We start from the raw sequence: 49529 nt of genomic DNA on the forward strand, positions 1-49529 counted from the left end.
AGCGCGTGCAGCCGAAGACGCGCGCCGCCTCCTCGAGGTCGGCCGGTACCGCGACGAAAATGCTCGCCGTGATGAGCACGGTGGTGGGCAGCGCGAGCGTGGTGTGCACGAGCGTCACGGCGAAGACGGTGTCGTAGACGTCCAGCCGCAGGAACATCGTGGCCAGCGGCACCGAGAGCACCACGATCGGCAGCGCCCGCACGAAAAGGATGAATACCTGATAGGTGTCCTTACCTCGGAAAACGTTGCGGGCCAACGCATATCCAGCGGGCGCACCGATGGCCAGTGACCAGAGCACGGTGTAGAGCCCGACGAGCACCGAGTTGCCCAGTGCCGGAACGGTCCCGGTGGCGCGGAAGAACGACTGCAGCGTCTCGATGGAGAATTCGCTGGGCAGCAATGGCTTCGGGAACTCGTTCAATGCCTCGCGCGAGGACACCGCGGCGAGTCCGATCAGCACGATCGGCAGCGTCATGAACAGCGTCACCGCGATACACGCCACCTGCACTCCGATGGCCCGCCACCGGCGTCGGCGCAGCGGTGCGCGATCGATCGGCGGCAGCGCTGTGGCCTCACTCATCGCGACCCCTCCGGCGCCCTGACCGTCCGCAGATAGAAGATCGCGGTACCGAGCGAGATGGCCAGCACCACGAGCGAAACCGCGCTCGCGACAGCGGGATTCTGTAGATTCGAGTACCACTCGTAGGTCTCGCCGACCAGCAGTGGGAAGTCCCGCCCGGTGAGTGCCTGCGCGACTGCGAAGGCCTGCAGCGCGAGGATGGTGCGCAGGATCAGCGCGACCTGCAGGCTCGGCCCGAGTTGCGGCAGCGTCACATGCCGGAGCCGCTGCCAGAAGTTCGCCCCGAACACCTGTGCGGCCTCGTCGTAATCCCGTGGAATCAGCTGCACGCCCGCCACCACGATGACGAAGACCAATGAGGTCGCCCGCCAGATCTCGGCGATCACCACCGCGAGCAGCATGGTGCCGGTGTGCTGATAGTTCAACCACTGCACACCGTCCTCGGATAATCCGAGCCAGACCAGCAGTGAGTTCAGGTATCCGCGATTGCCGAAGATCGACAACCACACCAGTCCGGCGGCCAGTTCGGAGATCGCCAACGGCACGCACCACAGGTAGAAGTGGCCACTCGCGAACCGCGGCCGCGCCTGCATCAGCAGCGCCATACCGACCGCGAGCACCAATTGGATCGGCACCACGATCACGATCAACAACAGCGTATTGCGCAGCGAGGTAAGGAAATACGGGTCGTCGAACAAGCGCCGCCAGTGCGCGAGCGTGAAGCCGTGATCATCGCTGAACGCATCGAAGATCGCCCGCACCAATGGCCAACCGAACAGCGCGACCAGCAGCACGATCGAGGGCAGCAGCAGAATCCACGGTGAACCGAGGCGCGCACGCATGGCTATCCCACCCCGCAGATGTCGGCGACGGGATCGGGTGCCCAGCAGGGCACCTTCAGCTCGTCGAGAATGCCCTGCAGCACCCGGGCCTGTTGATCGAGTGTGGTCCGAATATCGGCTCCGTCCAACACAATCGAGCGGAAGCTGTCCTTGAACACCTTGCTCACCTCACCCTCGCGCTGACCGAGGCCGACCGGCGGCAGCGACAGGATCGCGCCAGGTGCCTGCTGCTGTCGGTCCACGGCATCGGCCTCGAGCCTGACCGCCGGTGGCAGATCGTCCGGGATGGCGGTGTCGACCGACGGGAAGAAGCCATTGGAGCGCAGCAGTTCGATCTGGGTTTCCGGCTTGGTCAACGCGCTGATCGTGCGCTGGGCGAGCTCGGCATCGGTGCTGCCCTTGGGAATTGCGAGCCCGGCGACCACGGCCATATAGCCGAGGCCGTGCTTGCCGCGCGGCGCGGGCAGCATGCGCCAGTCCTGCGGGTCGTGCTCGGGCGCGTGCACCAGGCGGACAACATGATCCCAGGCCATGCGCACCTCGCCGCTGGCAAGGGGCTCTTGCATGAAGTCGAAATTCGTACTCGACTGTGCGCAGTTGGCCCACAGTTCGCGGAAGTATTGCCAGGCCGTCACGGCCTCGGCCGAGCGGAAGGTGGTGATCTGCCCGCCGGTGAACGACGGCAGCAGATACCCCTGGGTGAAGCGATGCAGCAGGCCTTTCGGGCCGGCGGGCAGTCCGAGCATCGGTCGGTTGCCATTGGCGCGGCGCGCGGCGATCGCCCAGTCGAGGAACTGCTCGTAGGTCAGTGCCGTGGCGTCCGCGCCGGATGGCAGGTGCTGCAGCGCGTCGGCGTGTGCGGCGAGCACGTAACTCGCTGTGGCCCAGGGGATATACCACGTCCGGTCGGTACCGGCCCGCGCCAGTTGCAGGTAGGCGGCGGGCCAGCCGCGGTTGCCGAGGTCGGCGAGCAGGCCGGTGAGATCCTCGAGATAGCCCTCGGCCAGCGGTGCGATATCGCCGTGCAGCCCACCGAGCAGACCGACCTGCGTCGAGCCCGCCGCGAACTGGCTGCGCACCTGACTCGCGAACGGGCTCTCCTCGATGGTCACATAGCTGACGCCCGGCGCTGTCTTGCCGAGCAGGTTGCGGAAACGCTCGGCCTCGTCGGCGGGGCGGAATTGCGTGGAGAGAAAGAGCATGCCGCCACTTCCCGTGGTGGCGAATCCGGTGCACGCGGCGGTGAGCGCGAGGGTTCCGATGCCCGCCGCGCCGAGGAACGACCGGCGCGTCAGGTCGAATGTCCGCATGTGTGGCTCCCGAGGCAGGAATGGACCCGGGTGCGCCGACACCAATCCATCATGCCCAGATACAAACAGATGTGCGCGCACAGCCGAACGCGCAACTTCCCGTGACTGAGAATAAAACCCGAGTTGTCTTGCGGCACAAATAAAAAGGAAGTCAACCCTCTCAAAAAAGTTATGAAGATCTTTGGATAACGAATTCTTTACGCACTGCCCCGCCGGGTCGCCGAGACACCTATGCTCGGGGCTTTCACGAGTGATCGACGCTGCGATAGATGAAGAAACGGGTAGCCGTATGAGGGCCAGGACCGACCTAGAACACGAACTACGCGGGCCGCTGGCGGCAACCGGGCTGATCACCGAGCAGGAGGCCACCGAACTGCTCGAGATGTTCCGCGCGGCCAAACAACTCGAAACGGCGGCGCTCATCGAGGCCATCGATGAGATGGTCGGCGCGCTGCCCCGGCCGTTTCGGGCGGTGACGAAGAAGATCATGTTCGGGAGCCGGCTCGGCTGATGAGTGATCTGGTAACCGGTGCCCAGATCGTCCTGCTGTCACGGACTTTGCACGCCCCTGTGGAGCGACTGGCGCATCTGGAGCGGTTGGGCAGCGAGAATCTGCACGAACTCCAGGAACGGCTGGCGGGCCTGATCTTCGATCAGCACAACGAGACGTTCGAGCGGATCAGCAAACTGGTGCCGATCATTCCGCTGCGCATCTCGATGCCGCTGGTACAGCGCCTCGTGCCGCCGATGATGACGGGCCGGGCCGCGGGCGCGGTCGGTGTCGATCACCCGAAGAAGGCGGCCGAGACGGTTGCCATGCTCGCGCCCGCGTATGTGGCCGACTGTGCGCCGTATATGGATCCGCGCACCGTCGGACAACTCGCCGAGGTGGCGCCGCCGGAACCCATCGTGCGGATTCTCAACGAAATGTTGGCGCGCAAGGACTACATCACCGCCGGGCCGTTCCTCGACGCGTTTGCCACACCGACATTGGTCGCGGCCTTCGAACAGGGCGTGCTCGATGACGAGGGTCTGATCTTCTCCGCCGCCTATGCCTATTCCGTCGCGGGCGTGAGCGCCATTTTTCGTCAACTACTGGCCGGGCCGCGGCAGCGGATCCCGCGCATGCTGCATACCGTGCTCATGGGGTCTACGGGGCTGCAGTTGGCCGCGCTGTCGACGTTCGCGCGCTGTGAGACCGAGCTGACCGCGTCGATCGGCGATGTCCTGTTCAGCGTCGGCTCCACCGAAATGATCGGCAATCTGATCGCGAGCTATCTCCGGGCCGGTGCGGCACCGGAGCTGTTGACCTTCATCGGAAGGCTGAGTAAGTGGGCACTGGGGGCCCTGGCCGCGAATCCGATCATCGCGAACGACGCGGCATTGGCCGGACTCGTCGGCAGCTTGGAGGGACGCATCGAATCCGACCTGTGGCGTGGACTTTTCAGCCTGATGGCACACGCCGACGCCGGGATCCAGCGCCGGATGATAGCCCTGCTCGCGCAGATGAACGATGCGATGGTGTCCGCATTGCCCGGCATCGCCACCGACGCCCACGACTGGCCGCTGCTGCTGGACCTGATCGCCGGCGCCGACACCCCGGTCCGCGGCCGCTTCGAATCGATGTGGTCCAACCTGCCGCCGGAGCGCCGCATCGATCTGGAGCACCGTATCCGGGAACTCGGCCTGAACATCCGCCTGGCACCGGTGACCACCACGACGCTATCGGTGGACGAGGTGTTCTACCGTCGCCGCCAGATGCGCCGCCGCTACGACGCAGTGCAGAGTTGGGACTGACTGCCCTAGCCGCAAGGTAGCTCGCGCCGAGGCGGCCTGATAGCCGGTTGCGGCTGGTTGGATCAGGGACTGACGAAATCTGCTGTCTATCTGACCGATCCGGTCGGGGCTACCGACAATCGTGCGATTCCGGCGTTCAATTCGAGCACATCGCGCGCCACGCGACGTTTCGAAAACGCTTGGAAGGTAAGACAAATGACCGAGTTCGTGACATTCGAGGAGGGGCGGATCGCCTGCGATGTCGTCGGGGACGGACCGCTGGTCGTGCTTTCGCACGGTATCGGAACTTCCCGGCACGACTATCGCCATCTCGTACCGCGACTGACCGCCGCGGGCTACCGGGTGGTGAATGCCGACCTGCGTGGGCACGGCGAATCCAGCCCCGGCTGGCCGTCGGTGACCGGGAAGCCGGCCATCAGCCGAACCGATGTCGCAGGCGATCTACTCAGTGTGATCCGGCATTTCGGCGGCCCAGCGGTGATCGTCGGCCACTCTCTGTCCGGCGGTGCGGCGACCATTGCCGCGGCCGAGGCGCCCGAATTGGTCAGCGCCATAGTCGAAATCAACCCGTTCACCAGGAGGCAGCGACTGGATTTCGGTGCTCTGTGGACGGTGCCGCGGTACCGGCGCGGGCTGGTGCGGTTGATGGGCACGCTGCTTCTGGGGTCGCCTCGGTTGTGGCGCAGGTACCTCGATATCGCCTATCCGACCAAGCCCGAGGACTTTCCGAACTATCTCGACGGCGTGTTCTCGACCCTGCGGGAACCTGGCCGGTGGCGCGAGTTCAGGAAGACGGGTAAGACCACTCCGGTCGATGCCGAGGCGGCACTGTCGGAGGTGCACCGGCCGGCACTGGTGATCATGGGCGCCGAGGATCCGGATTTTCCGGACCCGAAGGCCGAAGCCATGGCGATCGTCGCGGCCATGCCCATGGGCATCGGCAAGGTGGCCGTCATCGAGAACGGCGGGCACTATCCGCATGCGCAGTTCGGTGACCGCGTCGCCGAATTGATCATTCCCTTTCTCGGACGGCATGCCGCCGGTGTGGTCGCACCGGTCCGGCACGCGAGGTGATCGGACTGCACATTGCCGTGACAGTCCTGGGGGAGTGCGGTGATGATAGGAACGTGTCGACGCCTCGCACGGTTGTCCTCGTGGTCTACGACGGCATCCAGCTGATCGAATTGGCCGGTCCCATGGACATTTTCGGTGCGGCGAACGCCATCGTCGGCGCGCCGGCCTACCGGTTGGTGACGGCATCGCCGCGCGCGGGCACCGTCGCGGTGGACGGCGGTCTGACGCTGAATGTCGAACATTCCCTGCCGGAGATCGCCGCCGGTGACGACGAGATCGACACCATGATCGTGATCGGGGGCAACGGAGCCTTCGTCCCATCGGTATCCGCCGACGTGGTGCGCGAGCTCCCGGCCATTGCCCGGCGATCGCGGCGGGTGGCGTCGGTATGCGCCGGTTCGCTCCTGTTGGCCGGTGCCGGATTGCTCGACGGTTATCGTGCGACAACGCATTGGGGAGCGTGTGCGGTGATGGCCGAACGCTTCCCGCGGGTGCTTGTCGAACCGGACCGGATCTACGTCAACGACGGCAACCGGTGGACCTCGGCGGGGGTAACCGCGAGTATCGATCTGGCGCTCGCCTTGGTCGAGGCCGATCACGGCACCGAAGTGGCCCAGTTGATCGCTCGGTGGTTCGTCGTTTTCACCCGAAGGCCAGGTGGCCAAGCACAATTCAGCGCCCAACTACGTGCGCAACCAGCGCGCACCCCGGCGATTCGGGCCGTACAGCAGTGGCTGCCCGACCATTTGGACGAAGACCTGAGCGTGGCCGCATTGGCAGCTCGGGCGGGACTGAGCGAGCGCGCCTTCGCACGCGCCTTCCGTGCCGAAACCGGCAGTACACCTGCGGCTTTCGTAGAGAATCTGCGTGTCGAGGCGGCTCGTCGACTGCTCGAGACCACAGATCTGACGGTGGTCGCGATCGCCAAAGCGGTCGGCTACAGACACGGTGAGACGCTGCACCGGGTTTTCTCCCGGCAGCTGGCCACCACACCCGATCGTTACCGACAGCATTTCGCGGTCACCGGTTCCGGTTCGGACACAGACGATTTCAGCTACCGGGAAAGCCGGGCGGCAGCGGCTGGTAATCCGCCTTGAACCTCGGCCCCGGCGGCAGACCGCGCAGCACCGCGCTGGTCCAGGCCACCGCGGGCGGCCAGCCGGTGACGGCATTGACGATGTGCTCGGGGACCGGAACGGTGTAGAAGCGCAGATCCGCGCCACGCTCCCAATAGCTTTGGACGGTAGGCAGCACCACCGACGGCGGAATCAGTTCATCCCACAGTCCGTGCCACCACAGGATCGGCGTATCCGGAAGGTATTTGCCCAAGCTGTTGTCCTGCAGGACCCGAAGGATCTCCGGGGACGACTCCAGCGACTTGCCGGGCTGGTAGTAGGCGCTGATGGGCCGGTAGACGCCGGTGAGCGCAATGGTCGCGTAGCACCGACTTCGGATATCCTCGATGATCTGCTGCCCCTCGGCGGTCAGCAGATCGGCGGGATCGAAGACGTCCGGGTATTCCCGGGCCAGACTCGTGAAGCCGAGCCACATGGTGAAGTTGCTGGTGCCGGTGAGCCCGGGTTCCGTGTGGGTCGCATATCTGGCCTCCGCCACCAGGTCACCGGGCGTGCCGCCGATGGTGGTGCCGAGCAGCCGCACATCGGGTGCGTAGCTCGCGCGCAGCTCCGCCGCGCGAATGGAACCCGAACCGCCGCCGGAATATCCGTACAGCGCGATACCGGAATCGGTGAGGCCGAGGGCGGGATCGTTCTTCATCGCGCGCAGGCTGTCGAGGACCATCTTGCCCTCGGCATAGGTGTTGAAGGTATTGAACTTTCCGTCGAAGTCCGGCACGTTGATCGCGAAACCCTGTGCCAGCCAATAGATCATCAGCGCCGACTCCTTCATGGTGCCGGTCTGTAGGGTGTGCGAGGGATTGCAGGCCGAATCGGTGGAGTCGATCGCCTCCTGGAAGGACAACACCGGCCGGGGGCTGCCCTGCCACGGAATGCCGGGCACTACAACGGTTGTCGCGGTGACGATCGGATTGTCGTGCACGTCGTTCGAGCGGAACAGCAGCTGCTTGGTATAGACCGGGAAGGGAATGCCGAGCACCCGCGTCTGCACTTCGCGGCTGCGCACGATCTGCCCCGGCTGATACGACGCGAGATCCGCGGGATCGTCGTACCACGGGTCCTGATCCGGCGACGGAAGCGGCAGCAGATCGTAGATCTGCGGCTCGGTCGGCAACTGCGGCAGCTGGTTCTGATCCGGTGGGAAATTCGGTGGGAAGGCTGGATCGCCGATCGCCACCCCGGCACTGCCCATTGCCAGACCTGCCGCCACCGCCAGCACCGCGAGCCGCCGCCGAGATCGCTTCACCGCATCCTCCGCATCTCCATTGATCCGCCGGCCGATCATGGGTTCGGCCTGCTGGATTCAGCTCACCGCAATTGACGGCTCAGGGGTATTGGCATGATGCAGAGCCTGGAACTCGGGTTTTGGGCATCTGCACGAACCTGCTCGGCCGAGCGTCCGGGAGCGGGCATCGCCTGTGGGGCCGCCAGGATACCCATTGAAGCTTCAAATAAAACGCATTGAATGTACCGCTAAATAACGGTACATTCTTCCGCGACATGACTTCCCTTACTGGAAGGCCTGGTCGTGATCGCAGTTCGGGGACCAGTTGAGTTATCGGCGCTCGCAGATGCGCTGCATGCCGAGGATGTCGGCTATCGCAGATCGCTGCGCGCGCGCCAAGTGCAGATGATCGCGATCGGCGGGGTGATCGGCACCGGGTTGTTTCTCGGCGCCGGTGCGCGACTCGCCAACGCCGGACCGGGATTGTTCCTGGTGTATGCGGTGTGCGGCGTATTCGTCTTCTTCATCCTGCGCGCGCTCGGCGAACTGGTGCTGCATCGTCCCTCCGCCGGATCCTTCGTCTCCTATGCGCGCGAGTTCTACGGGGAGAAGCTGGCTTTCGCGGTCGGGTGGACCTACTTCTTCCACTGGTGCATGACCGGGATCGTCGATATCACCGCCATCGCCACGTATGCGCACTACTGGGGCGCGTTCGAGGTCGTCCCGCACTGGGTGATCGCGCTCATCGCCCTGATCGCGGTGGTGAGTACCAACCTGATCTCGGTGCGCTGGTTCGGCGAACTGGAGTTCTGGGTCGCACTGATCAAAGTCCTTGCCCTGATGGGCTTTCTGATCGTCGGCACGATCTTCCTGGCCGGTCGCTTCACGATTCAGGGTGCGCAGACCGGGGTCGGAGTGATAACTCGGCACGGCGGATTGTTCCCGACTGGGGTGCTGCCGCTGGTCACGGTCACCACCGGTGTCGTATTCGCCTATGCCGCAGTCGAACTGGTCGGCATCGCAGCCGGTGAGGCGGAGCATCCTGAGACGATCATGCCGCGGTCGATCAACTCGGTCATCGCCCGCATCGGACTGTTCTACGTCGGTTCGCTGGTACTGCTCGGACTGCTGTTGCCCTATACGGTCTTTCGGGCCGGTGAGAGTCCGTTCGTGACCTTCTTCGCGAAAATCGGTGTGCCGGCGGCCGGTTCGATCATGAACCTGATCGTGCTCACTGCCGCCTTCTCCAGCCTCAATGCCGGGCTGTACTCGACCGGCCGGATTCTGCGTTCGATGTCGATGAACGGCAGCGCACCCGGTGTGGCGGCGCGCATGTCGCGGACGGGCGTACCCTACGTCGGCATTCTCGCCACCGGTGCGATCGCCCTGATCGGGGTGGGGCTCGATGCGGTGATGCCGGACAAGGCATTCGAGATCGTGCTGAATGTGTCGGCACTCGGCACCATTGTGTCGTGGACCGCGGTCGTGCTCTGTCACCTACGACTCTGGCGCGAGTGGCGCCGCGGTTTGGCCTGGCGCCCGGCCTCCCGCCTACCCGGCGCTCCCTACACCGATGTGGCGACCCTGCTCTTCCTGGCCACCGTGGTCGTCCTGATGGTCTGCACCGGCGATATGGTCCAGCGCATTGCCGTACTCGCCATGCTCGTCGTCCTGGGGCCGGCTTTGGTCGGCGGCTGGTTTCTCGCGCGCCGAAAAGTGTTGCGAATAGCTCACATCCGTCAACATCACACCGGCCAATTCGAGGTAGTTGCCGAGCGCCCGCCCCTTGGCCCCTCTGCCGAACCGGAAGTGATCATCGAGGCCCCGAAGTCCCGCTACGCCAACCCGGATCCGCTCTAGGGCCTGTATACATCGGGAGATCCGATGATTTTGGCGATGGCACGTACTCGCGGTCGCAGCGATGGGCGGGCAATCGTCGCGCTTCCTCGATCGGGGTAGCGGTTTGCGTGGGGACAGACCGGTAGTTTTGCTCGCTATTTCTGTAAAATTCTGGGCTACAGCCATTTTCGTGGTCATTCTACGCTCGATCGAGCATGACCATAGACAACGTTGCGGCGGCATCCGCGCCCGATGATGCGTCGGGCAGCGCGAATATTCCGCGACCGCGCCGGGCGAACAAACGGTGAACAGCCGCAGTCGGAGTGGAGACGAAATGCCAACGGGCTCCGATGTTTTCGCATTGCTCTGTTCACTGATCGGAGGGTGGTCGTTCACGGCGCGTGGCTAGCGTTCGAAGTTGTCGTTTCCGGAGACTGTTGAGCAGCTCCGAGGATTTGTCCGCTTCGATGCTCGTCTTGCCATGCCGTGCCTGCGTTCGGGGTGCGCGGAAACGAATCAGGTTGTGGTAGTGAACAACTGGAGATCGGATTGCTGGGATCCGGATCGCTGGCAGTTGCCCGCCGTGCTGCGGCGGTGTCGGGCGTGGATACGCGCCACGCGGCGGCGGCGCTGGACGGTTGGGGTCCTGCTCACTGTCTTCGTTCTGGTCGTCTTCCCGGGGTTACTCGGCGCCACTGCCTCGGCCACGGCCGAAGGCGGCACCCGCACCGCCGGATCGTCGGTGGGCAGCGCGCTCGGCTGGACCCATGTCGCCGATTCCTCGGGGGTCGAGGCCGCCAGTTATGTGTTCGCCACCGACCACGGCGGTGTGCTCAATCCGGGCGATACCGCGATTTCCCTGGTGATCGGCCTGGAATTCGCGGGCTGGAAAATCATTGTGATCACGGCGATCTGGCTGATCGGCTACGCCCTGAGTTTCGAGTGGCTGAACCTCTTCTCGAAAGCACTGCTCGGTGTGGCGCACAGCCTGACCGGACAGATCGCGACGCCGATCATGCTGGTGACCGCCGCGACGATCGGCGCATTCTTCGTCGCGTGGTTCGTCGTGCGTGGCCTCTACTCCAAAGCCACCCTGCAAGTGGTGACCATGATCATGGTCGGATTGCTGGGGCCGATATTCCTTGCCGAGCCCCTGGCCGATGTGCTGTCGTCGGACGGCCTGCTCGCGAAGGGCCGCGATCTCGGCATTTCGGTGGCGGCTGGGCTGAACGGCGATAACAATATCGATCCGCACCACATGGTGGCGACCATGCAGGGCACGCTGACCGACAACTTCGTTCGTCGTCCGCTGCAGGTCTGGAACTTCGGGCATGTAGTCGACGAGCAGACCTCATGCCGTGCCGCGTGGTCGGCCGGTGTCACAGCGCGCAGCGAAGACCGGGTGAAAAAGGGGATCGGCGCCTGCGGGGACAGCTCGGCCAAGGAATCGATGGAGAATCCGAATTTCGAGCAGATCGGCACCGGCCTATTGCTGCTGCTGGCCGGGGCGATCCTGCTCGCCTTCGGGGCCGTGCTCGCGATCAAGGTGATCCGGGCGGCGCTCGACACGATCTACCACGGATTGATGTCGATCTTCGGTTTCGCCGCAGGCGGATTCGTGTACGGACCCACGCAGACGTTCCTGATCCGCAATGTCGTCGACAGCTTCGTCGCCGCGGCACGCATGACCGCCTACACCATCTTTCTCGGCGTTTATGTGCTGATACTGGGGGACCTGTTCAAGCTCGCCGGTGATCAGGTCATGGTGGTGTTCATCATCGGCGCGATCTTCGAAATCGTGGCGATCCTTCAGCTCAAACGCCTCAGTAAAAGTCTGGACCGCGGCAATGACTGGATCGCGAATCGGTTCGCACTGGCCGTGCAGGGCAGCGGTGGTGGGGCGCGCGGTTCGGGTGGCAGCGCGACCGCCCTCGGCATGGGAGCGGCCGGCGCGGGCCATTCCATGCGTATGGGAATGCTGCCTGCTCTCGCCGCGTTCAGCACGATCAGCAATTCGCCTGCGACCGAATGGCTGTGGGGACGGACCCGGTCACCACTGCGGCCGTTCTCCCGGATGGAGCGTGAGGCGCAATTGGGCCAATGGGGATTCTGGGGCGCGCCAGGTGTGGGTGGCCCCGACGGCTCCTATGCTCAGGCATACGTGCATCGGCCCGTATTCGCGCGGGCGGCCAGGGAGGCCGCGCTTGCCGCGCCGAATGGCGGCATCAACACCGTTCGCGGCGCGGCCGCGGCGATACAGGGTCTGGTGGATATCGGCGGGAAGATTACCGATGCACCGGCGGCATTGCTCGCCGCCGGATTCACCGACGAGGACATCATGTTCAACGCCATTCGCTCGTCGTCGATCGTCGATGACAACGCCAAGGGCTGGACGCTCGGCAATAACCATCTCGGCCGCGTGGTGGCCGCAGTCCAACGTGTCCAGGACTCGTCGCTTCGACTCCTCGAGGGTGGCAGCTCTACCGGCGAAGTCGCGGCGGATCTCGCTACCTTGCAGGCCGCCGCATTCCGGTATCGGCGCTCGGCGCCCGCAGGCGTCACCCTTACCACGGACGAGGAGCAATTCGTCACCGCATACCTGGGCACACCCACGGAGGACGTGGCCCGGGCTCTCCAAACCGTCGCCGGTGGCGGCGCCGTCACGTCGGGCCCACTGTTCGGTACTCCATTGGCAAACGACGCCCTCGCCGCCAGGCGCATGTTGGGGGAGATCGGAAGCAGGCAGGCAGACCTCGTCTTGACCAGCGTCAACGGTGTATTGAGCGATCCGGCGGACCAGGAGTTGCTCCGCGTTGCTCGTGGCCACATCTCCGATACGGTGCTCACCGACCAAGCGTTGAGCGGAGCCAAACGAACAGCGACCAACACGCCGACGCCGCCGAGGCAAGGCAGTCCACGGCGGCCTGGCTGGGCCCCGCCGATGGCCCGGGTCGGCGCCCGGCTGAATTGAGGTGGTGCGCTATCCGTTCAGCGCGTCGCGGATCATCGGCCACGACCTGTGCAGGTCTTCCTGCCAATAGCCCCACGAGTGGGTGCCGGTGGGGCGCAGGTCGAAGGTGGCGGGGATGCTCAGTTGTTGGAGGCGATCGCGCAGTGCGTGCGCGCACTGGTTGGTGATGGCCTCCAGCACAGCGCCGTTGACGAGCTGGCCGACGAGTTTGCCTCCGTTGCCGCGGATGCCGTGACCGTCGAGGGTATCGAGCGGTCCGGGGACACCCGTTCCGGTCGAGACGTAAACGGCTGTGCCGCGCAGCATTTCGGCATGCACATAGGGGTCGTTGGCGGCCCACGCCGGATCGCTGGGCGGCCCCCACATATTGATCGGATTGCCCCGCCACCGCAGGACGACGGCATCGATCATGGCTTGGCCCAGCGGGTCACTGGTCCGGACACAACCGCTGTAGGAGCCGATGGCCCGGTAGCGTCCGGGTGCCGCGAGTGCGAGCTGGAATACCGATGTGGCGGCCATGGAGATCCCCGCGACCGCGTCGGCGCCGCTGCCGTTGAAGGCCGAGTCGATGATCGGTGGTAGTTCCTGGGTCAGGAAGGTGGTCCAGCGTTGCCGGCCGAGGATCGGATCGTCGTTGCGCCAATCGGTGAAGTAACTGCCATTGCCACCCATCGGGGTGACGACCGTGACCTGTTTGTCGCGGAAGAAATCGACGATATCCGTCTGCTCGGGCCAACTGCTGGCATCCGCGCCACCGCTTGCGCCGTTGAGTAGGTACAGGATCGGTGTCGGTAGCGAACTGTCTGGTGCCCGAAGCACTTCGACGAGGATATCGGTGTCCATTGCGGCCGAGTGCACTCGCAGGTCGAGCATGCCATCCGGATTCTCGACCATGCCGACGAGGTGGGAGCCGTCGGTGGCGGGGCGAGCGGCGGCGGTGGCCGTGGTGACCGTGATCGGGCCGCTGGGGTCCGAGCGTGCGGTCACGGGCGCGGCGGCCAGACTCACCGCCCAGATGAGCGCCATCAGCCCTGTCGCAGTTCGCACTCGACTCTTCCTTCCCGCTATCCGATGCCGTCGCCACGATAGTCGGCAATTACCAGGGCGGATAAGGCTGTTTGGACGATCTTTCGGCGAAATGCACTGCTGCTGGGGAACATCACAAAGTTCGGGTGCGGCCATGGTCGACCGGCAATACGTGCCGTTGACTGAGATTCTCCTGGATTAACGAATTGAGGGCATCCGTTGGTCAATTTCGGTTTCTTCGATGAATGGCATCCCGAGGGCGGTCGGCTCACCACATGGACCGCGTCGCCGAGCTCGCGTGCGGGGGTGCGGACCGCCCCGATACATGCGACAGGTCCCTCTTACCAGCAGGAGGCGTATCTGCGGACCGCGTATCGCAACGCCGATGCGGGCGTTCGAGCTTCGCGACTGTGCATGATTGCCTTCGATATTCCGGGTGCTCCGGTCCGCGATGCGCTGACCCGCGCATGCAACGCATTCCTGCGCCGGCACGACACGTTTTGGAGCTGGTTTTCGTTTACCGCAGATGGCCGGATCGTGCGGCATGTGGCGCGGCCGGAGGATATCGAATTCGTCGCTACCGACCACGGTGAATTCACCGACAGCGACGCGATTCGCGAGCGGGTACAGGCCGAAACCCCGGGTCCGTTCGAATGGGATTGCTTCAGCTTCGGCGTGATCGATCACGGTGATTCGTCTACGGTATACGCCGCAGTGGATCATCTGCATACCGACGGGGTTGCGCAGGCGCTGTCGTGTGTGGATCTGCTGACGCTGTACGGCAACGAATTGTCCGGCGGCCGAGTGCCTTCCGCGCCCGTCGACGGTCACCTCGCCTACTGTGCGCGCGAACGCGGGCTCAACGAACAACTCACGCTCGCATCACCGCAGATCCGGCAGTGGGTCGAGCTGCTGCACCTCAATGACGGTGATATGCCGTCGTTTCCACTGGATCTCGGACTGACCGACGGTGGCCATATCCGGGGTGCGCAGGTGACGCTGCCGTTGATGAGCGAGGCCGAAGCATTGCGATTCGAGCAGGTCTGCCAGGACCACGGCGGCCGATTCATCGGCGGTCTGTTCACCGTGCTCGCCATGACGGAGCTCGAATTGACCGGTCGGGATCGGTATTTCGGACTCACCCCGGCCAACACTCGCGCCACACCCGGCGAGGCGACCTCGGTGGGCTGGTACACCAACCTCATTCCGGTCACCGCGGTGATCCGGCCGGATGACACCTTCACCTCCCTCGTCGCTTCGGTCCAGGACGCAACCGAGCGGGCCAAGGAGCTGACCGATATTTCGCCGCACCGAGTGCTCGAGCTGGTCACACCGGATCTGGGCATCCGGACGAAGCCGGGCTGGGCGGCCCCGATGCTGTCGTATGTCGACGTCCGCAGGATGGCGGGCGCGGAAATGTTCGATCGGATCAACGGCGGTCTGTACGGCAATCGGGCCAGTGCGACCGAGGTCTACCTCTGGATAAACCGGTTCAACGAGGTGACCACGCTGAGCCTGATGTTTCCGGATACCCCGCAGGCGCACGCGTCGATCGACCGGTATGCGAAGGCGCTGACCGCGGTTATTACCGCGGTGGTCGCGGACGGTGACTATGCCGTGCGGGTCGGCGTCTTGTCATGACTGAAACAGCGGAACCGATTTTGCGACATACATTTTCGGATGTGCTCGACCCGGGTATCTGACATCCCCGCGGTCTTCGAGGAAAGGGAATCACCAGATGACATATACGAGCACCGGCATTGCCTGGTTCCAGCGAACCTGGTCGCTGCCAGAGCTTGTCGATCGGAAAGGCGAGCGCATCGTGTCCGTCGTCATCCCGGCGCTCAACGAGCAGGACACCATCACCGATGTGATCGCCTCGATCCGCGAGCTCGTCGGCACGCTCGTCGACGAACTGATCGTCATCGACTCGGGCTCGACCGACGACACCATGGTGCGAGCCCGAGCGGCCGGTGCGACCGCTGTCTACACCCGCGAGCAGGCCCTCGAGGGACTGTCGCCACGCCCGGGCAAAGGCGAGGTGCTATGGCGCTCGCTGGCGGTGGCAAACGGTGATGTCATCGTTTTCCACGACTCCGACCTAGTGGCGCCGGACCCCCGATTCGTACCGGCCTTGGTGGCGCCGCTGCTATTCGACGAGCAACTGAAGCTGGTCAAGGGCTTCTATCGGCGGCCACTGGCCACCGATCCATTCGGCGACGCCGACGCAGGCGGGCGCGTCACCCAACTGGTGGCGCGTCCATTGCTCGCCGCGCTGGCCCCCGAACTCGCGGAGGTGCTGCAGCCGCTCGGCGGGGAATACGCGGCGACGCGAGACCTGTTGACCAGCATCCCGTTCGCGCCCGGCTACGGCGTCGAGATCGGCATCCTCATCGATACCTGGCAGCGCCACGGTGCACCGGCGATCGGCCAGGTGGACCTCGGCACCCGGATCCACCGCAACCGGCCCACCCACGAGTTGGCCGCCATGAGCCGCCAGATCGTCGCAACCATGCTCGACCGGTTCGGCATTCGCGACTCGGGCCGCGGGTTGATCCAATACCGCCCCGACGGCGCGACTTGGCGACGCACAACGAGCACGGTCTCCCTGGCCGACCGCCCCGCTATGTCGGCGCTGCCCCCGGCACCGATCACCGACGAAATCGCCTCCGCCGCAGTCGAACACTTGCTTTTCACCTGGTAGCAACTTCGCATCGCTCAGGAGCATTCGTGATCGGTTCCATCGACAGCACCGGGCCTGCTCCAGTCCGCTTGTTGTGTGTCGCAATGGTGTATTCGGCCGCGATGAACACCGTCTTCCGAGCGCAGGTGTTGCGCGCCCGGGACGCGCCCGCACCCACGCTGTACCTGCTCAACGGGGCCAATGGCGGTGTCGGCGGCAGTTGGTACGACGAAACCGATGTGGCGGACTTGCACGCCGATCGGCTGCGCGGCACCGCCATCTATGTTTCCGCGGACACCGGGGCACTCGGCCCGTTGGACACCCCTGAAGGCACGCGGGGCGACCTGATCCAGCTCGTACCGAAAATCTGTCGTAGCGTGACCGACCGACGCTGCAGTCGAACGGGGAAATGCCATGACGGTCACGAATGATTCGATCGAGCAGAATTTCGCGGCATTATCGCGCAAGATCGTGAACCGTCTCGAAAGCGTACCGGTCGAAGGGCTCGATGGCGCCGTCCAGAGCGACCTGATCACGATCGCACGCTGTGGCCTGGAAGGGGTCACCGCCGCGATTCGTACGGGCCGGCCGGTACCGGAGCGAACCGTCACCCGGCTCGAGGCCATCGCGGCCAGAATGGCGGATCGGGAGTTGCCGATCGCGCTGATCCAGCACGTCATGCACGCCGGCATCAAAGCCGGTTTCGAACTCGTCGCATCCGATAGGCCGCGCTCGGTTCGGCAGGGGTTGTTCACCGACGGCGCCCGGCTCATCCAAGCGACACAGGCGCTTTCGACCGCGGTACTGCGCGGGTACGTCGGCGAGGTGCGGGCGATGACCGGTGATCGCAGAGTTGCCGCGCAGACGCTGGTATCGGCGCTGCTGGCCGGAAAAGCGGATCCGACGATGGCGCACCGATGCGGCACCGAACTTTCGCCGTCCTATTTCGTGGTCGCGGTCGCGCTGGGGCCGCATCCCGACGAGAACGATCGTCGACTCGATTCCCGGGTGGTCGCGCGCCGCAAGCTGCGGCGCGTCCAAGCCGAGCTGGCGACCATTCGTGAATGCCGGGCGCTCTCGATACTCAGCGTCGATGGCGGAACCATCCTGATCCCAACGGAATTCGCGGCCGATGTCGAAGAACGGCTGGACGACCTGATCGCTCGGCTGACGCGCGCCGCTGCCGCACCGATGACCGCGACATTCACGGCGTCGCCGCGCCGCCGGATTCCCCCCGCCGCCGACCGCGTCCACAAACTGCTCGACCTCGCCCTGCGCCTGGATCGCGGACCCGGATTGCACCGGTTCGAAGATCTGGCACATGAGTACCAACTGATTCAGCCGGGTCCCGGCTACCAGCACCTGCGCGCGATCCTCGATCCACTGCGGGCCGAGCCCGGACTCCTCGACACCCTGCGCACCTACTTCGCCGCGCAAGGCAAACGTGCGCCGACCGCCCGCCGACTCGGCGTCTCGACCAGCGCCGTGCGCCGCCGCCTCATCAGAATCACCGAATTGACCGGACTCGATCCCGAAAACGCCACCGACGCCTGGTATCTGAGATCGAGTCTCGTCGCCCGCGCCTTCGCGGACTTTCCATCGAGGCAATCACCGGGCACGGCGTTATGCCTGGTCGGGTCCTGAGTCGTCGGCGTCCGGCGGCGCAGCCGGTAATCCTTCGCTCGCCCGTAGCTTCTCCGCCATGGTGGCCAGCAGATTCTGCGACTCCTCGGAAAGGTCGAAGGCCCGGCTCGATAGTCGCCGCAGGTGGTAGCCCTGGAGCTGAGACAGCAGTTCCAGATCGTGGTCGATTTTGGCGGCGTAGACGTCGTTGAAGAAGTAGTCCGGTTTGACCTTGAAGAACTTGGCGAGAGCGGCCATAGTCTCGTTGGACGGGTTGGTGCGCTGTCCCGATCGCAACTGGGACAGATAGGGTTTCGAGATCGGGTGCCCGGAGTTCGTCAACGCGTCCGCGACTTCCGCGTTGGTATGCGAGCGGCGGCCCGGGGGATGCACGGTTTCGAACAGCTTGTTCAACCGCTCGGCGAAATCAGCCATCTGAGGTGCCCATCTTCTTCGCTGTCCCTGGTGAACCGATCATCGGTTCGATTGTGCTGTCGACGAAAACCGCTCCAGCCCAGCGGGTTCGAAGTCGAATCGCAAATGTGTTCGGTTGATTACCCGTGACTGCCTGGTAGGAAACGGATCGAAACATCGGCCTCGCAGGTTACCGTGCCCGCTCGCGGACCACTCGGGCGACGTCGATGCGTTGCCCGAGCCGGCTCGCGTCGCGCCCAGGATGAGCATCACGGCGATGAATATCCAGAGCAGTCCGAGGAATTTGTCGACCTGGCTTTCCAGCGCATGGGTATCGGTATAGGAGACGACGCCTAGCGGCTCGATTATGTTGGTACGCAAGGTTTTTCGGTCGAAATCGGAATCGGACCGGAGCAGGTATCGTTCGTGCCGCGGCCGCTGAGTCCACGCGCCGTGGTGTCGGTCGAGTAGAGAGCTGTGCCGAGCGGTTCGTCGACGAATCCGGCAAGGCGCTGTTGTTGTGTTTCCCGGCCCTGCTCAGCCGCTGTGACCACCGGAAGCCCCTTCGAGATTGTGCTAGCGGGTAAGGTCCTAACGTCGCACCGACGGAGGAGGATGATGGCGACGTCAGCCCGCTCGACACCATCGGACTCGGTCGACGAGGTCACCGACGCATTGCTGACCGCGTCCCGCCTGCTCATGGCCATCTCGGCCCGCTCGATCGCGCACGTCGACGACACGATCACGCTGCCGCAGTTCCGTACTCTGGTGATCCTCGCGACGCAAGGTCCGAGCAATCTGGCCACCTTGGCGCAGCAACTGGATGTGCAGCCTTCGACCGCGACCAGGATGGTCGAGCGACTCGTATCCGCGGAATTGCTTACCCGGCAACCCAATCCGCAGTCCCGTCGCGAGCAGATCGTCGATCTCACCGAGCACGGGCGCCACGTCGTCGCCGAGGTGACCGCGCGCCGTCGCGCCGAAATCGCCCGCGTCGTACAGACCATGCCCGCCGCGCAGCGGCAGGGGCTGGTGCGAGCACTGACCGCGTTCACCACCGCGGGGGAGGAGTGCGGAGCCGCCAAGGGGCTGCAGGCGTATCCGCTCTAGCTATCCGCGCGCGGCAACCAGTTCCGGCTCGCGGCCGCACCCGCACGAGATCGCGACCGATTCGGAGGGGTAATCCGCTGCTCAGAGCTCGTTCAGGCCGATATGGCCGTCCTGCAGTGCGCGCGCCAGCAATGCGGCCTTGGTCGCCGCCGGTCGGCCGGCGGCATGGTACTTGTCGCGGATGCGTGCGAGGTGGGTGTTGACCGTGCCCGCGGAAATGTAGAGCTGTTGGCACACTTCGGCGCAATCACCTTGTCCTGCATATGTTCCCACCCATCGAAACACGGTTGCTGCGTAGTTACGCGGTGACTCGAGGCGATCAGCACAGAATGGCTCGGGTTCGATCGCTCCGGCAAAATCGGCCAAACCGAACGGTGTGCTGGGCGAGATCTTGCTGGGCAGCGGAAAGGCGCGCGGGTGGTCCGCCCAGCGGAATAGTGCGGGGGAAATCAGCAGTTGTAGCGGTATGGAGATCACCGAGTTCCCCGGATACGAGTGGACGACCGTCGCGGATTCGCCTGTGCGAGAGCTGTTTCCGGGCATTCGCGCGCGGGCGCTGTGGAGTGGGGCCAACGGCGCGAAAGCGTATGTGCTGGAAATGGATCCGGACACCGTATGGGACGGCATCGATCTGCACGAGCCCGGACCGGAGGAGGTTTTCGTAGTATCCGGCACGTTCAACGATGGGTTCCGCGACTACCCGGCCGGATCGTTCATCCACGCTCCGGCCGGATCGTCACACATCCCGCAGTCGATCACCGGCTGCACACTGTTCGTGTTCTACCCCGAGGGCTGAAAACCGGTCGGGTGGGGAGCTACTCCCGGTTGAACCGCTCCCGGACCGCGTTCATTCGCGCGTGCAACTCGTCCGGGACGATCAATCCACGATCCATCAGCGTGTGGGCCGTCACGACGACCGATCGGGTGTGTACGGGAAAGTCGTGGTAAATCGTCTCACCGAGCGCATCCTCGGCATGGCGCCGCTCCAAGTTGTCCAATGCGCCGCGCCAGGACAGGCATTCGCACGTCGCCTGCATGCTCGACTCCCAGGGGTCGGGCTTGCGGTCGAGTTCGGGCAGCGCGTTCTCCCGCCGCGACTCTGGTTCCAGGGTGCGCAGGAGAACGTCGTAAGGGCTGCTTGTCACCGACCGCTCCTTCCCGAGGCGGCCTCGACCTGGTCCGGCGGCGCCTGCGCGGTCCAATCGACCTGCGGCACGGCCACGCCGATCATCGTGTCCCGGGTGACGATGGCCGCCAGCTGTTCCTCCGTCCAGCCCTCGGTGCCCGCCGGGCGCATCGGCATCACCATGAACCGGGACTTCTGGTTCGAATCGTGCACCCGGACCTCGACCTCGGGCGGAATGTGCAGGCCGAATTCGGCGAGTACCTCACGGGGCCAACGCACCAGGCGCCGACGGTAATTGGGGGTGCGATACCAGTCCGGCGACATACCGAGAACCGGCCGCGGGTAGCACGAACACAGCGTGCAGACGATCACGTTGTGGACCTCGGGCGTGTTCTCCAGCACGTAGAAGTAGGTGTAGTCGCTCGGCGTTCCGGATCCGGTCGGGTCGCGCCAGTCGATGCCGATCTCCTTGCAGGTCTCGGTGCCGTCGGCGAGCAGGCGCGCCTTGAACTCGGGATCCGTCCACGCCTTCGCGACCAGTCTCGATCCGCCGTGCGGACCGACAGATTCCGCCCATTCGGAGAACCGTCGGTGGTCTTCTTGCGAAAAGAGGCCCTTCTCGATGGCGAGCTCGCGAACCGCGGTCTCCAGGATCTCGAACTCGCTGATCTGCGAGCTCGTCTGGATCGGCGCGTGCGCCCCGTGATCGTGGGTCTGACTCACTTGGCATCCTCCTCTGCGGGCTCGAGCCAGCGCTCGGAGACCTCCGTCTCCAGGGTGTCGACGTCGAAGCCGGTGTATTTGGGCCAAAGATCTGTCTGGCGGAATCGCACGACGTAGAACGGTTCGAAGCGACCGTCCTCACGTCCCCACGCCTCGTCTTCCGGAATTACCCATTCGGGCCGGTATTCGACGACCACACCCGTTCGACCACGGGTGTAGGCCTGGGTGCGAGTGTGGAACATCGACGTTGCGTCTCGAACCCGGACGCGATCGCCGATTTCGTATTTCCTGGTCATTGCCGCGCCTCCAGCCGTGCGCGTACCTCGTCCAATTTCGCGGACAGTTCGTCCGGGGTGATCAAACCCTTGTTGATCAAAACCTTCGCCGCGACGGTCGCCCAGCGCGCGTAATAGGGGAGGCCGAAGTACAGCGTCGCGCCGAGGTCGTTCTCGGCTCGTCGGCGCTCCTCGGAATTCCACACGCCACGCCAGCCGAGGCATTCGCAGGTGACGTAGGTGTTCATCTCCCACGGTTCTTCATCTTTTTCGCGGTACTCGACCGGCACATCCGGCTGTCCGCCCACGTCGTGCAGGACGTGTCGGAGTGCGGTGAACAATTCGTTCGAGATCTCGTACGGCGAGTCCAGCGGTTTGCGGAACACGGGAGCGAGATCTGCTACACGAGTTTGAACTTCGTCGAATCGATTCGGTGAACTCATGAGGTCTCCGTAGTGACGGATCCGATGTTCCCCCGGCCGAGTGATCGCATACGGCGCACACCCGGTTGCGGGGCCGCGAGGCCCTATTCGAATTGCATTGATCCGACTGACAAGGCTACACGTCAAGATCGTTCGATTGAAGACGCCGCCGCCCGCCGTGTCACCCGAAAGGCCACCATGACCTGCTCGGACGCGGGTTCTGGGCGGTGCACGCGCAACGCAGTTCGGGTGGCACGTCGGACAGCCCCCAGGTCGACCTGGAGTTGCTGACCATTGCTGCGTTTATGAGGAAATCGTCAGTTGTTGTGTTATCGTACCGGCGTTGTGCGTGATCGCTTTGCTGATGTGTCAATCGGTGGCTCGGTGAGAGGACTCGTATGTCCCGGTATCTGTTCGCCCTCGGCCAGGTCGTAGCGCGTCGTCGCTGGTGGGTGCTGGCCCTGTGGATCGTGGGGCTGGTCGGCGCGATCGGTTTCGCCGTCGGCGCCGGTGGCAAGACCAACGACAACTTCACCGTCCCCGGCACCGAGTCGCAGGATGCCGTGTCATTGCTACAGCAGCGGATGCCGGCATTCAGTGGCGCGCAGATGCAGGTTGTTTTCGAAACCCCCGGCCTGGCCAAGGTGACCGACCAGCAGGTGACCGCCGAGATCGAAAAGGCGATGGCGGGGTTGAAGGGACTGCCGCAGGTCGCGGCGGTCGTCGATCCGTTCCAGGCGCAGGCGGTGTCGCCTGATCAGCGCGTGGCACTGGGTAGTGTGCAGTTCTCGGTGTCGGCGGGTGAGGTCGGCGAGGAGACCCTCAACGAGGTGGATCGCATCGCCGACTCGGCTCGCGATGCCGGTCTCACGGTGGAATTCTCCGGTGCGGTGTATCCGGGCTTCACGGCCGAGATCCCGCATACCCCGGAGATTCTCGGCATCGTCGCGGCATTCATTATCCTGCTGATCACCTTCGGTGCGGTGGTCGCCGCCGGACTGCCCATCATTACGGCGTTGGTGGGTGTGGGTATCGGGCTTACCGGGATTCTCGGCGTGGCCGCCTTCGTCGACGTGGCCTCGGCGGCGACGTCGCTGGCGCTGATGCTCGGTCTGTCCTGCGGGATCGATTACGCGCTGTTCATCCTGTCGCGGCATCGGCACCAGATCGTGCTGGGAATGGCTGCCGCCGAGTCGATTCCGCTGGCGGTCGGAACTGCGGGCAGCTCGGTGGTGTTCGCGGCGGTAACCGTGATCATCGCACTGTGCGGCCTGGTGGTCGCGGGCATTCCCTTCCTCACCGTCATGGGGCTGACGGCGGCGGGGGCGGTGCTGGTCGCCATGCTGGTCGCACTGACACTGCTGCCCGCGCTACTCGGCTTTGCCGGCGATATGGTCGCCAAGTTCATCTCGCCGCCGCTGCATCCGGGAAAGGCGGAGGAGGTCGCGCGCATCGCCGCCTACGAGCCCGAACGCACATTCGGGCACGCGTGGGGCCGATTCGTCACCCGATTCCGGATCCCCATGCTGATTCTCGGTATCGCCATTCTCGCCGCACTGGCCATCCCGGCCACGCGCATGGACCTCGGATTGCCCAGCGGTGAAACGCAATCGGAATCGAGCACCGCGCGGAAGGCGTACAACATCGTCAGTGGGTCGTTCGGCCCCGGTTTCAACGGACCCCTGCTGGTTGTCACCGACCTGTCGGCCGCTACCAGCCCGGACGCCGCGCAAACACTGATGGGCCGACTACGGCAGGTGTCCGACGTCGCCGCCGTCCAGCCCGCCGGTTCGGACAACGGGTTGCTGCTGGTCCAGGTCATCCCGAAGACCGGTCCCAACGACACCGCGACCACCGATCTGGTGCACCGGCTGCGTGACGATCGCGACAGCATCGAAAGTGGCACCAGCGCAAAGTATCTCGTCGGTGGCACGACAGCAGCGAACATCGACACCTCGAACCAGTTGGCCAAGGCGCTGCCCATCTTCCTCGCGGTCGTCGTGGGTCTGGCGCTGGTATTGCTCACGATCGCGTTCCGCACGATTCTCGTCCCGCTGTCGTCGATCGTCGGGTTCATCCTGTCGGTCTTCGCCGCCCTCGGCGCACAGGTTGCGGTATTCCAATGGGGTTGGGGTGCAAGCCTTTTCGATGTGACCAAGGCGCAGACGCTGAGCTTCCTGCCGATCATCACGCTGGCCATCATCTTCGGCCTGTCCAGTGACTATCAGATCTTCGTCGTATCCCGGATCAAGGAGGAGTACACGCGCACCGGCGAGGCGATCAGTTCGGTGCAGAACGGCGTCGCGCACTCCGCGCGCGTCGTCACCGCCGCGGCGCTGATCATGTTCGCGGTATTCGTCGCCTTCACCACCACCGACAATCCGATCGTCAAACCCTTGGCGTTCACCCTGGCGGTCGGTGTCCTGCTCGATGCCTTCATCGTCCGGCTGACGCTGGTGCCCGCGGTCATGGCCATCATCGGAAACCGCATGTGGTACCACCCGCGCTGGTTCGCGCGCTACGTCCCCGACCTCGACATCGAGGGTGTCGAACTCGAACGCCGATTCGGCCACGACGCCGAAGCTGAAGTGCCGCAAGACATTACCGGTGTGTCATGACGCCCGCTAGCCGAGCAGCACGTGCTCCTCGGTCACGAGGAAGCAGGACTGCGCCAGGTCGATGAAGTTCGGCACGCTGCGGCAATGCCGGCATGCCGCGGCGATGTTCGGCCGCCTGCTACTGCTTGCCCGGGTCGTTCACATCGGCGCTGTCGGTTTGTAGGGTGTGTCGGATGCCGCGCCAGCCCAGTGGGAGTTGGACGCGGCCTGTCCGGATATCGCTGATGAGGTGCTCGTAGCCGTCACGGACCTCGCTGAGATGGACCCATGCCGAGTGCCGAAGCTCCTCGCAGTCGGCGTGCAGCACCGTCCACCACGCCTCGGCGTAGGTCTTCGCGACATGACTGATCACCTCACCGAAGGTGTGGGTGTGGCGGCGGGCGCACCGGCTGTGCCGGACGTAGGACGCCGCCCAGGAGTTGATCTTGTCGATGACCTTCGCGATTTCCGCGTGGAGGGCCGTCTCGGTGACATCGGGTGCACGCCGTTGCGGATTCAAAACCGTCGAAATCAGGGCAGCGTGCAGATCGCCGAGTTCTCTCGCCCACGCGATCATCGGTAACGGCTCGGTGAGACGCCCCGCGATCGCGGCCAACAGTTGATCCGGCGACAGCACCGATGCCGCATCGATCGCGCTGTCCTCAGGCACCGCTATACCCGTGTCCAAGGGTGATCACCCGTCCTTCCGGCAGCGAGTGCTCACGGCGCTGCTGACCACCATCTGCGGCAGATGCCCACGTAGTGGTCGCCGCCTCGGGCGATGCGCGTCGAGATGCCGGCGGCGCTGTCGCAGAAGCTGGTCATGGGAACTGTTCGGAGGCTCGTCGTTCGATGACGGCCTCAGTGGGATGGGCGTGCTGAATCATAGGTTGTTGCTCGACTATTTCGAGGTCAATGGTTGATGCGGCGAGTGCGGCGCTGCGTCTCGGCGCATAATGCTAATACTGACTGCGCACTCAGTCAACGACTGGTCGAGCAGTCAGTGGGTGCTAAAGTCTCCGGAAATTTGGCCGAGGAGGGGTGGGATCAGTGGGTGGGCGTGCAACGGGACCGGGCAAGTCGGGCGCGATTCTCGATATTTTCACGCGCCATGTCGCCGAGAAGGGCTACGACGGAACCAGCTTCAGTGGTGTCGCAAGCGAGTTGGGTATCTCTCAGGGCCTGATCGTGCATCACTACGGGACGAAGGCGCGGTTGTTGGAAGCTCTGCATGTTTCCTACATGCGGCGTCGGATCGACGAGGCCGAGCGGATTGTGTCGAAGTTCGCCACGCCGACCGAGCAGTTGTCCGGGCTGCTGCATGCGGCCATGCTCTATCAGGTACACGATCGGAATCGGACCGTCGCCTTCCAGCGTGAGGTCGCGCGGCTCGCGCAGGAGGCTGAAGATTCCGAGGGGCGCAAGCTGCGCAGGGATTACATCGGAATCCTGCACAGCGTGGTCGATGCGGGCATTGCGTCGGGTGAGTTCCGCACTGTCGATACCAGCATCCGGAGCCTGCTCATCTTCGGTGCCGCGCAGTGGGCGTGGACGTGGTTCGAGCCGGAAGGGCGCAGATCCGCCGCGGAGGTCGGTGCCGAACTGGTAGACCTCACTCTCGGATCTCTATTGGTGGATCGCAGATCGCTGCCGCGCCTCTGCGACCCCGACGGCCCGGTGGTCGCAGCGGTACTCGAGATCATCACCGCCACCCCGCCAACCGCGTCGGAGTGAAGTCGGCGAAGTTCACGGTCGACGGGCCGCCAAACGTCGATTCGTCACGCGCAGTTGCCGTTCCGTGCTGTTGGTGAGGTCGTCGACTTGCTCGGCCGTCAACCGCCCGCACGGTTGTCCCCAGTGCAGCGCGATATCGTCCCCCGGCGCCGCGTCCGGGAGCGCAGCGTAGCCGTCGGTCCACACCGGGATGGTGCGCCGCGTCGTCTCCGACAGTGATAAGTGTGTGCCGTCCCAGCGCAATCGGCGGGTCCCGACGGTGAGGTCGTCGCGGTGGCGATCCAGTACCGTCGCGGTGGTGATGCGGCAGTTGTCGAGGATTTCCAAGGGCTGGTCGCCGCCGGTAGCGGGCAGCAGCCTGGTCCAGGGGTAGACACCGAAGACGTGGAAGCTGTGGTTCGCGGCCGCCTCCGGAGCGAGGGCAGGTCCCAGATGGGACCAGTACACAGTCGCGATCGGGGCGATGAGTCGGAGCAACTCGGCCAGGAATTCGGGACCGTCGAGTTCGGCGCCGATGCCCCCACCCAGCCAATAGGAGGCCACCAGTCGCTCGTCGAGCGGATCGGTGACGCCGGTCAGACGCGACATGGCCCGCAGGTACGGCCATGCGCCGGAGAAGCCGCGCGCCAGCACCCGCACGCGTTCGCCATCGCGGTCACGTAGTGCCGAGGTGTGCTCTGGCCCGCAGTATCCGAGGTGGTTGGGCGCGTACGCGTAGCGCGCGAACATCTCGACACCGTCCATCAGGTCGGTTCCTCCGATAGCGTTGCGCTCCAGCGGCTTTCGATGTCGCCGTAATGCCAGATCGCGAGTGCGCCTGCCCAGGTGGACGCGAAGAGGCCGACGATGATGAAACCCATCGTGGCCAGATCGAGGCCCCCGATCCAGGCGAGCACCCCGCTGGTGACATCGAGTTTCTCGGTGAGGATGGAGATGAGCTCCTGGACACCGATCAGCAGGGCCACCGCGACCGAGAGCCCGGTGACCACCAGGTTGTAGTAGATCTTGCGGATCGGTCCGGTGAAGGCCCAGCCGTAGGCGTAGTTCATGAACGAGCCATCCAGCGCGTCGAACAGCGACATGCCCGCTGAGAACAGCACGGGCAGAACGAGAATCGCGTACCAGGGCAGCCCGGTGGCGGCCGCGCCGCCTGCGATCACCAGCAGACCCACTTCGGTGACGGTGTCGAAACCGAGGCCGAACAACAGCCCCACCGGATACATCTGCCACGGCTTGCGCACCGCGCGCATGACCGGCGCCAAGACCCGGTTGAGCACGCCGCGCGAGTCCAGGGCGCGCTCGAGTTGCTCCTCGCTGTAGCCGCCGCGTCGCATAGCGCGTAAGACCTGCCAGATCCCGATCAGTGCGGCCAGGTTCAGCAGTCCGATGAGGATCAGGAAGGTGCCCGAGACCGATGTGCCGAACACCCCGGTCCACCGCTGCAATCGCGAGTCCTCGTCTTCCAGGTTCCGCGCCAGCGCGGTAACCCCGAAGGCCAGCAGCCCGACGAGCACGAAGACGATGGTGGAGTGCCCCAAGGAGAACCAGAAGCCGACCGTGATCGGTTTCTGCTTGTCCGCCACCAGCTTTCGGGTGGTGTTGTCGATCGCCGCGATATGGTCGGCGTCGAAGGCGTGTCGCATGCCCAGCGTGTAGGCGGTGACGCCGAGCCCGACGCCGAATATCGCGCCGTCCACCTGGTGCTCGTCGGGCACGACCAGCAACAGCAGCGTCCCCCACCCCACGATGTGCAGTATGACGATTGTCGCTGCCATGCCGAGGATGCCGCGACGCTGTCCGCCGTCGCATCCGGCCCAGGCATCTCGCAGCTTCGTGGTGATTGTCGGCATCGCCACGGTCCCACTTTCCCACTCGTCCGGCGGAGCCGCCGCCGTGTTCAACAGATTCGCGGTAGCTGCTCTCCTGCGGGCAGGTCGACGACACGGGTGCCGCCGAGAGCGGTGCGGGCCACCACCATCCCCGGGTGCTCGGCAACGCAGTGACCCACGATTGCCGCGTGGGCGCCGAGCGGATGCGCGTGCATGGCGTCGAGGACGCGGTCGGCATCGGCGGGGGATACGAACGCGACGAGTTTGCCTTCATTGGCGACATACAGCGGGTCGAGACCGAGTAACCCGCAGGCGTCGCGCACCCCGACGGGCACCGGTATCGCCCGTTCGTCGAGTTCTACGCCGACGCTCGCGGCACGGGCGATCTCGTTGAGGGAGGCGCCCATGCCGCCGCGTGTGGGATCGCGCAGCACGTGCACATCGGCGCCGGTGGCGAGCATGGCCGCGACCAATCCGTGCAGTGGCGCGGTATCGCTGCACAGTGTCGTGCCGAACTCGAGTCCTTCCCGGCAGCTCAGTACCGCGATACCGTGCAGCCCGATCTCGCCGCTGACCAGCACCATATCGCCGGGCCGTGCTCGCTGGGGCCGGATGTCCACGCCTGCTGGAACCAGTCCGATGCCCGCGGTGTTTATGAAGATGCCATCGCCGTGCCCGGCGTCGACGACCTTGGTGTCGCCGGTGACCAGCCGGACCTCGGCCGCGAGCGCGGCGGTGCCGACGGCTTCGGCGATGCGGGCGATCTCGGCCAGCGCGGTGCCCTCTTCGAGGATGAACGCGGTCGAGAGCGCCATCGGCCGGGCGCCGGACATCGCCAGATCGTTCACGGTGCCGTTCACGGCGAGGTCACCGATCGAGCCGCCCGGGAACACCAGCGGCTTGACCACGAACGAATCGGTGGAGAACGCCAGTCGCATATCGCCGAGCTGGAGCACCGCCGAATCGCCGAGCTCGGTGTCGGCGGCCGCGCCGAATGCTGGGAGGAACAGGTGCTCGATCAGTTCGCCCGACATCGCACCACCGCCGCCGTGTCCCATCACGATATTGGGTGCGTCGCGCAGCGGCATGGGGCAGACCCAACCATCGATGTCGAGCGGGGGCGATGCGGCCGCCCCACTGCCGTTGGTGTCAGGCATGGGCAACCTCCGCGGGAAGATCGAGACGCCGGTACAGGTAGTACGCGGCACAGGCGCCTTCGGAGGAAACCATCGTGGCACCCAACGGGTTTCGCGGGGTGCATTCCTTGCCGAATGCGGCGCATTCGTGAGGTTTGATCAAGCCTTGGAGCACTTCACCGGACCGACACACCGAGGACTCGGCGGTGTGCAGATCCCCGACGGAGAAACGCTGTTCGGCGTCGTAGTCGCGGTAGCGCGGTGACAGCCGCCAGCCGCTTCGGGGGATCACGCCGATGCCGCGCCACGCCCGGTCGGTGACCTCGAAGACGTCCTCGAGCATCGCCTTGGCCGCTGGATTCCCGGCCGCGGCTACCGCGCGGGGATAGGCGTTTTCGACCTCGTGGCGTCCCTCCTCGAGCTGGAGCACGGTGCGCCGGATGCCTTCGAGGATGTCCAGCGGTTCGAATCCGGTGACCACCATCGGAACCTTGTATTTCTCGGCCAGCGGCGGATATTCGCCGGTGCCCATCACCGTGCAGACGTGCCCGGCGGCGAGGAATCCCTGGACCCGGCAGCTGGGCGACTCCATGATCGCCGCGATGGCAGGCGGTACGAGCACGTGCGAGACCAGCAGTGAGAAATTCTCGATGCCGAGCCGTTGGGCCTGGTACACCGTCATCGCGTTGGCGGGCGCGGTGGTCTCGAATCCGATGCCGAAGAACACCACCTGCCGATCCGGGTTGTTCTTGGCCAGTTCCAGCGCATCCAGTGGCGAGTAGACCACCCGCACGTCGCCGCCCTCGCTCTTGACCCGGAACAGATCCTTGTGACTGCCGGGTACCCGCAGCATGTCGCCGAAGGAGCAGAAGATCACCCCCGGCCGTGCGGCGATCTCCAATGCCTTGTCGATCACCTCGAGCGGGGTGACGCACACCGGACAACCGGGCCCGTGGATCATCTCGATCTGATCCGGCAACAGCTGGTCGATGCCGTGGCGGATGATCGAATGTGTCTGTCCGCCACACACTTCCATGATCGACCAGCGCTTGCTGGTGGTGGCCTGGATACGGTCGAGCAGGTGCCGCGCCAGCTCGGGATTGCTGAATTCGTCCAGGTATTTCATGACTTCGCCTCCAGGTCGTCGACGGTCGCGCCCGGCGCGGATGCGTCGGAATCGTTCGCCCCGGGTTGTGGGGCTTCGGGGTTGTCGACACCGGCCTGCTTCGCCGCGAGCGCGAAACCGTCGCCGAACTCCTCCTTCAGTACGCCGAGATGTTCGAACTCGGCCAGCGTCCGCAATGCGGATTCTTCATCCAGGCGTTGGATCGCGAACCCGACGTGCACCACGACGTAATCGCCGACGGCCACGTCCGGGATGTATTGCAGGCACACGTCTTTGTGCACGCCGCCGAAGTCGACCTCCGACATCAGCGTGCCGTCGCGTTCGTTGACGCTGAGCACCTTTCCGGGAACCGCAAGACACATCGCTTGTCTCCTTCACTCACACCGCACCGGCTACCAGGAGCTGACCGAACGCGATCCCGCCGTCGTTCGGTGGCAGTCTGCGATGACTGATGACACGGAATCCGTCGCGTCGTAGCAGACGGGTACAGCTCGACAACAACAGCGCGTTCTGGAACACACCGCCCGACAGCGCGATCACCGACTCGGGCGCGGCGAATCGCCGTGCCGTGTCGTGCACGAGGTCGGCGACGGCGGCGTGGAATCGGGCGCCGATGACGGTGGGCGGTATGCCGCCTGCGGCGTCGGCGACGACCTCGGCGAGTACCGGGGCAGGATCGATCCGGGCGGGATCGCCGTCGTGCCAAGCGAACCGGTATCGACCCGCCGTCCCGCGGGCCCCGCGGGCCAGACCTTCGAGTTCGATCGCTGCCTGCGCCTCATAGTCGACGACGTGCCGCACCCCGGCCAGCGAGGCGACCGCGTCGAACAGCCTGCCCATGCTCGAGGTCGGCGCGCAGCCGAGACCTGTGTCGAATTGGTGCGCGAGCACCGCCCGCTCGGCATCAGGGCAGGCGTCGACCGAGGCGATGCCGGGGGACCACTCGATGCCCGCCGCGCGAAGATGCGAAAGGGCCATCCGATAGGGCTTGCGGACGCTGAGGTCGCCGCCCGCCAAGGGCACATAGGACAGGTGCGCCATGCGCCGGTAGCCCTTGTAACCGGCGACGAGCACCTCGCCGCCCCAGATCGCGCCGTCGGGTCCGTACCCGGTGCCGTCGAAGGCGATGCCGAGGACCGTCTCGTTCGCATCGATCCCGTGCTCGCCCATCACCGCGGCCAGATGCGCGTGATGGTGTTGCACGGTATGCACAGGTCGGTCGCCCGCGTGCGCACGGGCCCATGCGGTGGAACGGTAGCCGGGGTGGGCGTCGGCAGCGAGCTGGGTCGGGTGCACGCAAGTGAGTTCCTCCAGGTGGGAGCGCGCCGTGTCGAACGCCTGCAAGGTGGCCAGATCGTCCATGTCGCCGATGTGCTGACTGAGCCAGGCATACCGTCCGTCGGCGACGGCGCAGGTGTTCTTCAGGTCGGCGCCGACCGCCAGGGTCGGCGGAACCGGGATGGGCAGTGCCAGCGGGAGCGGCGCGTAGCCGCGGGAGCGGCGCACCGGCAGCTCGGCGCCGTCCACGACACGCACCACCGAGTCGTCGCACGGGACGAGAATGCGCCGGTTGTGGCCGAGCCAGGCGTCGGCGAGCCCGGCCAGGCGGGTGCGGGCGTCGGCGTCGTCGTAGCAGATCGGTTCGCCGCCGAGATTGCCGGAAGTCATCACCAGTACGCCGGGGCCGGGCGGGTCGCCGGGCAGACCGAACAACAGCAGATGCAATGGGGTGTAGGCGAGCATCACTCCGAGGTCCGGGTTGCCTGGTGCGACCGCGTCGGCGACGGGGCGTTCGCCGCGCGGCAGCAGGACGATCGGCCGCTGCGGACCGCTCAGCAGGGCCGCACCGGTGGGATCGATGGTCACGATGCGCGCCGCGGCGTCCAGGTCGGCGACCATGACGGCGAACGGCTTGTTGCCGCGCCGCTTGCGGCGACGCAATTCGGCCACGGCGATGTCGTTGCCCGCGTCGCAGGCGAGGTGGTATCCCCCGATACCTTTGACCGCGAGAATGCCTCCGGCGCACAGCAATTCGCGTGCCGCGGCGAGTGGCCGCGCCGGATCGTCGGGCCCGGTGTAGGACAGGGTGGGCCCGCAGTCCGGGCAGGCGATGGGCTGGGCGTGGAACCTGCGATCGGCGGGGTCGGCGTATTCGCCGGCGCAGTGCGGGCACATGGCGAAATCGGCCATGGACGTGCGCTCGCGGTCGTAGGGCAGCCCGGCGATGATGGTGAATCGCGGGCCGCAGTTGGTGCAGTTGACGAAGGGGTGGCGGTAGCGGCGGTCGCCGGGGTCACGCAGTTCGCGCGCGCAGTCCGCGCAGATCGCCACATCGGGCGAGACCAGGGTACGTCCGGCGCCGTCGCGCCGGGTGTCGCCGATCAGGAACCCGGTACCGCCGCGGAGATCGACCGCGGTCTGCTCGACCGAGGCAACGGCGGCCAGCGGTGGCGGGGAGTCGTGCACTCGGCGAATGAACTCCCGCACCGATGCCTCGGCGCCCTCGATCTCGATGACGACGCCGTCCGTATCGTTGGCGACACGGCCGGTCAGCGCCAGCTCGACGGCCGTGGTGTAGACGAACGGCCGGAATCCGACGCCCTGCACCACGCCGCGCACGAGCAGGCGGCGGCGAACGCGCTCGTCGTTCACGGCTGTTCTCCACTGCCGAGCAGGCGCAGCCCGGCCATCGCCCGCTCCGCGCCATCAGCGTCTGTCTTCTCGACGACGAATCCCATGTGGATGATCACCCAATCACCCGGCGCGGCGGGCTGATCCTCGTCGAGCAGACCGATATTGACCTGGCGCTTCTCACCGGTTACCTCGACCACGGCGATCTGCCCGTGGTAGCCGTCCGGAATCTCCACGATCCGCCCCGGAATGCCAAGGCACATGATCACACCTCCTGTCCGGCGCGCAATTGCGCCGCGATGCGCGTGACCTCGGCTGCCGCAGGTTCGACGGCCGCGGCGACGACAGGGCTGAGGCCGATTCCCTCGGCCACCGAGTCGACCTGGCAACCGACGACGACCGTCGGCGGCACCACACCGCCGAGCGCGCGCACCGCGGCGAAGACCGCCTCCGGATTCATCGCGTGCGCGTCCATGGCCGTCGTCGCCCCCGACTCGGGTTCGGCGCGCAGGATCTGCACGCGACCGGGTGCACCGGTATTCGGCAGGGCGTCCACCAGCACCACCGCATCCCACCCGTCGAGCAGGTCGTAGGCCAAGTGCAACCCGCGGATGCCGTAGTCGACGATCCGCTGGTTCTGCTCCGACGTCGTGGGCAGCCGACTGACCACCTCGGGGCCGAATCCGTCGTCGCCGAGGAAGATATTGCCGATCCCGGCAACGAGCACGCGGGCGCTCATCTCACATGTGGCGAATCTTCAGATAACGCCGGAGGTCGGGGATCGACCGTATGCCGAGATACGCGCCGACCACGACGATGACCGCCACCACGGCGGTGGAGACCACACCTACTGCTTCCATGACCCTCTTCCTTTCACTCGTCGCCGTTGACAATCGGTTCGAGCTCATCGGGAGCGAAATACAGGTAGCGGCCGTACCATTCGTGCAGATCGGCCGCCGGATCGTCCTCGATGACCACCCCGACGTGCGTTTCGCCGTCGACGTCGGCGTGCACCGAGGTGACGCGCGCCGCCCTGCCCTCGTAGAACAGGTCGTGGGCGTCGGCGCGTCGCGTCGGGCGCAACCGAACCCGGCTACCCTGCCGCACCAGCACCCCGGCGATCGGGACCGCGTCGGACTCCGGGCGCACCGCACCGTCGGCCGCGGGATCCCACCAGCTCATGCCCTCGGGCACCTCGGGAACCAGGTGCGGTGTCGGCTCGCGCCACAGTCCGTGCAGGTCGTGCATGGCCTCGGGCGTCATGCGATCGCAGCGGTCGATGATCTCGGCCGCTCTCGGATCGGTGGCGCGGGCCCGTTCCTTTTCGTCGTCGGTGAGCGTCATGACCCGCAGGGTGAGGATTTCGTCGATCTCGGTGGAGTCGAACAGCTGGCCCGCGCTCTGCTCGGCGACCTCGGGATGGTCGTAGAGGATGATCGGCGACACCAGGACTACGTCGTTGTGGCCCGGCGGCCCGGCCAACACCGGGAAACAGCGGTGCTGGGTGCAGTGTTCGACGGCCGTCTCGGCGCCGGGTTCGGGGTCGAGAAGCGAGACGAACTCGCCGCCGTCGAGTTCGGCGATCACGTGGGCGCCGAGCATGGAGCGGACGGTGGCGTCGTCCGAGCTGGTGGCCGCGCCGCCGCTGTTGCGCAGCCGTATTCCGATGCGTCGATAGTCGCCCTCGGGGGCGACGGTCAATTCGAGTGTGCCCTCGATCGGTGCTCGGGTGCGTACCACCACGCCCGCCGTCGATCCTGGAATCGGTTCGACCGCCTGCCAGCCCGGTACTTCGATCGGCATCGTCATATTCGTCAACGGCCAAGGACCGCAGGGTATTTCGCATTCGGTGGCCTCGTCCCAGCTGACCCATCGGCGACCGTCGACGATCAGTTCGGCGCGCGCGGTTCCGTCCAGTTCGACCGTTCGGCGCTGCAATTGCAGGAACCGCGCGGTGAGCGTGATCCGCGTGGCACCGGACGCGCGGACGAGGCATTCGGCGGCCAGTGAATCGTCCTCACCGAATCCGGCCGCGGCCGCATCGCGTGGGCCGAGCACACCGAACTGCCAGCGGGACTGGTTTTTTCGGGCGTCCGACCGGTAGGGGTACAGCAGATATCCCTCGTACAGCACGGCGTCGGCGACGGCGCGGGCACGGGTCATGGCGGCGTTCACGGCGCGGACTCCTCGGTGAGAAGTTTCGCGACAGCGTCGTCGAATCCGAGCAACCCGTGCGAAGACTTGTAGGTGGCCAGCGCTTCGACATTCTCCCGGCGCAACCGCACCCAGCCGGAGTTCGGATAGTGGGCGTCCATGAGATCGCGCCATACGGCGACCGGCATGTCGAATTTGTCCTCGCGGTCCCACGGCACCTGCTGAACCGCGAAACCCGTTTCCCCTCTGATGAATACGGTGCCGCTGAACAGGAAGATCAGGGGTACGGTGCCCTCGCGCAGGGCATGCAGGTACTTCGATCCGGTGACCTCGAAGTCGTAGGTGCACGGCATCGGCAGTTCCACCTCGGCGCCGCCGGAGAAGCCGGGCACCATGGTGGCACAGTGCATCCAGGTGAACGACTTCTGTGTTTCGTGCCAGCGTTCGCGTGGGCCGAAAAGGTCCAGCAGCCCCGTGCCTTCGGCGTCGGAGTAGCCGCGCCGGAAGGGTTCGATGCGCACCTGGGCGCGCAGCGCGATCGCGTGCACCGGCTCCTCGGCCAGCGCGGCGATGCCGATGCGCGCCGACAGATTCGGGGCGACCGCGTATGGTTCCGGCCGCACCTCGAGCACCGCGAAGGTCATCGAATAGGCCGGGCTCATCACGCCACCTCCGGCCGGGCCCGAGCCGACATCGTGGTGAAGAATTCCGCGATGTAGTCCCTGGCCTCCTTGCCGCCGTCGAACCCGCGCCACAGCATCCGCATCCGTCCGACGAACTCGTAGCAGGCATCGATCGGCAGCAGCAGGACCGCACCGGGACCGCCGCGTTCGGGCATCCGGATGAGCAGGGCCTCGACATCCGGTGCGAGCCGGTCGAGTTCGGGATGGCGATCCAGCATCGCCCGCCAATCCCGCAGCGGCAGTTCGGATTCGGTAGCCCCTGCCGGTCCCGGATAGAACGCGACAGTGCGTTCGAGTGCCGAATTGACGAAGAAGAACGCCAGGCCGACCGGGATGTCGAGGGCGTCCCATTCGCCCTGACCGATCGCGCAGTCGGGGAACGAGACGTAGTGGTCGGGCACTGCCCGGTAGCGCAGCGCGGCATGCTGATCGGTGAACAGCAGATAGCAGCCCACGCATACGCACATCAGCTGCCTGCCTTCGATATCCACCACATGCCGGTGCTGTGCACCGACCGGTTCGGCGCACATTTCGCACCGCTCTCCGGCCGCCGCGGGCGGGGGCGGATCGGTCGCGATACGACGCAGTGCGCGCAGGCCCTGGTTCATCCGCGGACCTCCGCGGGCACCGCCACCGAGATCTCACCGGAGCGTACGAGCACGGGCAGCGGCTCGAGATGCCCCTCGCCGTCCAACCGCATTCCGGCGTGCACCACGTCGAAATGAGCCAAGCACCCCGGACAGCGCAGCACCGCCGAGTCGGCCGGGGCTCCCATCCTGCGGTGCAGCGCGGCCCCCGCCATCGAACGCCCACAGGCCGCGCAGCGGTCGCGATAGACGAACAGGTCCGCGCCGACCCTGCAGGCCAGCACCGGCACATCGGCCACCGTGAACCCGCCGACCTCGCCTGCCGCCAAGTCCGCGAGCTCCGGGACCGAGATCCAGCTGCCCGCGGGCGGATCAGCGGTGTGTACCCGCGCGAACAGCGCGTCGGCCGGTATTACGCCCGCCTGCGGCTGTGCCGCTGCGGCGACCACCTCGATGGCCTCGATTTCCGGTGCGGCCGCACGCACCGCGTCCTCCACCGCCAGTTCCAGTGTCACCGACGATGACGGGCACGTGCGGCAGCTGCCGGACAGTTCGAGCCGCACGATACCGTCGGCGACATCGATGAGCGTCACATCGCCGCCGTGCGAGCCGAGGTACGGGCGGACGCTGTCCAGCGCCGTCGCTACCCTCGTTCGCACGTCGTGCGGGTGCAGGCCGTGCACCAATAGCAGGCTCGCGACCAGATCGTCGCGGGTCAACTCCTCGACGATCCGGTCGTCCAGCACGGCGACGATCCGGCCGAATGCCGCGCCGTAGAGGTCGACGACCTCACGCACGAGACGCTCGGCGCGCTCGCGCGCCACCGGGCCGCCTGCCGAACAGGCATCCAGCAGGGTGTCGATCCGATCACCCGCGCCCCGCCACTGGTTGTCGTCCGTCGGTCTGGCTCGCTGCTGCGGGCGATCATCCACGCTGTGCCTCCAGTCGTCGACCCGACCTGTCATTCCGCGGTGAGCGCCTGCGTGGGTGAATGCACCTTGTCCAGGGTTACGCCGTTGCCCAGATACATGTGCACCCCGCAGGGCAGGCACGGATCGAAGCTGCGCACCGTGCGCATGATGTCGATGCCCTTGAAGTGCTCCCGGTCGTTCTCCTCGAAGATCGGCTGGCCTTGTACCGCGTCCTCGTAGGGCCCCGGAGTACCGAAGGAGTCACGCGGACTGGCGTTCCACGGCGTCGGCGGATACGGGTGGTAGTTGGCGATCTTGCCGTCCCGGATGACCATGTGGTGCGACAGCACACCGCGCACCGCCTCGGTGAAACCACAGCCGATGCCCTCGCCGGGCACCTCGAAGTGCTCCCAGGTCTTGGTGTTGCCCGCCCGGATCTCACCGAGCGCCTGCTCGGCGAAGTGCAGCGCGCACGCCGCCGCGTAGGCCTGGAAGTAGGTCCGCGCCCGGTTGCGTTCGATCGTGTTGCTGCCGTGCGCCGGAATCTTCCATTCCAAGGTGACGGGGCCCTTCAACGCGGTCTTGGGCAGGTTGATTTGCACGCTGGATCCGGTGGATTTGACGTAACCGATGTCCACCAGCCCGGCCAGCGCCGTCACCCACAGGCGAGCCAGCGGCCCACCGCCCGTGTCGAGCGCGAGATGGTCCTTGCCGTCGAACCAGCGGGGCGACATCACCCAGCTGTATTTGTCGTCCAGATCGCGCTTCTGCGGTTGGGGGTTGGTGTGCTGATTCCACGGATGGCGCCGGTCGATCGGATTGCCGAGCGGATCGGTCGTGACGAACATTTCCTGATCGGTCCAGTCCTCGTAATACGAACTGCCCAACAGGATCCGGAGGCCGAGATTGATATCGACCAGCGAGGTGGTGATCAGCTTCCCGTCGACGACGACGCCGGGGTTGACGAACATCCGCCGACCCCACTGCTCCATATCCTTGTATTCGAAGTTGCACACCGCGGGATCTTGGAACGATCCCCAGCAGCCGAGCAGTGTGCGGCGCAGCCCTACCTGCTCGTAGCCCGGCAGCGCCTCGTAGAAGAAGTCGAACAGGTCGTCGTGCATCGGCACGACCTTCTTCATGAACTCCACATACCGCATCAGCCGCGACATGTAGTCGGTCATCAGCTGAATCGTCGCGACCGTGCCGACCCCACCGGGATACAGCGTCGACGGGTGCACGTGCCTGCCCTCCATGAGGGAGAACATTTCGCGCGTGTACCGACTGACCTGCAGCGCCTCCCGATAGAACTCGCCGCTGAACGGATTGAGCGCCCGCATGATGTCGGCGACGGTGCGGTAGCCGTGGTCACCGGCGTGCGGCGCCTCGGTGCGCTCGGCGCGTTCGAGCACGCCCGGGTTGGTCTCGGCGACCATCTTCTCGCAGAAGTCCACCCCGACCAGGTTCTCCTGGAAAATATTGTGGTCGAACATGTACTCGGCGGCCTCGCCGAGGTTGACGATCCACTCGGCGATAGGAGGTGGTTTGACCCCGTAGGCCATGTTCTGGCAATAGCACGAGCAGGTCGCGTGGTTGTCACCGCAGATGCCGCAGATGCGGCTGGTGATGAAGTGCGCGTCGCGCGGGTCCTTGCCCTTCATGAAAATCGAATAGCCGCGGAAGATCGATGAGGTGCTGTGGCACTCGACGACCTCGCGATTGGAAAAGTCGATCTTGGTGTAGATGCCCAGGCTGCCCACTATGCGGGTGATCGGATCCCAGGCCATCTCTACCAGGGCGTCGGGTTCGATCTTGCGAAGCGACGGATCGGGAATGATCTCTGTCATCGAAATATCTCCCTACCAGGTGCGTGTCGCGCCGGATTCGAGCTTCCCGCCCTTGTGCCGCCAGCGCGGTTCCTTGTCGACGGTGCGGCCGGTGATGTGGCGAAGACTGCGGATCACCGACCCGTACAGCCCGGAAGCGGTCGAGGAGATCTTGCCGCCCGGCGGTTCGTCCATGAACGGCATGAACTTGTCCGGGAATCCCGGCATCGTGCAGCCGATGCAGATGCCACCCACATTCGGGCACCCGCCCACGCCGTTGACCCAGCCGCGCTTGGGCACATTGCACTTGACGACCGGACCCCAACAGCCCAGCTTCACAATGCATTTCGGTGATCCGTACTCCTCGGCGAAATCACCCTGCTCGTAGTAGCCCGCTCGGTCGCAACCTTCGTGCACGGTGGCGCCGAACAACCACTTCGGGCGCAGCGCATCGTCGAGCGGGATCATCGGCGCCTGGCCGGTGGCCATATAGAGAAGGTATGTAAGGGTCTCGGACAGATTGTCGGGCTGGATCGGACAGCCGGGCACGCAGACGATCGGTATGCCCGCTTTGCTCTTCCAATCCCAGCCGAGATAGTCCGGGACACCCATCGCGCCGGTCGGATTTCCCGCCATGGCGTGGATACCTCCGTACGTCGCGCAGGTGCCTACGGCGACCACTGCGGTCGCCTTGGGCGCCAGCCGATCGAGCCATTCGCTCGTCGTCATCGGCTGACCGGTCGCAGGATTGTTGCCGAAGCCGCACCAGTAACCCTCGTCGTGCAACTGCTCATTGGGGATCGACCCCTCGACGACCAGAACGAACGGATCCAGTTCGCCCCGATCTCCCTTGAAGAACCACTCCAGGAAATCGTCCGCGCCGCCCGTCGGACCGCATTCGAAATCGATGAGCGGCCAATGCACGGCAATCTTCGGTAAACCGGGGAGTGATCCGAGTGCGATCTCTTCGATGCTCGGCTGGGTGGCGGCGGTGAGGGCCACCGAATCGCCGTCGCAGCTGAGTCCCGCATTGATCCAGAGGACGTGGATCAGGGTGTCTTCGGCTTTTACTGCTTCCTGAGTTGGCATCGGACTGCCACCTTCCGCAGCGGGGGCACGCGGATACGGTCAGCTCCAGCATCGCATCCGCGCGTGACTCTGATCACATGAGTCTAGGTCTGAGAGCGAATGGCTTTCAAGGTTTCGATATGCCAGTGGTTAGCCGTGCGGCGAGCCAGTCGTACCAGTAAGCCAGTCCATCGCCGGTGGTCGCCGATACCGGAACGATCGTTACGCCGGGATTCACCGACCGCGCGTATTCCTCGCAACGCTCCAGATCGAAGTCCACATAGGGCAGCAGATCGGTCTTGTTGATCAGCACCAGCTCCGCCGCGGCAAACATGTGCGGGTACTTCAACGGCTTGTCGGTGCCCTCGGTGACCGAGACGATCACGACCTTGCCCGCTTCGCCGAGATCGAACAATGCCGGACAGACCAGATTGCCCACATTCTCCACGAACAGCAGGCTGTCCGGCGCCGGTTCCAACGCGTCGAGAGCCCGTCGCATCATGTCCGCATCGAGATGGCAGCCCGCGCCGGTATTTACCTGCACGACCTTGCAGCCGGTTGCCTCGATGCGCTGCGCATCCAGCACAGTGGCCTGATCGCCCTCGATGACGGCCACCGGAACCGAGTCGAGCTCGCGGATCGTCCGCTCGATCAGGGTCGTTTTCCCAGCGCCGGGCGAACTGGTCATATTCAGCGCCAAGATCCCGCGTTCACGCAATCGCGCACGGTTCGCCGTGGCGAGCTCGTCGTTCTTGGCGAGCACCTTGTGTTCGAGGGTCAGTGTGGTCAGAGCGTGTTCGTGGGAGTGCTCGTGTTCATGCCCGGGACCATGCTCATGGTGGCCATGATCGTGCAGGTGATCGCGGTCCAGGTGTCCGACGGTGATCACAGCGACCCCGTCGCCCTCGCATCCGCAGGTTGCGCACATTGCTCACTCACCTCCATCGATACGATTCGAAGTTCCCGCCCCGCAGTGATCTCGACATCGGCGCTGCCGCAACGGCACAGCACGATGAGGTCGGGCAGAAGGAATTCCGCCCCGCAGTTCCGGCAACGCGCTGTCCCCTCGACAATGCGCAGGTTCAGTCGTGCTCCCTCGGCGAGGGTTCCCTCGGTGGCAAGCTCGAAACAGAACTGCATGGACTCGGGCACCACAGCGCACAGCGCGCCGACCTCGACCGTCACGTCGTGCACCATGCGCCCTTGCGCATGCTCACAGACGGCGTCGACAAGGTACTGGGTTATAGCCATTTCATGCATCCCGACCTCGCCTTTCGACAAGCCCCGCGATGAATCCTACGCCGCGGGCGTCCTCGCTTCGGCAATAATCTGCCGCCGGGCCGCTGCCACGCGCGTGGCAGTGACGACGCATCGGTTCCGGCTTCTCGTCAGCGAGAATCAGGCTTTTGCGTGACCACCCGCTCGAGTGCGCGCAGGTCCGCATCCAGCTTGCGGAACAACCAATAAGCGGCGACGAACGCCAGCCCGGAGGCCGCGCACAACCCCAGAACCGAGTCGCGCACAAGCGGTAACTCCTCGGGTTCGAGGGCGGTGAATCCGGCCAGCACCCCGACCAGCGGCACCGACGCCGTCACCGCGAGATAGGCCGTGAGTCTGCGACGGAGCGCACGCAGATACGCGGCGTCGTGCGCCGATGCGGGGCCGTGGCGCAGGTAGATGGGATAGACGCAGCGGACGACATAGAAAGTGGAAAGGAAAAATGTATAGGCAACGGAGATGGTGCCCGCCACCAGAACGGTTGCCGCGGCATGGACTATCAGCCGCGCCGGTAGATCGGTGAACCAGCGAAGCAACATCACCCCCGTCACGGTTGCGCAAACCGCGAACAGCAGGGTGTTCATCGCGCACAGGTCGCCCCAAAACAGTGTTCGCGACCGCACCCGCGCGAGCACTGCCTCGTCGTAGCGTCTGCCGGCGCGCAAGCCGCGAGGAACCGCGAGCAAATCACGCGACATGTATGCGTAGATGAGGATGGCAGGCGGCGAGGCGCAGAGGATGAAAACGATGACACCCTTGTCCAGCTGCCAGTTGGTGGCATCGGAGAGCTGCTCTCTGATCAGTTCCTGGACGTGCACAGCCATATAGACCGTAGCCAGGGTGACGCCGACCAGCGAGGATAACCACAGGATGGGGGTGGGCCAGCGCGAAAGTCGGGCCCGCCAACTGTTCGGCGGCGGATAAACAAGGTCGCGGGCCAGTTCCTCGAGGCATAAGTCGAGCTGCTGGGCCAATTCCGAACCGCACGAGTAGCGGTCTTCGCGGTCGGGCGACAGACACTTCAGCAGCACTTGGCGCAATGCCGCGGGGCAATCCGGCGGAAGTTCCGACAGGAACGTCGACTCGACAGGTTTGCGCCGCAGTTCGAGCATGCGGGCCAGCGATGTCTCCGACTCGCCTGCGGAGGTTTCGTCCGCGAATGGTCGATGTCCCGTGAGCAACTCCCACAGCATGACAGCCAGCGCGTATATGTCGCTTCGAGTATCGAGGTCGGCGGCGGTCGCCGGGAGGTCCGGATGGCAGGCTTCGAGCTGTTCGGGCGACATGTACGCCAGTGATCCGCCGAAGTACGCCAGGGGACTTGTCCCCTTGAGGTGTTTGCTGGAGCTGACGTTGAAGTCGGCCAGCTTCGGGATTCCCTCGGCGCTCAGCAGCACGTTCGCGGGTTTGATGTCTCGATGCAATACTCCTCGGTCGGACGCGTGCTGCAGTGCGTCCGCGAGTCGGCGGCCCAGCCAAGCGACGGTCTCCGGCCACGTCAGTGCGGCGGTCCGGGTCCGAACAGCTGATTCCGTGGGCCGAACCTCGCCCTTATCGGCAAGTACCTTGTCGATGGCATCGAGCAGCAGCTGCCCACTGCGGTATTCCGGAGGCGTCGAGCGTTGTAGGCGTAGCACGTCGAGCAGCGTTCCCCCGGGTAGGTACTGCATATACAGCAGCTTCAGCTCGCCGTCGGCGATGAGTCGCTGGTCGAAGATGCGCACGATGTATTCGTGGTCCAGTTGCGCGAGGGTCTGCGGCTCATTGCCGTGGTTATGGGAAATCTTGACCGCGACCAGTCGCTGCATTGATTGTTGTCGAGCGAGATACACCTGGGCGAAGGCGCCGGCCCCGATCCTCATCAGGAGGTCGAAATCGTCGATATGGTGGCCGACATCGATGGTGTCGAGAACCATTTGGGCACTTGGACGAGCAATCATCGTGCTGCGGTAGTCGCTCGTGAGCTGTGCGAGCTCAGGACCGGCCGCCGTGGCAGCCTCGGCGAGGGTAGCCTCATCGGCTGCGTGCGAACCGCGGCGCAGTGCGTGGAACTCCTCGTAGACCAGCTCGGCCGGAAGCGGACCATCTTGCAGTTCCGCAAATTCCGCACGGTATTCGATCAGTCGTTTGGGAAAGTGATAACGAAGCCAGCGGTATTCGAGATCGATCTTGATCAGTTCGATCAGTATCGTATGCCGCTCAGCCGGTTCACGAGGCAGGTACTCCGACAGCTCTGGTGGGGAACCGGACGCCCAAGCCTTGGAAAACCGAGCCACCACAGCGGCAAGCGCTGTGCGGGTTCGCTCGGCTGGATCGACCAGATCGGTCGGCTCGTACATCGGTCGCTCGGAGATCAGCGCCAGGCGCTCAGCCGCCGGCTACGCGCGATGCGGCCTATGTCGTAGTTGCCCCACATTATTTCCCTTCCGTCAAACCTCCCTGCCCAAGGGTATCGCCCTAGAGCGTCGCATCGTTGACGGCGATGTCCGTTCTTGGCGCGCAGTGCGGGCAGCAGATCGGCACCAGCGGATGCCGGTAGCTGTCGGCCTGCGGCGATCGGGGACCGCATCCTCAGCCGAGGGAGCCCGAGCTGTCCGCAGGTCGGGCTCTGTTCGGAGGCGCCGGCGCGTGACTTGGTGGTGCACGAATCCGGGAAGACACCTTCCCATGGGACGTACCATCGATTAATGTGTCGTTATATAGCGGTACGTTAATTGAGGGGAAGATAGCTCATGGAGATCGCGACGAAGTTCTGGACCGTGCGTCGTGTGGTGGTGACGACGCTGTTCAGCATCGTGCTGGTGCTAGTGACGATCGCCTCGCCGCACCTCTTCGCGGCCTCGGCCGGGCCGCGGGATTCGCACAGTCCCGGGGGCGGTCACGGCTACGGAGCGGGAACGCGCCCGAACAGCACTGACCACAGTCAGCGCAACAGTGGTTACGGCTACGGAGCACGCTCCAACAGCGACGGCCACGATCAGTACCAGGGCCGCACCGAGAACCCCTGCCGGTACACCCCGACGGGGACGTGCGGAGCGCGCTGACAACGAGGTCGGCGTGCTACCTGGCTCGCCATCAGGTCTGGATCGCAGCGGGCAACTCGTCGGCTTCGCCGAGCCGCCGGCTCGGGAGGTACTGGACCGATAACGGGAACGGCGAACTGCATGCGGAGAAACCGAGTGCCCGGCAGCTCATCGCGACGGGGTCTCGTTCTCGGCCAGTGCCGCGGCGGCGTCTTGGGCGGAACTTTGCTCGGTCGCAGCAAGGAACACGGTCTTGACCCTCCATCGTCGCGCCATTAAAGTTCCTTTCAATATTCGTCAAATGTTATCGAATAATCGATAACACAAGCAAGTTCCGCACTCACTCGCGCGCACCTGGATCCGGCCGGGAACCTGCCGCTCTCCGGGATCGTGAAACCCGCGCGCGGGTGACGGGCGGACTTGCGCGAGGACGCCCACGCGCAGGTAGTCGCCGCATCGAGAGGTACGCGGTTGTCATTTATAGGGAGGTACTTCTGCGGCGAATGACGCAGTCGACGGTCGTGCGCGCAGCGAGGATCTCCGGCCCGCCACACTGACATGGACTATCGCAACGGGTGTTTCCGGCGTTGTTCCGGGCATTCGAGGACGCGAAATTGATACGTGCCGCCTTCGGATTACTGCGAGGGTTTGATTGTGCGAATGATTGCCAGCTGCCTTAGGCTCGAATCCGTTCACTGACAGGAATAGTCCCAGCATGTTTCGAGCTTGCTATTGATATTTCTGGCAAAACATCGATGTCACTTGTCCGCTTCTGTTGCGCTTCGACTCGAACAGCAAAGGCGGGAGACCACACGCGTGGTCTCCCGCCTTTGCCTTAATTGCTACAGCCCGAGGATCTCGTTAACTTTCGCAACGACCTCGGCGAGCGGAACGTTCGCCTCGATCACCGTTTCGTCATCGGGGTTGATCAGATCCAGGCGGGTGCGGGTGAGCTTGGAGTACTTGACAATCCACTTACCGTTGACCTTTGTATAGCGATCCTCGTAGTGGCCATAGCCGTGCACCCCGAGTGTCCCACCGAAGATAAGCACATCCTCCATCGTCCACACGACCTCGGCGGTCGTCGCGGATGTCAGATTGATCTGCGGGTCGTAGCCCTGATGGTGGGTATTGGCACTGCCGATAGTGAGCTTCAGGAAGGCGATGAAATTGTCCCTTCCGACAAGGATGGGGCCACCGCTGCCCGTGGTGTCCACCACGACGTCGGGGGCGAGGAGTTCGCGCAGAGCGTTCCAGTTTTTCGTATCGATGTTGTGGAAGTAGTCCGCCTTGAGCTGCTTGATCGCTGCGATATCAGCGGTCGTGTCGGCCGCCGTGAAGACGCCCGAGGGAGCCGGGGGCTCCGACGACTCGGCGTTGGCGATCGAGATGCCGACGGCACCGAGCATTGTCGCCGTGCTCAACGCGACAGCGGCGCGCAGTACACGTCGCTCGCCCGGTCCGGCCAGGAACCGACGACGGTTTTCTACAGACATATCTCTTCTCCTCTTCGAGTGGGATGTCTCGAATGACTTGTGATCGGTGGTGGATGATCGGCGGACCGAGCAGCTCAGGTGCATTAGTCCGTGCAGAATCCGATCGGTGATGTCTTTTCGAATCCGGAAGCATTTCCTCCATTCGGCGTGCGGCACGCGTGGTTCATTTCGTGCTTCGCTGTTTTTCCGAGCCGAAGGAGCTCGAATCGATATACCTCGGATAATAGGAGGTATGTATAACTGGTGCCGTACGTCGGTGACATTTTTAGCACCGAGAAAGGAGCAGTGGAAGAAAAAAAACTCGCGCGGAAAAGGGAAATTTAGAACCGATCCGCGCGAGCGGATCAGTGCGCTTTCATCTCGCTCACCGGGAGGCGGATTTGACAGAGCGAGCTACGCGAGTCACGACCGAGGTGGGGACGAACCACGCTAATACCGCATGTTGTCGATTGTCCCAATGCTGATCGGGTGAATGTCGTGCGGCTATAAATGCACCGGTCATGAAATATGCAGCATACGATTCCTGTTTATCCCGGTTCGCTTGAATCTCGTTCAGCGAGTCGGGCCGGAACCGCCGTTGGATTCTTGCCGGGTCTCGTCGATGATCCAGGCCGCGATTTGTGCGCGGGAGGTGAAGCCGAGTTTGGTCAGGATGTGTTCGACGTGGTGCTGTGCAGTGCGTTGGGAGAGCACGAGTTTTGCGGCGATCTGTTTGTTGGTGAGTCCTTGGGCGACAAGGTTGGCGACCTCGCGTTCGCGCTTGGTCAGTGTCAGTCCGGAGTCGTGTGGGGTGGTGGTTGCCGGCTCTCCCAGGGCGTAGGCCACTGCGGTGTTCATCTCCATGGCTTGTCCGCGTCGGAATGCCGCGTCGAATCCGCGGTCACCGAGTGCGCGTCGCACGATGTCCTCGCATTCGTCGTGATAGTGGGAGAGCTCCGTGAAAAAAGTTGTGACACCCGGGGCGGAGCGCAGCAGGTGTTCGGCGGCGCCCATCAGGATGGCCGCGCGTTCACCATTGTCGTCGGCGCCGGTCCAGGCCAGTCCCTCGATGGCCAGTGCCGCGACGACAGGGCTGCGGACGCGCCGGTTGGCTCGTAATGATTCCAGCAGTAACTCGTGTGCGCGGGACTGCTCGTTCTGCTGCCATACGGTGATGGCGATGCCCCACAGCGTGGTCGATCGAAACAGCGATTCGCCGCACGCTTGGGTGATGGCGAGTATCTGCTCGTGATACTGGATCGCCCGCCCGGTGTTTCCCTGGAGTGCGTGCGCCCATCCCAGGTTGGACAACGTGGAGATATACAGAGGTCCCCGCGCGTTGGATTCGAATACCGAGAGGGTGGGTTCGAGTACGGATATCGCCCGATCGAGTTCACCTCGAAACAGTGCCAGGGTTCCCTCGGCGGCCGTGGCCAGCGCTTCGGTGGTGGGTGCGGGGTCCTGTTCGGCGAGGGTGCGCGCCTGCTCGACGAGGGTGGCCGCGTATTGCAGGTCTCCCTGTACCGCAGCCATGTACGTGCTCGTATGCAGTGCTTTGACGCGATCGGGTATCGAGTGCGCGGCGGGGTGGGCGAGGATGCGGTCGAGCCGGCGTCGGCCTTCCCCGAACCGTCCTCGGAAGCTCCAGTACGCGAATAACGCCGCGGTGGTTCGCAACCCGGCTTCGGCCGATTCCGCGGTGTCGTCGGATACACAGAACTCGAGCGCGTCCCGCAGATTCGGTTGCTCACGGTCGAGCCGAGCGAGCACGTCGAGCTGCCGGTCACTGATCCACCCGGCCTCGGCGTCCAACGCCAGCCGCTGGTACCAGTCGCGGTGTCGTCGACGCAGATCCTGGTATTCGCCGCTGTCCTGCAGCTTCTCGCGACCGTAGTCGCGCATGGTCTCGAGCATGCGGAAGCGCACGACGCCCTCGGGTTCCTCCCGATTCACGATGGACTTGTCCACCAGGGAGGACAACGCGTCCAGCAGACTCTCCGGCGCCAATTCGGCACCACACACGCATTCGGCGGCGTCGAGCTCGAAGCCGCCGGCGAATACCGTCAGCCGGGCCCATATCCGCTGCTCGACCGGTGTGCACAGCTGGTAGCTCCAGTCGATGCACTCTCGTAGCGTCTGTTGCCGGGTGGGTGCGGTGCGACTACTGCGGGTGAGCAGTGTGTATCGGTCGGTGAGCCGCTGCAGGATCTGTTCGGGCGACATGGCGCGCATCCGAGCCGCCGCGAGTTCGATCGCCAGCGGCAATCCGTCCAGCCGCGAACAGATACCGGTCACGGCGGCCTTGTTGTCCTCGGTGAGTTCGAAGCCCGGCACCACTGCTGCGGCGCGGTCGGCGAACAATGTCACGGCATCGTATTTGGGCAGTCCGCGCAGCGGCGGTTCACCGTCGGGGTCCGGCACGGTCAGCGGCAACACCCGCAGTACCGCTTCCCCGGCGATGTCGAGCGGTTCGCGGCTGGTGACGAGAATCCGCAGACCCGGACAAGCCATAAGCAACGTCTCGACCAGCTCCGCAGAAGCCGCCAACGCTTGTTCGCAGTTGTCCATAACGAGCAGCGTTTCCCGGGATTGCAGGAACTGGACCAGCACTTCCCGCGTCGACCGGGCCGAATCGTCGCGCAGGCCAAACGCGGCCGCCACGACGTCGATCAGCATCGACGGGTCGCGCACGTCGGCCAGTTCGACAACCCGGACCCCGTCGGCGAAATCGCGTCGAGTGTTCGCGGCCGCTCGCAGCGCCAGTCGGGTTTTGCCCACGCCACCGATCCCGGCCAGCGTCACGAGGCGGTGGGTGGACAGCAGATTTTTCACCTCGGCCGTCTCGGTGCGGCGGTCGACGAAATTGGTGAGCTCCGGCGGCAGCTCGCCGATGTTGCCGCGTCCTCCAGGCGTCGGCGGCGGGCCCCATTCCCGCATCGCCGAGGTGTAGTCCAGCGGCTCCGGGGCTGGGTTCACGTGCAGCGCCATCTCGCCGACCGGGTATCTGTGGCGCAGCTGTACCTGCCGGAGAGCCTCACCTATTCCGGTCGCCGACGGCCGCTGCCGCGGATCCCGTTGCATCGCCGATTCCACCACCGCCGACAAGTCGTCGGGCATGCCGCTTTCGCGCAGGTCCGGCACCGGCTGGCTGGTGATCCGCAGGAACTGGGCAACTACTCGTTCACCGCTGCGGCGTTCGAAGGCGGCATGTCCGGTGAGCGCGCAAAACAGGGTCGCACCGAGCCCGTAGATATCGGCAGCAGACGTCGGGTCGTCGCCGCCGAGAACCTCGGGC

The 49529-nt window shown here is 65.0% G+C and carries 47 protein-coding genes; 15 read left to right on the top strand and 32 right to left on the bottom strand.

The features are described from left to right. The 3 genes from ON44_RS38480 to ON44_RS38490 form a co-directional block, all read right to left on the bottom strand. Positions 1 to 580, bottom strand: a 580-nt coding sequence (locus ON44_RS38480) for a carbohydrate ABC transporter permease (RefSeq protein ID WP_040699642.1), incomplete at its 3' end; no start/stop codon positions are given. Further along, entirely contained in the window at positions 577 to 1422 is an 846-nt protein-coding gene (locus tag ON44_RS38485) for a carbohydrate ABC transporter permease (RefSeq protein WP_040699644.1), read from the bottom strand. The genes ON44_RS38480 and ON44_RS38485, both read right to left, overlap by 4 nt. Before the next feature lie 2 nt (positions 1423 to 1424). Beyond that, positions 1425 to 2732: an ABC transporter substrate-binding protein gene (locus tag ON44_RS38490; protein WP_040699646.1), complete on the bottom strand. Its 1308-nt coding sequence runs from the start codon at positions 2730 to 2732 to the stop codon at positions 1425 to 1427. A 289-nt stretch (positions 2733 to 3021) separates the two neighbouring features. On the opposite strand from ON44_RS38490, the gene ON44_RS38495 reads away from it, so the two are divergent. The 4 genes from ON44_RS38495 (at position 3022) to ON44_RS38510 (ending at position 6700) form a co-directional block, all read left to right on the top strand. Further along, positions 3022 to 3243, top strand: a complete 222-nt coding sequence (locus tag ON44_RS38495) for a hypothetical protein (protein WP_040699648.1) — start codon at positions 3022 to 3024, stop codon at positions 3241 to 3243. Continuing rightward, positions 3243 to 4529 (top strand): hypothetical protein, encoded by a 1287-nt coding sequence (locus ON44_RS38500; protein ID WP_040699650.1) that lies wholly within the window; start codon positions 3243 to 3245, stop codon positions 4527 to 4529. Before ON44_RS38495 ends, ON44_RS38500 begins: the two co-directional genes overlap by 1 nt. A gap of 195 nt (positions 4530 to 4724) precedes the next feature. Beyond that, a complete protein-coding gene (locus ON44_RS38505) occupies positions 4725 to 5603 on the top strand; it encodes an alpha/beta fold hydrolase (RefSeq protein WP_040699652.1) in 879 nt (292 codons plus the stop codon). A 53-nt stretch (positions 5604 to 5656) separates the two neighbouring features. Then, positions 5657 to 6700 carry a GlxA family transcriptional regulator gene (locus ON44_RS38510; protein WP_085998702.1) on the top strand — a complete coding sequence of 348 codons (1044 nt, stop codon included), beginning with the start codon at positions 5657 to 5659 and terminating at the stop codon, positions 6698 to 6700. Here ON44_RS38510 and ON44_RS38515 read toward each other — a convergent pair. Next, the gene (locus ON44_RS38515; RefSeq protein ID WP_051182990.1) at positions 6654 to 7931 is read right to left on the bottom strand and encodes a lipase family protein; all 1278 of its coding nucleotides are present in this window, start codon (positions 7929 to 7931) and stop codon (positions 6654 to 6656) included. The genes ON44_RS38510 and ON44_RS38515 overlap by 47 nt on opposite strands. Before the next feature lie 336 nt (positions 7932 to 8267). Between ON44_RS38515 and ON44_RS38520 the strand changes: the two genes are divergently transcribed. Together ON44_RS38520 and ON44_RS38525 are read left to right on the top strand one after the other, a co-directional pair. After that, the gene (locus ON44_RS38520) at positions 8268 to 9824 is read left to right on the top strand and encodes an amino acid permease (protein ID WP_245567505.1); all 1557 of its coding nucleotides are present in this window, start codon (positions 8268 to 8270) and stop codon (positions 9822 to 9824) included. 508 nt (positions 9825 to 10332) lie between these two features. Continuing rightward, complete coding sequence (locus ON44_RS38525) at positions 10333 to 12774, top strand: hypothetical protein (RefSeq protein WP_157187518.1); 2442 nt, start codon at positions 10333 to 10335, stop codon at positions 12772 to 12774. A 9-nt stretch (positions 12775 to 12783) separates the two neighbouring features. Here ON44_RS38525 and ON44_RS38530 read toward each other — a convergent pair whose 3' ends face one another. Further along, positions 12784 to 13800 carry an alpha/beta hydrolase gene (locus tag ON44_RS38530; protein ID WP_040699655.1) on the bottom strand — a complete coding sequence of 339 codons (1017 nt, stop codon included), beginning with the start codon at positions 13798 to 13800 and terminating at the stop codon, positions 12784 to 12786. A gap of 219 nt (positions 13801 to 14019) precedes the next feature. Between ON44_RS38530 and ON44_RS38535 the strand changes: the two genes are divergently transcribed. From ON44_RS38535 to ON44_RS38550, 4 genes are all read left to right on the top strand, one after another. Beyond that, on the top strand, positions 14020 to 15441 hold the full coding sequence (locus tag ON44_RS38535; RefSeq protein WP_040699656.1) for a condensation domain-containing protein: 1422 nt from the start codon (positions 14020 to 14022) through the stop codon (positions 15439 to 15441). A gap of 97 nt (positions 15442 to 15538) precedes the next feature. Further along, complete coding sequence (locus tag ON44_RS38540) at positions 15539 to 16504, top strand: glucosyl-3-phosphoglycerate synthase (protein WP_051182980.1); 966 nt, start codon at positions 15539 to 15541, stop codon at positions 16502 to 16504. A 26-nt stretch (positions 16505 to 16530) separates the two neighbouring features. Then, the gene (locus ON44_RS53850; protein ID WP_040699657.1) at positions 16531 to 16914 is read left to right on the top strand and encodes an alpha/beta hydrolase; all 384 of its coding nucleotides are present in this window, start codon (positions 16531 to 16533) and stop codon (positions 16912 to 16914) included. Then, positions 16898 to 18127 (top strand): PucR family transcriptional regulator, encoded by a 1230-nt coding sequence (locus ON44_RS38550; protein ID WP_051182983.1) that lies wholly within the window; start codon positions 16898 to 16900, stop codon positions 18125 to 18127. The genes ON44_RS53850 and ON44_RS38550 overlap by 17 nt, the downstream gene beginning before the upstream one ends. Here ON44_RS38550 and ON44_RS38555 read toward each other — a convergent pair. Continuing rightward, a complete protein-coding gene (locus tag ON44_RS38555) occupies positions 18107 to 18541 on the bottom strand; it encodes a helix-turn-helix domain-containing protein (protein WP_040699658.1) in 435 nt (144 codons plus the stop codon). The genes ON44_RS38550 and ON44_RS38555 overlap by 21 nt on opposite strands. A gap of 594 nt (positions 18542 to 19135) precedes the next feature. Here ON44_RS38555 and ON44_RS38565 point away from each other — a divergent pair. Further along, positions 19136 to 19630: a MarR family winged helix-turn-helix transcriptional regulator gene (locus ON44_RS38565; RefSeq protein ID WP_373283277.1), complete on the top strand. Its 495-nt coding sequence runs from the start codon at positions 19136 to 19138 to the stop codon at positions 19628 to 19630. An 81-nt stretch (positions 19631 to 19711) separates the two neighbouring features. Here ON44_RS38565 and ON44_RS38570 read toward each other — a convergent pair whose 3' ends face one another. After that, positions 19712 to 19867, bottom strand: coding sequence for a helix-turn-helix domain-containing protein (locus ON44_RS38570; protein WP_373283278.1), 156 nt, complete (start codon positions 19865 to 19867; stop codon positions 19712 to 19714). A gap of 229 nt (positions 19868 to 20096) precedes the next feature. Here ON44_RS38570 and ON44_RS38575 point away from each other — a divergent pair, with 229 nt between their 5' ends. After that, positions 20097 to 20426: a cupin domain-containing protein gene (locus tag ON44_RS38575; protein WP_040699661.1), complete on the top strand. Its 330-nt coding sequence runs from the start codon at positions 20097 to 20099 to the stop codon at positions 20424 to 20426. A gap of 19 nt (positions 20427 to 20445) precedes the next feature. Here the strand turns inward: ON44_RS38575 and ON44_RS38580 are convergent, their stop codons facing one another. Genes ON44_RS38580 through ON44_RS54270 form a run of 4 tightly spaced genes read right to left on the bottom strand, consistent with a single transcriptional unit; the run spans position 20446 to position 22197 of the window. Next, complete coding sequence (locus tag ON44_RS38580) at positions 20446 to 20775, bottom strand: SH3-like domain-containing protein (RefSeq protein ID WP_040699662.1); 330 nt, start codon at positions 20773 to 20775, stop codon at positions 20446 to 20448. Beyond that, on the bottom strand, positions 20772 to 21479 hold the full coding sequence (scnC, locus tag ON44_RS38585) for a thiocyanate hydrolase subunit gamma (protein ID WP_040699663.1): 708 nt from the start codon (positions 21477 to 21479) through the stop codon (positions 20772 to 20774). Before scnC ends, ON44_RS38580 begins: the two co-directional genes overlap by 4 nt. Continuing rightward, complete coding sequence (locus ON44_RS54265; protein WP_040699664.1) at positions 21476 to 21775, bottom strand: SH3-like domain-containing protein; 300 nt, start codon at positions 21773 to 21775, stop codon at positions 21476 to 21478. The genes scnC and ON44_RS54265 overlap by 4 nt, the downstream gene beginning before the upstream one ends. Next, positions 21772 to 22197: an SH3-like domain-containing protein gene (locus ON44_RS54270; RefSeq protein ID WP_040699665.1), complete on the bottom strand. Its 426-nt coding sequence runs from the start codon at positions 22195 to 22197 to the stop codon at positions 21772 to 21774. Before ON44_RS54270 ends, ON44_RS54265 begins: the two co-directional genes overlap by 4 nt. 377 nt (positions 22198 to 22574) lie before the next feature. Here ON44_RS54270 and ON44_RS38600 point away from each other — a divergent pair, with 377 nt between their 5' ends. Then, positions 22575 to 24794, top strand: coding sequence for an MMPL family transporter (locus ON44_RS38600; RefSeq protein WP_051182987.1), 2220 nt, complete (start codon positions 22575 to 22577; stop codon positions 24792 to 24794). A gap of 118 nt (positions 24795 to 24912) precedes the next feature. On the opposite strand, the gene ON44_RS38605 is transcribed toward ON44_RS38600, so the two are convergent. After that, complete coding sequence (locus tag ON44_RS38605; protein ID WP_157187519.1) at positions 24913 to 25443, bottom strand: hypothetical protein; 531 nt, start codon at positions 25441 to 25443, stop codon at positions 24913 to 24915. 380 nt (positions 25444 to 25823) lie between these two features. Between ON44_RS38605 and ON44_RS38610 the strand changes: the two genes are divergently transcribed. Then, positions 25824 to 26507, top strand: coding sequence for a TetR/AcrR family transcriptional regulator (locus ON44_RS38610; RefSeq protein WP_040699667.1), 684 nt, complete (start codon positions 25824 to 25826; stop codon positions 26505 to 26507). 12 nt (positions 26508 to 26519) lie between these two features. Here the strand turns inward: ON44_RS38610 and ON44_RS38615 are convergent, their stop codons facing one another. The 18 genes from ON44_RS38615 to ON44_RS38695 form a co-directional block, all read right to left on the bottom strand. Next, entirely contained in the window at positions 26520 to 27251 is a 732-nt protein-coding gene (locus tag ON44_RS38615; protein WP_040699669.1) for a DUF6390 family protein, read from the bottom strand. Continuing rightward, the gene (gene nicT, locus ON44_RS38620; RefSeq protein ID WP_218007742.1) at positions 27251 to 28357 is read right to left on the bottom strand and encodes a Nickel transporter NicT; all 1107 of its coding nucleotides are present in this window, start codon (positions 28355 to 28357) and stop codon (positions 27251 to 27253) included. The genes ON44_RS38615 and nicT overlap by 1 nt, the downstream gene beginning before the upstream one ends. 47 nt (positions 28358 to 28404) lie before the next feature. Then, positions 28405 to 29493, bottom strand: a complete 1089-nt coding sequence (gene hypE / locus ON44_RS38625) for a hydrogenase expression/formation protein HypE (RefSeq protein WP_040699671.1) — start codon at positions 29491 to 29493, stop codon at positions 28405 to 28407. Then, the gene (gene hypD, locus ON44_RS38630) at positions 29486 to 30598 is read right to left on the bottom strand and encodes a hydrogenase formation protein HypD (protein WP_040699672.1); all 1113 of its coding nucleotides are present in this window, start codon (positions 30596 to 30598) and stop codon (positions 29486 to 29488) included. Before hypD ends, hypE begins: the two co-directional genes overlap by 8 nt. Beyond that, complete coding sequence (locus ON44_RS38635; protein WP_083898410.1) at positions 30595 to 30960, bottom strand: HypC/HybG/HupF family hydrogenase formation chaperone; 366 nt, start codon at positions 30958 to 30960, stop codon at positions 30595 to 30597. The genes hypD and ON44_RS38635 overlap by 4 nt, the downstream gene beginning before the upstream one ends. Positions 30961 to 30976: 16 nt before the next feature. Next, the gene (gene hypF, locus ON44_RS38640; RefSeq protein WP_040699673.1) at positions 30977 to 33250 is read right to left on the bottom strand and encodes a carbamoyltransferase HypF; all 2274 of its coding nucleotides are present in this window, start codon (positions 33248 to 33250) and stop codon (positions 30977 to 30979) included. Continuing rightward, entirely contained in the window at positions 33247 to 33492 is a 246-nt protein-coding gene (locus ON44_RS38645) for a HypC/HybG/HupF family hydrogenase formation chaperone (protein WP_040699674.1), read from the bottom strand. Before ON44_RS38645 ends, hypF begins: the two co-directional genes overlap by 4 nt. Before the next feature lie 2 nt (positions 33493 to 33494). Further along, entirely contained in the window at positions 33495 to 33968 is a 474-nt protein-coding gene (locus ON44_RS38650) for a hydrogenase maturation protease (RefSeq protein WP_040699676.1), read from the bottom strand. Position 33969: 1 nt separating this feature from the next. After that, the gene (locus ON44_RS54275; RefSeq protein WP_085998701.1) at positions 33970 to 34089 is read right to left on the bottom strand and encodes a DUF6893 family small protein; all 120 of its coding nucleotides are present in this window, start codon (positions 34087 to 34089) and stop codon (positions 33970 to 33972) included. 13 nt (positions 34090 to 34102) lie between these two features. Then, positions 34103 to 35404, bottom strand: a complete 1302-nt coding sequence (locus ON44_RS38655; RefSeq protein ID WP_373283280.1) for a hypothetical protein — start codon at positions 35402 to 35404, stop codon at positions 34103 to 34105. After that, on the bottom strand, positions 35401 to 36045 hold the full coding sequence (locus ON44_RS38660; RefSeq protein WP_040699677.1) for a DUF6084 family protein: 645 nt from the start codon (positions 36043 to 36045) through the stop codon (positions 35401 to 35403). Before ON44_RS38660 ends, ON44_RS38655 begins: the two co-directional genes overlap by 4 nt. Next, positions 36045 to 36674: a DUF5947 family protein gene (locus ON44_RS38665; RefSeq protein WP_040699678.1), complete on the bottom strand. Its 630-nt coding sequence runs from the start codon at positions 36672 to 36674 to the stop codon at positions 36045 to 36047. Before ON44_RS38665 ends, ON44_RS38660 begins: the two co-directional genes overlap by 1 nt. After that, positions 36671 to 37585, bottom strand: coding sequence for a NifU family protein (locus ON44_RS38670; RefSeq protein WP_051182988.1), 915 nt, complete (start codon positions 37583 to 37585; stop codon positions 36671 to 36673). Before ON44_RS38670 ends, ON44_RS38665 begins: the two co-directional genes overlap by 4 nt. A gap of 29 nt (positions 37586 to 37614) precedes the next feature. Beyond that, positions 37615 to 39411 carry a nickel-dependent hydrogenase large subunit gene (locus ON44_RS38675; RefSeq protein WP_040699679.1) on the bottom strand — a complete coding sequence of 599 codons (1797 nt, stop codon included), beginning with the start codon at positions 39409 to 39411 and terminating at the stop codon, positions 37615 to 37617. Positions 39412 to 39423: 12 nt separating this feature from the next. After that, complete coding sequence (locus ON44_RS38680) at positions 39424 to 40479, bottom strand: NADH-quinone oxidoreductase subunit B family protein (RefSeq protein ID WP_040699681.1); 1056 nt, start codon at positions 40477 to 40479, stop codon at positions 39424 to 39426. A gap of 106 nt (positions 40480 to 40585) precedes the next feature. After that, complete coding sequence (gene hypB, locus ON44_RS38685) at positions 40586 to 41386, bottom strand: hydrogenase nickel incorporation protein HypB (protein WP_040699682.1); 801 nt, start codon at positions 41384 to 41386, stop codon at positions 40586 to 40588. Continuing rightward, positions 41344 to 41718, bottom strand: a complete 375-nt coding sequence (locus ON44_RS38690) for a hydrogenase maturation nickel metallochaperone HypA/HybF (RefSeq protein WP_040699684.1) — start codon at positions 41716 to 41718, stop codon at positions 41344 to 41346. Before ON44_RS38690 ends, hypB begins: the two co-directional genes overlap by 43 nt. A gap of 128 nt (positions 41719 to 41846) precedes the next feature. Beyond that, a complete protein-coding gene (locus ON44_RS38695) occupies positions 41847 to 44075 on the bottom strand; it encodes a serine/threonine-protein kinase (RefSeq protein ID WP_040699685.1) in 2229 nt (742 codons plus the stop codon). Between the two features lie 393 nt (positions 44076 to 44468). Here ON44_RS38695 and ON44_RS38700 point away from each other — a divergent pair, with 393 nt between their 5' ends. Further along, the gene (locus tag ON44_RS38700) at positions 44469 to 44780 is read left to right on the top strand and encodes a hypothetical protein (protein ID WP_040699687.1); all 312 of its coding nucleotides are present in this window, start codon (positions 44469 to 44471) and stop codon (positions 44778 to 44780) included. A gap of 821 nt (positions 44781 to 45601) precedes the next feature. On the opposite strand, the gene ON44_RS49065 is transcribed toward ON44_RS38700, so the two are convergent. Both ON44_RS49065 and ON44_RS38710 read right to left on the bottom strand, forming a co-directional pair. Continuing rightward, positions 45602 to 46255, bottom strand: a complete 654-nt coding sequence (locus tag ON44_RS49065; RefSeq protein ID WP_157187520.1) for a nuclear transport factor 2 family protein — start codon at positions 46253 to 46255, stop codon at positions 45602 to 45604. Positions 46256 to 46807: 552 nt separating this feature from the next. After that, positions 46808 to 49529: helix-turn-helix transcriptional regulator (locus tag ON44_RS38710; RefSeq protein WP_040699688.1), on the bottom strand; the 2722-nt coding region annotated here is incomplete at its 5' end.

This window comes from Nocardia vinacea NBRC 16497 (assembly GCF_000308835.1).
Taxonomy (GTDB): Bacteria; Actinomycetota; Actinomycetes; order Mycobacteriales; family Mycobacteriaceae; genus Nocardia; species Nocardia vinacea.

Bases quoted from the DNA above. Each gene is read 5' to 3' on its own strand.
- hypE (WP_040699671.1), bottom strand. From the start codon at position 29,493: ATGCCTGACACCAACGGCAGTGGGGCGGCCGCATCGCCCCCGCTCGAC.
- hypD (WP_040699672.1), bottom strand. From the start codon at position 30,598: ATGAAATACCTGGACGAATTCAGCAATCCCGAGCTGGCGCGGCACCTG.
- ON44_RS38540 (WP_051182980.1), top strand. From the start codon at position 15,539: ATGACATATACGAGCACCGGCATTGCCTGGTTCCAGCGAACCTGGTCG.
- ON44_RS38485 (WP_040699644.1), bottom strand. From the start codon at position 1,422: ATGCGTGCGCGCCTCGGTTCACCGTGGATTCTGCTGCTGCCCTCGATC.
- ON44_RS38680 (WP_040699681.1), bottom strand. From the start codon at position 40,479: ATGCCAACTCAGGAAGCAGTAAAAGCCGAAGACACCCTGATCCACGTC.
- ON44_RS38530 (WP_040699655.1), bottom strand. From the start codon at position 13,800: ATGGCGCTCATCTGGGCGGTGAGTCTGGCCGCCGCGCCCGTGACCGCA.
- ON44_RS38690 (WP_040699684.1), bottom strand. From the start codon at position 41,718: ATGCATGAAATGGCTATAACCCAGTACCTTGTCGACGCCGTCTGTGAG.
- nicT (WP_218007742.1), bottom strand. From the start codon at position 28,357: ATGCCGACAATCACCACGAAGCTGCGAGATGCCTGGGCCGGATGCGAC.
- ON44_RS38665 (WP_040699678.1), bottom strand. From the start codon at position 36,674: ATGAACCAGGGCCTGCGCGCACTGCGTCGTATCGCGACCGATCCGCCC.
- ON44_RS38695 (WP_040699685.1), bottom strand. From the start codon at position 44,075: ATGTACGAGCCGACCGATCTGGTCGATCCAGCCGAGCGAACCCGCACA.
- ON44_RS49065 (WP_157187520.1), bottom strand. From the start codon at position 46,255: ATGTCTGTAGAAAACCGTCGTCGGTTCCTGGCCGGACCGGGCGAGCGA.
- ON44_RS38495 (WP_040699648.1), top strand. From the start codon at position 3,022: ATGAGGGCCAGGACCGACCTAGAACACGAACTACGCGGGCCGCTGGCG.
- ON44_RS38700 (WP_040699687.1), top strand. From the start codon at position 44,469: ATGGAGATCGCGACGAAGTTCTGGACCGTGCGTCGTGTGGTGGTGACG.
- ON44_RS38490 (WP_040699646.1), bottom strand. From the start codon at position 2,732: ATGCGGACATTCGACCTGACGCGCCGGTCGTTCCTCGGCGCGGCGGGC.
- ON44_RS38565 (WP_373283277.1), top strand. From the start codon at position 19,136: ATGATGGCGACGTCAGCCCGCTCGACACCATCGGACTCGGTCGACGAG.
- ON44_RS38515 (WP_051182990.1), bottom strand. From the start codon at position 7,931: ATGGGCAGTGCCGGGGTGGCGATCGGCGATCCAGCCTTCCCACCGAAT.
- ON44_RS38550 (WP_051182983.1), top strand. From the start codon at position 16,898: ATGACGGTCACGAATGATTCGATCGAGCAGAATTTCGCGGCATTATCG.
- ON44_RS54275 (WP_085998701.1), bottom strand. From the start codon at position 34,089: ATGGAAGCAGTAGGTGTGGTCTCCACCGCCGTGGTGGCGGTCATCGTC.
- ON44_RS38555 (WP_040699658.1), bottom strand. From the start codon at position 18,541: ATGGCTGATTTCGCCGAGCGGTTGAACAAGCTGTTCGAAACCGTGCAT.
- ON44_RS54265 (WP_040699664.1), bottom strand. From the start codon at position 21,775: ATGACCAGGAAATACGAAATCGGCGATCGCGTCCGGGTTCGAGACGCA.
- ON44_RS38660 (WP_040699677.1), bottom strand. From the start codon at position 36,045: ATGAGCCCGGCCTATTCGATGACCTTCGCGGTGCTCGAGGTGCGGCCG.
- ON44_RS38505 (WP_040699652.1), top strand. From the start codon at position 4,725: ATGACCGAGTTCGTGACATTCGAGGAGGGGCGGATCGCCTGCGATGTC.
- hypB (WP_040699682.1), bottom strand. From the start codon at position 41,386: ATGTGCGCAACCTGCGGATGCGAGGGCGACGGGGTCGCTGTGATCACC.
- ON44_RS38500 (WP_040699650.1), top strand. From the start codon at position 3,243: ATGAGTGATCTGGTAACCGGTGCCCAGATCGTCCTGCTGTCACGGACT.
- ON44_RS38615 (WP_040699669.1), bottom strand. From the start codon at position 27,251: ATGGACGGTGTCGAGATGTTCGCGCGCTACGCGTACGCGCCCAACCAC.
- ON44_RS38600 (WP_051182987.1), top strand. From the start codon at position 22,575: ATGTCCCGGTATCTGTTCGCCCTCGGCCAGGTCGTAGCGCGTCGTCGC.
- ON44_RS38675 (WP_040699679.1), bottom strand. From the start codon at position 39,411: ATGACAGAGATCATTCCCGATCCGTCGCTTCGCAAGATCGAACCCGAC.
- ON44_RS38645 (WP_040699674.1), bottom strand. From the start codon at position 33,492: ATGTGCCTTGGCATTCCGGGGCGGATCGTGGAGATTCCGGACGGCTAC.
- ON44_RS38635 (WP_083898410.1), bottom strand. From the start codon at position 30,960: ATGTGTCTTGCGGTTCCCGGAAAGGTGCTCAGCGTCAACGAACGCGAC.
- ON44_RS38575 (WP_040699661.1), top strand. From the start codon at position 20,097: ATGGAGATCACCGAGTTCCCCGGATACGAGTGGACGACCGTCGCGGAT.
- ON44_RS38650 (WP_040699676.1), bottom strand. From the start codon at position 33,968: ATGAGCGCCCGCGTGCTCGTTGCCGGGATCGGCAATATCTTCCTCGGC.
- ON44_RS54270 (WP_040699665.1), bottom strand. From the start codon at position 22,197: ATGAGTTCACCGAATCGATTCGACGAAGTTCAAACTCGTGTAGCAGAT.